Source organism: Shewanella sp. SM29, from assembly GCF_025654245.1.
Taxonomy (GTDB): Bacteria; Pseudomonadota; Gammaproteobacteria; order Enterobacterales; family Shewanellaceae; genus Shewanella; species Shewanella oncorhynchi.
Genome location: NZ_JAKKRN010000026.1, coordinates 1 through 57,671, shown reverse-complemented (window position 1 = coordinate 57,671; position 57,671 = coordinate 1). Strand labels below are relative to the sequence as shown.

Here is a 57,671-nt window from a genome sequence, read left to right as displayed (position 1 = left end):
TGGTGTGTTGTTCATGATGAATCACGCGCTCATTGGCATGGTACTAGCCTCATCATGGTTTTTAGGGATGCGCAGAATGAAATCGCAATACGGCATGAGCGTATTACGCCTCACCGCTTATTGGTACGCCCCAGCAGAATTTAGCGCTTTATTTTTAAAACGAACGCCTGCGGCATGTCGCCGCTACTGGTTACGTTAAATGATGTGAATTAGGGGGCCAATCCCCCTAAGGATGCCCCATGTTACAAAAGAACAAGATCGACTTTATCCGCATTGCCAAATCCCTCAACACACTTCTGTTAATCGGCTTTACCGTAGCCATGATCAGTAACACGGTCCTAGCAAGTATTGTATGGAAGGCCTACTTCAATAAAAGCCGCACCGTTGTGCCACCGACCATCAGCGCAGCCTTTACCGTATCAGACACGTCTATAGACGAACCGTATTTACAGCAAATGGCCGAATACTTTGCCTTTCTAAAGCTCAATGTCACGCCCGCTTCGGTAGACCATCAGTACAAACAGCTCGCGAGCTATATCGATGAAGCTGATTGGCATCAGATGCAACCTTTACTGGTTGAAGATGCCGCCATGATTAAAAAACAAAACATCAGCAGTCACTTCACCATCAATGAAACCCAAATTGCCCTTGATGATCGTCTCGTCAAAATAACGGGCACGTTAAACAAATATGTGGGCAAACGCGCGCTAGAACCCGAAACCATCAGCTACATCATTGCCATGAATTATGACCATGGCCAACTGTCGCTCAAAGCCATTAAGAAAGTGCAAAAGGACGTTAAATAATGAAGATTGCTAACCCACTTGTTTTCGCAGCCTGCGCGCTTTTTCCTATGAGCGTGTTAGCGGCAAATACGCCCCCAAAACACTACGGATTCAATGACAGTGAAACGGTTCCTATTGAGCTGTCGAGTGTCGATATCAACCGCTTAGTCGTTGAAGGTGACAAAATCACCTCGATTGATTGCCCTGAAGGATTTTGCGTTGTCACTGGCACTAAATCGGATAAATCCGGTGCAGCGCGCGTTAACCTCAATTTGGCCATGCCATTTACAGCCTATGTATCAACAGAAAAGGGCAGACATTTCGGCTTATTCATCAGCCCTAAAGCCATTCCTGCCGTGACCTCTATCTTCACTGCAGAACATTATCGAGAAGAACAACCCTCCGTTTTCGATAAGAAAACCCCTTACCCCACCATGATGACGGAGTTTACCGCGCAAATGATCCGTTACCTGAACACAGGCAAACCGATTGACGGTTATCGTGTGCATGTAGTTAGTGCCCCTGCTGAACGAAAACCGACAAATAACGAGCCGAGAGGCACAGAAACATCAATAGATGACCTTATGTTTACTCGCTTAAATGAGCTAATGCCCAAACCAGCAGGACTGACAACAGAACCTGCTTTCGTGTTCACTGGTAAGCATTTCAACGGCATCATTTATCGCGTAACCAATCACGCAGCACTCCCTGTCACCCTCACCACGGCGCAGTTCTACTCCCCAACGACGCGAGCCGCTGCCTTATCAACCTATGAATTGGCACCAAAGCAAGCAGGCCACCTCTTTGTGGTCTCGGGCGGGGAGAGCATGCAATGAAGCAACTCCTAGACTACTTCAAAAAAGACCCCGAAGCCGACTTTGAGCAAGGCAGTGCGTTAAATGAAGCCAATAAAAAACGCAATTGGGTGATTGCAGGGGTAGGGGCCACGGTACTCGGTGCCCTCTATTTAGCGGGCGACGCCTATATGTCTGCCCCTAAACGTGCTCCTGAAACCGCAGCGGGCAATCCAATCGATTTTGGTGCCGTGATTGATAAAGATTTCACCGAGAAAGACAATCAGTCTGCGCTCACCGCACAACAAATTGCCTTAGATAAGCAACAAAAAACGATTGATAAAATGCTGAGCAGCATGCAAGCCATTGAGCGCAGCAATGAAGCTAACCGCCTTGATTTAAAACGTAATTTAGAGACGTTCCAACTGACCATCACTGAAAGAATTGATGATAAGATTAATGCCGCTACCGCAAATGCAATGCAGCATAGCAATGTCACCGATGAATTTTCGACAGAGGGCATCGATGCATCTGCCTATCCCGTTAGGCAAAGCACACGCTACTTAGGTGAACAAACGCTGCCACCACGCCCGAGCGTGGGTGACGGACAAAGCGGGTATGCTGCCCCCTATCAAGGCGGCGCTATCCCGCCACCTGCAACCCAAAATGGCATCGATTCCTTTGCATTAAATTGGGAAACGCCAGAAGAAAACCTGCCAAAAAAACGCACCCCTGAGAACTATGTTCCTGCAGGTACGTTTGTAACGGCTGTCGTTACGGGCGGCGCAGATGCCAATGCGGGTGTGAATGGCCAAGGCGATACGGTGCCGATGGTATTCCAAACCACTAACCAAGGTGTACTACCTAACGGCAAGCCCTCAAAGCTCAATAACTGCACGGTTCTCGGTGCAGCTTACGGGGAAATCTCATCGAGTCGCGGCATTGTGCGCACCACTCGCCTCAGCTGTATTTTTGAAGATGAAATCATCGACATTCCAGTCGAGGCGACCGTATTTAACTATGGCCGCAATGGCATTCGCGGTACTGCCATTATGAAGAACGGCAAAATCGTTCAAATGGCGGGCATTAGCGGCATTTTGACGGGCATTGGTGAGACAGGTAAAGCACTGAGCCAAACCACATCGAACTCAGCGCTAGGGTCAACTTCAAGCGTCAATGGGGCCGATGCACTGCTCAACTTAGCCGGCAGTGCCAGTTCAAGCGTGGGTAGCAAGCTTGCTGATTACTACATCAAATTAGCTGAGCAATACCACCCGATTATTGAGCTAAATCCGGGCAATACCGTCAACATCGTTTTCCTGAAAGGCTTCCCACTCGATCCGGTTGGCATTCAAGAATACGAAGAAGCGCTAGCGCAACAAGCCCAAAATCCTGTCAGTGCCACAGCGCAAATCCTCAACACTATCAGCAACCCACTTTTAGAACAGATGCCAGGGAATATTAAGCCGCAGGCCCAAGGCGCAAACACGCCTACACCACAGCAGCAATATAACCAACAAGGCCAACGCCCCCCTGTTAACTCAGCCTTTGGCCGTGCGAATTAATTCATTTAAGGAGTGACATTTTGAACCCAATCATGAGCAAAAATGCATTACGTAACACCGGTATTATCGCACTGGCTTCATGGCTAGTGAGTGGCTGTGCAGCAGGGCTGGATGGTGACTATTCCTGCGATAAGGTGGGCGGCATCAATGGCTGTACCAATATGATGGAAGTGAGGCAACTCACCGACAGTGGTGTGTTCAATCAGCCACAAGCACAAAGCCCTGCGGTGACGGCCTTAAGCGGCCAAAGCACAACTGCACTTCCCAAGCTCGCGAGCCAACAACAAGACTTTATCCCTTTGCCACGCCGCGACCGCCACGGTGTACCGCTGCGCACCTCTGAGTCAGTCCAAAAAGTAACAATCTTCCCGTATCTCAATGAGCAAGGTGATTACGTTGATACCAGCGATGTCTACATCGTGGTCGATAAGAGCCGTTGGACGGGTAGACCTGCCAAATACATCAAGCAGGATTAAGCCATGAAACAACGTATTAAAGACGATCTCGGCGCACTCTATGCCAGCAGCAAACAGCAGCACAACCATCTGCATCATGAATTGCCCTATCGCATTTATGATGATGCCGAACAAGTATTTGAAAATGCCAATACGCTTGGTTTTGGCTTTGCCATTTCGCTGTTTGGCGGGGCTAATGACGACTTGATAAAAACCATGAACGCCTTGGTGTGCACATTGCCAGAGGGCGACAAATGGCACTATCAATTCGTCATGGTGGGTAACAACCAAGTCGGTGAACTCATCGAGCAAAATCAAGCGCTGCTCAGTGGTCGCAATGCCATTTGCGATAAATTTGCTAATAATGAAGCTATCTATGCCAAACACAGTTCGACCAAAGGCTTTGGCACCAAGCTCAGCAGCGCATACCACTACGATTTAAAGAACACCAAAGGGTTTTTCTTTGTTTCAACCACCGAGGACATGCCTGCACTGCTGGATATGCGTCTTGGCGTTGAGTCAGAACTGGCGCAAACAGGCATGCACATTCGCCGCTTAGGCGCTGACGATCTGATTGAGCATTGCCGCGAACACTTAAATTTTTCGCATCAACAAGATCGCGTCACGCCCGCTAAATATAACGAGTATCAACCTCTCAACACCCAAATTCTCAGCCCTGACAGTGAGTTCATCATTAACCGTGATTCGGTCAATATCCGTCACACACCGATGCAATCCGACAACAGTGTCGATACCACCTTAATCAATCTAGGGCTTAAAGGGCTGCCGAACGACTTTAGGCTATATGCGTTTCCCAACTGTATTGCATCACTCAGTTACACCATGAACAGTGTTCAATGCCCTTACCGTGTCAGCGTGTCTTTTTATATTAATAAAACGGGTGAGCAAACAACCCGTAACGACAGCAAAATTGGCTCACTAACCAAAACGGTCAACTCCCCTATGCGGTTGTTGATCCCCAGTGCTGCGGATGAACTGGCTGAACGCAAGGAGATACAAAAAGGACTCAGCTCACACGCCTTTAAAATCACCACCATGACATTGAATGTCACCCTGTATACGACAGAAGAGAAGCACCGCCACGACACCTCAAAGGCGATTGCGACATTTCGCACGGCAGGCATTGATTTAATCCGAAACAATAAACTGCAAGGCATGTGCACACTGTCCACCCTCCCGTTCTCAATGAGCGAAGGCTTTATGAAAGACAGCCAAAAAGCGGGCCTGTGTTTCATGATGAAAACCTCAAACTTGGTGAATTTCTTACCGATTGTTGCAGACTACAAACGCTTATCAGCAGGGTTACTCTTGCCAACAATGCGCCATCAAATTAGCTATTTCGATCCGTTTAACTGCGGCAGTGATAACTACAACATGGCGATTACGGGCGGCTCAGGGGCAGGGAAGTCATTCTTCATGCAAGCCTTGGTGAAATCCATTTTTGCCAAAGGTGGCAAGGCATGGATACTTGACAAGGGTCAGAGTTACAAAAAACTCACTCAAACATTAGGCGGCGTCTATCTCGATAGTTCACAGATTTTCCTTAACCCGTTTACCCACTTAGGCAAAGTATTAAGCGTGCGGGATGCGGGCACCTTTGGCCCTATCCTCGATGAGGAAGGTCAAACCATTGATCCCATCACCGAAGTGTTGGGAAACATCACCGCGCTTATCGCCACCATGGCATCACCTGATGAAAAGCTCACCGGATTTCAGACGGCATTACTCGGCGATGCTATTTTGCTGGCATGGCAAAAATGCGGTAACGACACGCTGATTGACGATGTGCAAAAGGCACTCTATGACATTGCCGCGCAAAAAAATGACGATACCCGTATCAGTGATATCGCCGCGCAATTAAACAAGTTCTGTTCAAGCGGTATTCATGGCGCGATTTTCAATAAGCCCTCGATGCTCGATCCCAATATCGATATCACCACGCTTGAACTCGATGGATTCAAAGGCGAGCTACAACGTCCAGTGATTTTCGCGTTGATGGTGACGATTAGCCAACAAATGTACTTATCGGGCCAACGTTCTATTCCGAAAATCTGTGTGATTGAAGAAGCGTGGTCCCTCATGAGCGGCGCGAATGCGCAAAGTAAGGACTTCATCAACGAAGGTTATCGCACAGTGCGTAAGTTCGGCGGTAGCTTTGCCACAGTAACGCAAGGCATGAACGACTTCTTTGCCAACGCCGAGGCCGAAGCAGCACTGAACAGTTCAGATATTCATATCACCTTGCGCCAAGGTGATGGCTTTGGGGATTTCTTGAACAAGCATCCTGACCACTTTTCGCCCTTCGAGCAACACATGATCAAGTCATTCCCCCGCGCCAATGATGCGGGTCATTCCTGCGTCATGCTCAAAGCGGGCGGGCTAGTGTCCTTTCACCGGATTTTTGCCGATCCATGGTCGCGCGCCATGCTCTCAACTGAACCCAAAGAGTTTGAATATTGCGAAAACTTGATTAAAGACGGCATGCAGTTACTCGATGCCATTGAACTGACAGCCCAACATTTCTATCCCGATGATATGGCCCGCTTTGATGCCATTTTGTCCGCAGCAGCAACCCACAAAGAGGCCGCATAAAATGGAAAAAACCATCATACAATCAATTTTATGGTTGGTGACGCTGGGCGTCATGCTCACCCTCTGGGTGACGCGCGAACCCAGTGTTGTCGAGTATGACATTAACGAAACCGTGGCGAGCTTTCACCAGTCAATCGGTCAAAGCGAGCTATCCGACGAACAACGCGAAAAAGAAATCACGCGATTTACCCAAACACTCGATGATGTGGTGCAGCAATACGCCATTGATAACCATGTCGTGGTGTTAGTCAGTCCCGCTGTCGTCAGTGGCGCCGTGAATGTCACCCAAGAAATTCAGCAGTCACTACTGCAAACCCTTCAAGCGCAAAACAAGGCGAACCGCGCCCAAGCGAGCGAGGTCACGCCTAAATGAATAAATTCGCGCTACTGATGCTGGCGCTATGCCCACTATTGCCGCTCAAGGCTGCGTCCATCGGCACCGTGGGGCAAGTGTTCCCCATTGCTGAAATTGACATGCTGCAGTGGATTGAAAACCGTCTGCAGACCTTTGAAAAAACGGGTGAGCTAGACAGTATGCGCGAGCAATTCCAAGAGAATGTCAAAGCCGGTGTTAAGCGCCCTCGTCCAGTTGGACTTATCACCACTAAAACACCAGAAGTGTTTTTAGTCGATCCCACTTTAACGCTGGCCAAAGATATCAATGATGCTAATGGCAACCTGATTTATCCCAAAGGGACGCGCGTAAACCCATTTGACACCAAGACATGGCCAGCATTGCAAAAGGCCAACGTCGGCAAGTTTGAGTTCAGTAAAACGCTGGTGTTTTTTGATGGGGATGATGTGCAGCAAGTGTTATGGGCCAAAGAGTTTGCAACAACCCATGACAAGCCACACACCATCAAATGGATTTTAACGGGCGGCGAACCCGAAACACTGCATGGCCAATTAGATGCGCGCGTTTACTTTGACCAGCAAGGAAACCTCAGCCGCGCATTAACACTTAAGCGCGTTCCGAGTGTAGTTAAGCAAGCAGGGGTGATGTGGCAAGTGCGCGAAATAGATGTGTCAAATTTCCCCGTATTCATGGAGGAAACAAACCATGCGACACATTAAAACCACGCTGCTATTAGCATTATTAATGGGAGTCATTCCCGCACAAGTCAACGCGCAAGCGGCCTGTACGGGCACGTTCGTTAACCCGATGACCGACATTTGTTGGTCGTGTATCTTCCCGATGACCATTGGCAGTGTGCCTATTATTCCTGGGAGCCTACCCGATACGCGCAACCCCGTATCACCCATTTCATTTTGTCCCAAACCGCCGCCTATTTTTATGCAAATTGGCTTGAATATCGGCTACTGGGAGCCTGATACCTTAGTGGACGTGACGCGCGTTCCTTACTGCATGGTCAACATGGGCATGAAGCTCGACATGAGTAATTCCCCCCAAATTGGCGGTCGCGTTACAAGTCGCGATAACGATGCCAGTGATGGCGCGTTTTATCATGGGCACTGGTACAAATACCCTGTGATCTATTGGCTGCAAATTATGCAAAGCGCAGCCTGTATGGCCACGGACAATTTTGATATCGCTTACCTAACAGAGATAGATCCACTGTGGGATGACGATGAGTTGTCTTTTATTCTCAATCCCGAAGCCATTTTATTTGGCAATATCGTGTCACAACTCGCTTGTGCCACCGAAGCCGTGGCCACTTCGACAAACAGTGTGTTGCCCTTTGATTTTCTGTTTTGGTGTATGGGCTCACAAGGCAGTGCTTACCCCCTGACTGGCACCACCAATTACCGCGACACGCCAATTCAGGCGGGTACGTTGATTTTAGAGCGCTTGAACTACAAATTGCATCGCCAAGGCATCGTATGGGAATCCCACGGTGAAGATGGCGCGATTTGCTATCAAACGCCGATGCCCCTCATGCCCAAATCCCGCTATCGCTATCAAATGACCAACACCATACCCGATGCGCTATGGGCGCACCCTTACACCACAACCACCGTTATCTGGGAAAGTGGCCACGACAACCCTGTGTCGGGTGACAACTTTGGTTTTATCAACTTCAAAAAACGCAATTGCGTGTTTTTGTGACCAATAAGGAGAGGGATTTTCGATGAAAAAGTTTGAGACCAAATTACCAACACTTTATACCGCCTTATGCACAAAAATTGTGCATAACTGCCGATTATCTTGGCGCATTAGGGGCTTAGCAGCAATGCTGAGCTTATACAGTGTTGGATTTATTTCACCCGTACTTGCCCAAACTCATTACAGTATTGACGAACTCAAAGCGCTGTCACAACAAGAGCGCCACACGTTACCGCCGCTGAACCTCGACCAAGCCGCGCTGTTTGATAAAGCCCGTCAGTTCGAAGCACAAAGCAAAGGCCAATTAGACAACGCACTATCACCATTTCTCGATGCCAAGCCCAACCCCAGCGCCGATGCTAATGGTGTGATGGTATTTGTGTCGTTGGGTATGCCTGCGACCAGTTTGCAGCAGTTACTCATGCAAAGCGCAGACTTACAGGTGCCACTCATTGTGCGCGGTGTACTGCCTCAAGGCTTTACAGCCACCGTTAAACAGATGAATCACCTTATCGATAACAAGGGTAAAACCATACAGAGCGGTTTTGCGATTAATCCCCAGTGGTTTACGCAATTCGGCATTACCCAAGTACCCGCCTTTGTTGCTGTAAGACCCAACAAATGTCAGGCAAAACAGCCCTGCAGTACCGATGACTTTGACGTGATTTACGGCAACGTTTCGTTGTATGACGCGCTGAACTTACTTGCACAACACGGCAGCATTCCCGATGTGGCAGCTAAGACATTAGCAAAGGGGGCGAAATGACTCAGTTGAATAATGCCTTAATCCTCAGTGCCATCCTCACATTGAGCGCCGCCTTGCCTGTTATGGCGGCCAACAGCGAAAAGGATTACCGCGATAATGTGCAGTGGGCCAAAGACAGTATCAAGCAGAATCAGAACAAAGCGGGTTACACCGGCTTTGACGTTAACAGCCTATGCAAAGATGCGACATGTCAGCAAGAAGTCGCTAACCCAAGCGAAAGCCGTTACTACAACAACCCGAGCGCCATGGACAGTGCCAAAATGCAAGGCATGAGCACGGATGGCCAAGCCCAAGCCGTGACGAGTGGCTTTAATAATGGCCGCCCGACGATTGATGAAAACGATCCGGCATACCATACCGCCGTTGGCTATCAAAATGATGCTTACAATATCAGCCACGGCATTTCATCTAAATATCATGACTGTGAAAAAGGGCTCGTTTGTGAAGTCGATTCTCAACCGCGTTCTTGCACGTTACCCACTAACAATCCGGTGCAATGCTACCTTACGCCCTTTGTCAAAAGCACTTCAGTATCAGAAAAAGAGCACACATTGAGCCTATCAGGTATGCCACCATTCACTATTGCGCTTCCAAATCCGAATGCTGTGATTACAGGTATTCGTAGCCAAGGAGAATTGTTAACCATAGGAACAATGAATGTTGGAAATGGTAGTTATGGAATTACTGTTGGGCCAGCAACGCAGTTACAATTTTTAATTGATGGTGTTTCATTAGGAACCGCAACGCTAGAAAAAAAATGGGATAATCGTAATCCATGTGCAGCAGGGGTATCTTCAAATTCAAAATGCCCCTATTCCATCAGTTCAATATTTACACATCAACGCAATGCGACGGAGTTTTCACTACAAATAGAAACGACGCTTCGAAGCGTAACTAAACCTATCACGACCGAAATTTACAATTTACCACTAATAATAACGACCACCGAAACTAATGTAGAAATTGGCTATAACAATAGCTGCGGTGCAGTTTTACCTGAATGCCAGAAAGTTAAATCCCAATGCACACAAGGAAATGAAACCCGCATAATCAATGGGATAAAAGTGACATTAGACTGCTGGAATGAACAAACCACCTATCAATGTGCCTTTCCCAATACCTGCGACACCATTGCAGATTGCAGTATTCAATCGACCACTTGTGACACCCAACTTGGCGGCGTTTGCATTAAAGATAAACAACAACGCCTATGTGATAAACAGCAATGCCGTGATACCGGCCTTATCTGCGGTGCAGACAGCTTTGCGCTCAGTGGTGACTATTACGATCCAGCTGCCACTCGTAGCACTGACTTTAACCATGCTGCAGCAGGACTGGCCGCCGTCAGTGACGCCGCCGGTGATGTGAAAGACAAAGCCAACATCAACGAAGACAGCGCCATCATTTTCAAAGGCAACATCATGGAGTGCAGCGATAAAGCGCTGGGGATAAGCAATTGTTGTCAGGACAGCGGTTGGGGTAACGGCATCGGCTTAACGTCTTGCAGTGAAGAAGAAAAAGCGCTGGCTACCGCCAAAGAGGACAAGCTCACCGTATCACTTGGCCAATATTGTGCTGAGAAAGTGCTTGGCGTGTGTATCCGCAAGAAAAAAGCCTATTGCGCGTTTGATAGCAAACTCGCGCGCATCGTGCAAGTTGAGGGCCGCGCGCAATTAGGCAAAAACTTCGGCAGCGCTAAAAATCCTGATTGCAGCGCCTTTTCACCTAACGAACTGCAACGCATTGATATGTCGTCAATGGACTTTTCTGATTTTTATGAAGACATGTACGACGCCATCGAACTGCCCAGCACAGACGAAATTCAAAAACGCTTACAACAGTCGGTTGGAGGAACCAAACCATGAGGACGTTGTTAAATAACCGCTTACAACATGCCGCCGCAGTGCCTTTTTTTCGGTGGTCAAGCCGCGCGCCGTTAGCGTGGTTGTCCACAAAAAAAGGGGATGTGGTGGTCAACAAGCGCAGCGCGTTAGTGCTCCTTATGCTGACAACGTTTTGCCTCGGCGCAAACGCCACGGATGCACAAGGGTGGCGCTGGTATAACGAACCGACTGCCCCCAAGAAGCAAGCGCCTAAAAAGGCCGAAACGCCAAGCGTCACACTCACGCGCACCCAAACCCTGACGCCCACCGAGCAGATGGATTGGTTTCACAGCTACTACCAAGACACGCTCAATGATGCCGCGATAAACAGCCAAGACAGCCAGAAAGTCGAAAAGGCCATGTTGCTTAATCAGTACGTCAGCAACAAGTCGTCTGAGTTTGGCATGACGTTTAAAAAGGTATTACTCGACAATCCTGAGCTGTCTTACACCAAAGACAGGCCAACAGAGCAAGCGGCTAGAAGCACCTATTTATCATTAGAGCGCAACAAGAAGATGCGCGCGGTACGCACCCTTGCCGATGCGGGATGGGGGCTGTTCTTTGTCTACAAGGGCAGTGAAGAAATTGATATTGCACTGGCGCCCAGCGTGCAGCAGTTCGCTACGCAGCATGGCATTGAGCTACTTGGCGTCACGCTCGATGGCGTTGCACTGCCAGCTATCGTGCAGAACCGTCAAAACGATCAGCACATAAACGTCCCGTTTAGTCCCGCACTCGTGTTAGTTAATCCTGGCACGGGGGAAATGAAACCGCTCGCTTATGGCTTTATCTCTCAAGACGATTTACTTGGCCGCTTCCTGAACGTGGCCACCGATTTCGCCCCTGACTTTTAAACGGAAAAATACCCATGAAACGCATCATCACTGTAATGTTAATGACTCTTTTATTCTCTTTAAGCGCTAAGGCCACCCCCATGGGGGCGGCTGTTGCAGCCAATCCGAATGATTACGCGTTAGTGTTTTTCTTTCGCTCTGACTGCCCGTTTTGCCACCAGTTCGCCCCTAAACTGAAACAGCTTGCGGCGCAAACAGGCACCTATACCTATGCCTTTTCGCTCGACAACCAAGGGATAGCAGGTTTTGAAGTGCCAATTCCTTCCACGCCAGACATTGCCGCTACTTTCTTTGAGAACCCGCGCAGCGTGACCGTACCGGCCACATTCTTGATCAACGTCAACACCCGTAAGTTTGTCCGTTTAACGGTCGGGGATGTGACGCCCTCGCAGCTTCAACAAAGCTATCTTCAATCCCTCAATGACCCACAAGTCATTGCAAGCATGCGCTAGGAGCAACATTCATGGACACGATGTTAATCATCAATATTTTACTGGCCTTAGCCATTTATAAATTCGTGCTCGTCCCCGTGCATGCATTGTTAAGTGCTGTTTGCTTGCGTGGGCTACGCACGCTACACCAGCGGATTAATGGCAACGCAGGAAGTCAATCATGAAGCATTTAGCATTAACACGCACACTACTGGGCGTTACGATTTCATTCATGCTGACAACAAACGCCTATAGCGCAGGGGTTTCAGGTTCGCTAAACGATTTCTTCAATGGCCTAGGCTATGGTACGAACGTGACTAATCCGGGCTCATTCAAAGGCCAAAGCGCCAACTACTACAGCGGAGGCAATCTCTTTGTGCGTAGCCCCATTCGCGATGCACAACTGGTGAGCGTGCAAATGCCCAGCATTGCCGCTGGCTGTGGTGGTATTGATATGTTTATGGGCGGTTTCAGTCACATCAACTCTGACGCGCTAGTGCAACAAGGTAAGGCCATCATCGCCAACGCCGCACCGTTCGCGGTCGATTTAGCCCTGCAGACGTGGGCGCCACAAATCAAACAGATTAAGGACACGCTAACGGCCATTGCTGATAAGTACCTCAATCAGTCGATCAATTCTTGCGAGAGTGCCCAAGCGGGTGTCTCGGCGCTGGCGGGGTTTGCAGGTGTTGGCAGTCAAAAATACATTTGTGCCACCATGGGTACACAAAATAACGCCTTTGCGGATTGGGTATCTGGCCAGCAAGAATGCGGCGCGGGCGGTCAAGCTAACAATCAGCTCGATAACGCCAAGAAAGATCCCGCACTAAAAGACATGGTACGCAAAAATACCAATATTGTGTGGGCCGCCATTTTAAAAAACACATTCCTTGCCAGCGATCCGACCTTGGCAGAATTTCTCATGTCGATTTCGGGCACGTATATCTATGACGCGACCGGCAATGCGCGCGGTTATGGCTCACTGCTGACCGACAACAATAACCTGATTAATAGTCTGTTAGAGGGCGGCAAAGCTGAAAGTTATCAATGCACCAATCAAGCCATTGACCAATGCTTAGCACCGACACAACAAACGATCACCATCCAAAGTAATCACGGCCTGCAATACCGCGTAGAAACCTTACTCAGAGGTATCGCCAGCAAGATGCAAAACGACCAGCCACTCACAGACAACGACAAGTCGCTGCTCGAATACACCACACTGCCCATCATGACCTTTTTACGTACCGAATTGGAGGCAGGACTTGCGCCCCAAACCAATACTTACGCCAAAATCATCAGCGTGCAGTTTATTACCCTCTATCTGCAAAACATGCTGTCGATTGTAAAATCCTCTATCACTGCGACGAACAATGATCCCAAAGACATTGATCGTATCGAGCGAGACATTATCAACGCCAACCGCTTTTTAGAAGGACTCACCGCTAAAGCTCAAAATGAGGCCGTATCGCAGCACCAGCTCATTATGCAAAACCAGCAAATCAAACAGCAAATAACGGGCGCCATGAGCGCTAAAGCTAAGGCCAACTTGAATTTTGGGGAGCGATAACCATGGCAGTTGAGATTTTCACCTACAGCAACGGTGACGTGGCCAAGCAAGTGATGAATGCCATTGCCGTGCTGTTCAAGTCCGATTCATTTGCCAGCATGATAAGCATCTGCGCACTGTTTGCCGTTGTGGCCACCGCGCTGCACTTTTTCATCAAGCGTGACCATAACGCGATTATGAAATGGTGCGCGGTTTACTTTGCCGTGCCATTGCTTGCCATGAACACCACCGCCACAGTGCAAATTACCGATTTAACCAATCCGACGGGTAACTATCGCGTGGACAATGTGCCGGCGATAGTGGCGTTTCCGGCCTCATGGGCATCGCATTATATGTATGCCACCACCCAAACGGTGGAAGATATTTTTCACGTACCGGATGATCAACAATACAGTAAAACAGGCATGATGTTTGGCTCTGAACTGTACAAGTTATCCAGACAAAGCGAGATAGAAAACACCCAACTTAAAGGCTATTGGCAGCACTACATCAGCAGTTGTATTCGCGGGGATATGCTACTCAATAATAAATACACATGGCGAGATTTAGCCAGTGCGCCGGACATTTGGGACTTTTTAGCGACTCACAACCCTTCGCCGCTACGGGCGATTCAAATGGGTTTTGATGATTACCCCACTTGCAAAGAAGCCCTTCCGCGCCTCAAGCAACTTTTCCAAGCAGACAGCGCAAAAAGCATCAAGTTACTAGGCAGTTGGATTTATGGTGAAAAGGCCACAAACCAACAAAGCTTTTTGAATACCAGCATCAGCAGTGGTTATCAAAAGTACGCCAATATCAGTCAAAGCGCGTCGCAAATCACACTGCAAAACATGACGATTAACGCCCTGCGAAATGGCCTCGCGGATGATGCAGCGGTGAGCAACAACACCGCCGCCGCATTCAACTACGCCTATACACAAAACAAAATGCAAACCACATCGATGTGGGCGGGAATGGCCCTGCAGGCGCGGGAATTTTTGCCCATGCTGCAATCGATTTTGTTTTTGCTGTTTAGCTCTGTCGCCTTTTTAGTGGTGGCGATTGCCATGATCCCCTCGCTCACGTTTCAAGTGCTCGGCAACTATTTCAAAGGCTTTATCTACCTTGGCACATGGCCAGTGATGTTTGCCCTCATTAACTTCATCATGACCACGCGCTTATCCCTTAACGCCACCGAAATCACTAACATTTATGGCGGTATCACGTTAAGCAACGTTGATCCCTTACAAGAAATGCATTCCCGCTATGCCGCCATGACCGGCTTTTTAATGATGAGCGTACCGACATTAATTGTCCCGCTCATTATGAAAGGCGGCGCGTCGGTAATGAGCAGTATGTCGCATCAGTTCGCAGGCATGATGAGCAGCGTTAACGCGCGCACCTCAGCGAGTGCGGCAAGTGGTGATATCAATTTGGGTAACGCGCAGGTGGATAACTACAGCTACAACAACACCAACGGCAATAAAATAGACACCACAGGCGTTGAACGTATACACGGCAATACCAAACAAGATGCAACCGGCTATGAGACCACCTCCTTTGATGACGGCAGACAAGTCATTAATGGCCAAAATGCTTTAAGCCGTAGCTTGCCAGTGAACATTAGCGGCAGTGACGTGGTGACGAACTCGGCCTCGCAATCTGCCTCAAACGCGATCAGTGCCAGTCAATCCACCGGAGAACAACTCAACCAAACCACAAGCGCAATCCAAAACCAGAGCAATAACTTAAGTCGTGGATTGAATAAAACCAGCAGTTATGGCGACAACAGCAGTACCAGCGAGGCAGGCAACCACCGTAAATCCGTTGCGGATCTCAGTAGCCTTGTCGAGTCTTACGGCAAAGAATTTGGCAAAACTAAAGATGAGGCATGGAATGATGCAATACGGATGAACGCCGATGCCAAAATGGGGGTCACTGTCGGCACGCCGGGCAAAGGATTGTTTGGCTCTGGCGCTTCTGCGGAAGCCAGCACAGGGACGTCAGCGTCTACCGATGAATCAAACAGCACTCGCCTAAGTGACAGTGAACGCGTGAGTCGCCTACAAAGCTATCAAGAGCAGTTTAGTAGCAATATCGATAAAGTGAAGAGCTACAGCTCAGGTGAGCAAAGCAGTAATACGCACACAAAATCGGACAGTGAAATGCAAAGTTTTGTTGATAGCATTAATCAATCTGAATCCCTAGCCAAAACCCAACACGCCCAGCTCACCGAAGCCCAAAGTTACACCGACCTCGCCAATAGCGTCAAAAGTGGCTCAATCAGTATTGGGCGTGACTTTAATCAAGACTTTGTTGATTACGTAGGAAATGCAAGAAAGCAAGAAGGTGATGCCATGGACGTGATCAAGGGGCAAACACCAGAAATGCAGCAAGAGCGTAACCAACTCGCAGCCGAGTTTGCGAACAGTCCCGAAGTCAAAGCGATGGTAGAGCAATACAAAAACCATGAATTACCGCAAAGCCGAGATGACATTATGCAGGCTCAGGAGCGCTACGCTGCCGATATTGATATCAATAAACAGCAATCACCACATTATGCCGCTGCGCCGCTCAATGACAGCCTCTACCAAACGGGCGAGTACGAACGTATTGGCGGGCATGCAGCGCAAGGCAACACGGAAATCATGCAAGACGTCTGGAGTGCAGAGAGTAAACACGTTCCCGCCAATCTGCCCTCCATCGATAGAGAGCAAGCGCGAGCCGAAGCCGAAGCGGCACACGCCCTAATACAGCCAGACAATCGAAGTGACGATGAAAAAATGGCCGAAACAGTGCGTCAATCAAGTCCCTTTAATACAGGACCAAAAATGTGATAATAGCCATGACTTTCAATCACAAAGAGATAACTTCATGAACATCATTAAAACAGGCGCACTGATGCTGTGCTTATTAAGCCCCTTGGCGCAGGCTGAAACCACCCTGTTCGGCCTCACCTTGGGCAAATCCACGAGGCAAGAGGTTGAGCAAACCTACACCCTCCAATACAAAAATACCCAATCAAGTTTACCTGATAGCTGGAATTATTATCGCGTGAGTGGTGAGCAGTTTAATGAGCCGCTGCTTAAGCATGCCACCCTGTATTTTGATGACGCTCAAACATTAGGAACCATCCGGTTTACCTTCCCGAGCTCCTTAGAAAAGTATAAGGCGCTAGAAGAACAACTTAGCCGCCAATACCCACGCATAAAAATGGCCCCCTTCGTATCGGAGCCATTACGCCTCGATAAAGCCGAGTTTCAAAATGACACCACCCATGTACTGCTGGAATACAGCTATTACGGCACTTACTTAGACTTTACCGATCTTAAGTATCACGCTGCCGCCCAAAAACGCCTCGCTGAAAAGAAAGCCCTCGACGCCAATAAACCGAAAAAGGAACCCTAGACGTGACATTAAACCCCAAACGTACTAAAGGCAGTAACTACACCCGTGGTGGCCAGATTTTATTTCACAATTTACGGATGTTTCTGCAGATTAACGCCGTGCTTATCCGCTGGACTTGTTATGGCGTGCTCATCTTAACAGCGCTGCTATGCTATCTCTTCCTTGATAAAGACACCTTAACGGGCGCTTATTATTATTGGATAAACCAAACGGTTAGCGTGTTTAGACCAGAAAGTCATGTTATGCAAACTGAATGGCAAGGCACTGTCTATACCAGTACGTTAGGATCTCAATTAGAAAACCCGATACTGATTGCGGCCAACAGCCGCTTTTGGTTATGGACACAAATTTACCTCCTTATTAGCTGTGTGATTGGCATCGTTTTCCTGTCAGTGGCCATGTGGTATTTCAAGAAAAAAGGGGATGAGCAAACCGAGGAACACTTTATTCGGGGGATGCAAAAAGCCACGCCGAAGGAATTAGCAAAACAGCTTAAAAAGGACAAGCGCCAGTCCGATTTCAAGCTCGATGGCATCGGTATTTTCAAAGAACGCTTTGAAGTACAGCACTTGTTACTTGATGGCACCACGGGCGCGGGAAAGTCCGTGGCGCTGCGTAAGTTTTTAACGTGGATACGTGAACGAGGCGACAAAGCCATTATCTATGACAAAGGCTGTACCTTTGTCAGTAAATTTTATAATCCTGCTACCGATGTGCTGCTGAACCCGTTTGATGAACGCTGTGCTTACTGGGATGTGTGGTGTGATGCGCATGAGCCCTCAGATTTTGAGAACATGGCGAGCGCGCTCATTCCCCAACACGGCGAGGGCGATCCATTCTGGGTGCAATCTGCTCGCACCATTTTTTCATCTACTGCATTTAAGATGCAAGATGAACCTAAAAAGAACCAAACCACTGAACGACTGCTTGAACTCATGCTGACCAGCGAGCTTGAGTCCTTAAGTGAGTATCTTAAAGGGACCGAATCGGCCTCACTGGTATCAGATAAAATCCAAAAAACGGCGATATCGATTAAGTCTGTCCTCGCGGCCTACATCAAATCACTACGATTCCTTGCCGGACTGGATGAAAAAGACGAACAGGGAAAACTCATTCGCCGCAAATTTTCAATTCGTGAGTGGGTGAAAAACGATGCCGAAAATGGCTTTCTATTTCTATCCAGTAACGCACAGCAACATGCATCATTGCGCCCCTTGATCTCAATGTGGCTATCCATTGCCTCGACCGCCATTTTAGAACAAGACGAAGATCCGGACCGCAGAATTTGGGTGTTGATGGATGAAGCACCAAGCTTGCACAAGTTACCTGAACTTGCCGAAACAATCGCCGAAGTGCGTAAGTTCGGCGGCTGTTATGTCATAGGCATTCAGTCATTCGCGCAGCTTAAAAAAGTCTATGGCGAAAATGCGGCACTTGAAATGTTCGACTTGCTCAACACTCGCTTATTTTTCCGCTCACCCTCTAACGAAATGGCCAAAATCTCGTCTCACGATTTAGGTGAGCAAGAAGTCGATGTCTCTAAAGAGCAATACAGCTACGGCGCTAATGAAATCAGGGATGGCGTATCACTGGGCCATCAAACCATTACCCGCCCTGTGGTCACGCCCTCTGAAATCATGCAGCTTGAAGATTTACAATTTTGGCTGCGCACGCCTGGCAATTATCCCGTGGTGAGAGTGGATTTAGTCTTTAACCAAATGCGCTCACTGTGCGCCCCGTTTATTAAGCGAGATTACACCCCGTCTGAAAACATAAAGCAGATTGAATGGAGTCTGAACTATCACCAGTTCAGTGCGGTTCAACACGTCGATAAGGCAGATAAAACCAAGCTCCAAAGCATTCATGACACCATGTATGAAGGGGATGAAAACAATGATGAACGCAGCGCGGAAGCGCAGCGCATGACCAAACTTGCTGAAAAAACCGATGCGGTAGCCCAAAGCCTCATCGATGCGAAAAAGGCCAAACCGACTGAGTTAGCGCTAAAAGATGCCGAGAAGAAAAAAGCCGCTGAAAAACAAAAGGCCAATGACCAGCACATTGAGGATGCACAGCGACTTGAAGAGCAACAAATAGCCTCAGTACACGAAGAAATATCGCTCGACTAAAGGAGCTAAAACGATGACCTCATTCAACACCACAGTACGAGTGCCCGAATTGTCGGCGAAAAAGCCCTCACGTAAAGCCTCTAAAAATGACCATGAACGGATGAATGTCATGCGTCGAATTGAAGCCATCGCGGAACTCAAAGCGCTGGGCTTCACGTCTGGCGAAATCAAAGCCCAACTCGACTCAGAATAAACCTACCGGATTAGTTCACCTCGCGCCCCGCGCGAGGTCCCTCTAAAGGAATATCATTATGCTTTCCATCAGTCCCATTGCGTCGAGCGCTGGCGGCGCGGCCAGCTACTACCTCAGTGAAGAAAAGAACCTCAATTTACCTGACGTGTCGCTAGAAAAAGCAGCGGACGCCAAAGAAGGAGAAGCCAACTATTACTTGAAAGAACAGAGCGCCGAGCCCAATACCCAATGGTTTGGCAAACTGGCTGAACTTGAGGGAATGCTGGGCAAGCCCGTTGAAGAACATCAACTCAAAGAGGTGTTAGCCGGTAGCCTGAACGACCAAACGCTTAAAACCCAAAACAGCAACGCCCGCAACGGTTTTGACTTTACCTTTTCGGCGCCTAAATCCGTCAGTTTACTTGCACTCGTGGGCGGCGATAAACGCTTAATGACAGCACACGATGACGCGGTAAAATTCGCGTTATCGCATATCGAGAAAGATGCGGCGCAGGCCAGACAAACCAACCCTGATACTAAAGCGACGTCCTTTGAAAACACGGGCAATTTGCTGTTTGCAATGGTACGCCACAAAACCAGCCGTGAAGAAGATCCGCAGCTGCACACCCACTCACTCACCGCCAACATGACCAAGGACAGCGAGGGCACATTGCGCGCGCTGGCAAGCAGCTTTAAACAAAAAGGCGGCATCATCAATGGCACAGGTGAGCGGGTTTATAACCATCAAAAATACTATACATCGCTGTATCAAAGCGCCTTAGCCCGCAGTGTTGAACAAGCGGGTTATCAAACTCGTTCACTGGGTAATAATTTGTTTGAAGTGGAAGGTGTGCCGCAGTCCTTACTCGATACCTTTTCAACCCGTAGCCAGCAAATCAACGAACAAACCCAAAGCTTAGGTTTAGACTCACAAGCCGCGCGGGACGTGGCCGCAAAGGACACCCGCAAGAGCAAAGCCTATACCAGCGAAGCCACCTTGTTTGAACAGTGGAAGAACAAAGCCAATGACAGCGGCTTTAACCTGACGGGCTTTGTAACGGACAGCATGTCGCGAGAAACATCACTCAATGCGTTAGCGCTCAAACCCGCCGCTATCGATGCGGTGAGTCGCGCGATTGAGCACGCCAGTAACACCCAAAACCGTTTTAATTACGCGAAATTAGTCGAATCAGCCACGCTTGAATTTACGCAGGGCCAGAAGCTCGATGCGCTCGATATAAAATTGGCACTCGATAAGCACATTGAAGATGGCGCACTCATTCCGCTTGATAAAGAGTCTGCGACCTTTACCAGCGCCGCCCACCTCAAAGCAGAAACCAACCTGCTAGAGAGCATCAAGCCAAAAACGGCCAACATGCGCCAAGTTGTCGATACCAACACGCTTCAAGGCAAAGGCTTAAATGCGGACAACCAAAAGAAAGTCTCTGAACTGTTCGCCAGTACCAAACAAGTTAACCTAGTGAACGTCTTTGGTAGCAGTGAACAGCTCGCAACCGCCCTATTAAATGTCGGTGAGGCCAACGGTAAACGTATTCACATCATTACCCCTGACATGAAAAGCAAACTGCAAACCAGTGAACGAGTGCAACGGGATTCATCGACAGTGGTGAAGTGGATAATGAACCACTTCAAACCCGACCACACCCATACACTCAGCAGCTTTACTAAAACGGCCAACAACACAAACCGCGATATTTTAGTGGTTGAGAACGCCAATAAACTCGGACTCAACGAGGTCAATGCCTTACTCGCGCAAGCCAAAGCGGGCAACAGTAAAGTGATTTTGCTCAATCACGCCAATGCCAAGCAAGGCATGAAAGCCGGTAACGCTATCGAGGTACTCAAGAAAGGCAACGTAAACGAAAGCAACTGGGTCGCCACCAAACAAAGCAACACGGCCATGCGACTGCATGAAAGCAAAGACAGTGACAGGGTTAACCTGATTGCAAAAACTTACGCGCAACTGCCCGAGAAGCAACACACCCAAGTCATTGCGGGCACCCATAAAGATGTGAAGCAGCTTAACAGCGCCATTCGCGCAGAACTGCAAAATCAAGGTGATGTATCGCGCCTTGGGCTCAACATCCCTACCCTTAACCCCGTGTTCTTATCCGCGCAGCAACGGGAAGTCGTCGGCCAGTACACCAAGGGCATGGTACTCACCCAATGGCAAAAAGTCGGTGGCCGCAATCAACAGCAGCAATTGACGGTGGACAGCATTAACCGTGATAACAACACTCTCACGCTGATAGACAAAAACGGTAAAGCGTCCGAGATTAACCCCAGCAGCAAAGCATTTAAAGCCGCAGAGTACGGGATCGCTAAACCGGACAATTTACATATCGCCAACGGCGACAAACTCATCATGGCCACAAACCATCAAGACAGTGGTTTGAGCAAACAAATTTATACGATCAACGCCCTGTCCAAAGAATGGGTCACGCTCAAAGACGAAAGCGGCAAACAACACAGCGTTAAAGCCAGTGCATTGCACCATGCGCCGCTCAATCATGGTTACGCCACCACGCCAAGCAATGCGAGCCCTAATGCAAGTCACCACATCGTCAACATTAAAGCCTATAGCGCCTCTAAAGAGTGGTTACATGACACGCTGACACAAGGCATCAAACACATCGATATATTCACCGACAAGGCACAACAATTTGATGACCGGTTAGAAAAAAGTGAGGTGAAACCATCCAGTATTTCGCGCATCATGCAAGCCGCTGACATGCCAGAAAAGTTCGTGAATAGCCAAACCACGGCCCTGCTCACCCAAGATGTGACCGCAGCACTGAATGCCATTGGTGCCCAGCATCAAGACAAAGGGCTTATTCACAATGCCGTGGACTTTGCCATCCAGCACATTAGCGAGAAAGAAGCCGGTTACTCACAAAAAGAACTGATTATTAATGCGATCAAGTACGCCTTTGAGGAAAAAGGCACCAGCATTACCCAACATGAAATCATCAACACCCTGCAACACATGGCCACGCACAGCACAGACAAAAGCGCGCCACCACTCCTGAGCGCCGAATACCACGACGGCACCCGCTGGACAACCCAAGCCGCCATCGATACCGAAGTGCGTATTTTAGACAGACTGCAAGCGGGCAAAGACCAACTTGCGCCCCTGACCAGCGTTGAACTCGCCGCGCAGGTACTCAGTCAAAATCAAAACCTGACCGATGGCCAAAAGGACGCGACCTTACTTATCACCACCACCAAAGACCGTTTTGTGGCAGTTCAAGGGTTAGCGGGTACGGGTAAATCGACCATGCTTGAAACGGGTATCGAGTTGGTTAAACAAAGCGAATCCCTTCTCAACACGCAACCCAATAAGACACCGACACAATTCATTGGTCTAGCGCCAACCCACGCCGCCGTAAACGAGCTCAAAGACAAGAACGTCGAAAGCCAAACGGTGCAATCGCTCTTAAGTAACTTTTTAAGCCAAGAGGCAAAACCAGACCAATACGCCAACACCGTGTTTTTGGTCGATGAAACCTCAATGACTAGTAACGCCCAAATGGATAAGTTCACCCATTTGATTGAGACAACAGGCGCGCGCGCCGTGTTCTTGGGTGACACTAAACAGTTAACCTCCCAAGAAGCGGGTAAACCTTTTGAACTTGCGTTAAACAAAGGCGCAATCAATAGCGTCACCATGAAAGACATTGTGCGCCAACAGAACAGCACCTTACTCAGTGCCGTGCATAATATTGTCGATCGCCAAGGCGAAAGCGCTATTGATAAAATTCAGCAACAATTACCCTTTGACCAATACACCGCGCCCACAGCGAACGACGCGGTAACGCCCGAAAAGCAGGCTACCGCTAACATCAATCAAAGCTTGAATATCATTTCAACTTTGCAGCCGCTAACTGATAACCCAAAGAAAAACCAGCAACTGGCGACCGAAGCCCTGCCCGCCACTGTGGCACTGGAATACTTGGCCAGAACACCTAAAGCGCGTGAAAATACCCTTATCATTGCGTACACCAACAAGGAACGCGACGACATTACCCACGAAATCCGCCAAGGGTTACAGCAACAAAAAAGCCTCAGTGCCGAGCAATTTAACGTACCGAGATTACGTGGAGTCCATGCCAGCAAGGCCGAACTGGCGACCATGTTGCCCTATCAGCAGGGGTTAATCCTGACGACCAGTAAAGACAGTTATTTTGAAATTATGAAGGTCGATAAGCTCAATAACATGCTCACCCTCGCGGATATGAAAACCGGCGAGGAAAAGCATTTCTTCCCCAAAAATCATGGCCACAAATTCACGAACCTGTGGGCTAAGAGTGAGCAACCTCTCGCAGAAGGCGACAGTATCATGCTCCGCAAAAGCGATATTGACCGTGAAATGCAGGGCAACAAAACCTATACCGTTAGCAGCATTGACGATAAACAAATGCAGCTCAAATCCACGGATAACCACACATTAGCGCTCTCAACCAAAGAGTTGAAAGATGCTCATTGGGATTACGCCTACACCCGCACCGCCGATATGGCGCAAGGGGCAACCTATGAGAATGTCATTACTGCGATTAAGGGCCAAGGTGCATTAACTAACGTAAGGCGCGCTTATATTGATATCACCCGTGCCAGTAAGCACGTAAAAATCATCACCGATAACCCGCAAAAAATGATGCTCTCATGGGTGAATAACGATCCCAATAAAGTCTCAGCACTTGAGACAAGAGATAAGTATTACCCTGAACATACTCCGCTATTTAATGACAAACCCTTGCCGCAGGAAAACCCAAAGTACCTCGATGTGAATGGATATGTGGATCTAAAACTGATGGCCACCGAGCTAAATGCCAAGCTTCCGGCCTACAGTGAATCACTTGCAACGCAGCTTTTAGGTGAGCCGAACCGCGATAAATCAGACAAAGATAACCTGACATTTGGCAAAGAAGGGAGCCTAACATTGACCACAACGGGCCAATATCGTGGCTATTTTAAAGACTGGAAAACCGGCGATAAAGGCACCCTAATTAACCTGATTATGGTCGCTGAAAAATGCAGTTATAAAGATGCACTTTATAAAGCCGATAAAATGATGAACGAACCCGATAAATATAATCTGGTAAAAAACCCACAGCATGATGAATTAACACATGCCATTCCGGTTAAGCAAAGCCAATTAGAAGCGCGCGCGAAGCAATACTTTAATGAAGCGAAACCTATCGAAAATTCAATCGCACAAACCTATTTAGCCAAGCAAGGTATCGAGGTTACGCAGCATGAAAACTTACGGTTTCACGATGCCGTTTATTCGTCAGAAAAACGTGGCACCTTCCCCGCATTAATCGCGAACATCACCAATGACAAGAGTGAAACCAAGGCAGTAGAAATCACTTACCTTGATAAATCCAGTGGTGACATTGCAGCGCTTAAAATAAATAAGCGCATACTCGGCTCTAAATCGAGGAACAGCACAACGATCAACAAAGGCAATAATTCAGACTATAGTATTGTCGCTGTCGGCGTAGAGAATGCGCTTAAGATAAATGCTGATAATAAAAACGGGGCTGACGTTATTGCGCTAAACAATAATAATGACACTAAAACATTCAACACAAATGAATTACGCGAAAACGTGATAGTGGTACTTGATACTAATAATTCACAAGACACTACAAAACTGGCAAGTGACCTTACGGATAAATTCAGCAAGGAGAATATATATGCGGTTATTATTGAACCCAGCCTGATACCTGACGGCTTAAACAAAGTCGAAACGACCAAGCAATTAGTCAACGAAGCGATCTATAGCATAACGACAAAAGATAATACCCTATCTAAAGCCATTCAATCATTGAGTCATGATATTGCAGGCACAAAAAATATCACGATGAAAGATGACAGCACTAACGTAACGACGAATAAAATAAAGCACGATGAACACTATCAACATTTAGCAATGGATAGCCACCGTTCAACGACGAAAGAATACTCCCCCAACATCGACAATCCTAAATTGGATATTGGGGAAAAGACCATGTAATGAATATATAAAGAGGACACTTAGTCCTCTTTATTTTCGCCTGCTAAGATCTGCTCAACTTTTTCCTCTGCCTTTCTCATAGTGCCCTTATGCTTAATACCTGCATTCTGTATATCTACAGGAGCCGCATTGTATGTCTGGTAATAGACCAAACTGCTAGTGTGTTGTGCCTTAACTGTATAGGTCAAAATAACCTCTAACAGTTCGCGAGTAGATAACCCCTCGGCATCATCTTTATGCTCAAGAATACGCAGAGCAAACAAGATCAAATCTCGCGCGGCGGCAGCATCTTTTTCTAAACCCTTCTCTTCTCGATAAGCAACAATCTTGGCATAGAGATCTGCATCGCAGGGGACTTGCACAACTTTACTTCTGGCCATAGTGACATTATCCAATGTATTAAAAGTGTATTAACAACGTATAGGTTTGCATTATAACTGTATTAACCAGTGTATTAAAGTTTAATACACCCACAAATTGAGTTAATGAGCAATTCCTTTATAAACATCACGTTAACACTAAATAATACACATGGTATTAATACTGTATTAATCCGCCTGAAACCATTGGTACAAGGGCCTTTAATACGATTGTATTATTTTATTAATACACCTTTAATACAATTTAGTGCAAAATCGAAATGAATTTTCAAAAAAAAATATTTAAACTATTTTGATATTTAAGCAATTAATTTCAATAACTTACACAACAGACAACCATAAGAATTGATTTATCAATTCTTGCGTGGGGTGTGGTTCTTTTCTCAAGGTTCCAACTTCACTATTTCGCCAGGATTTTGCACTTTTCATTTTTTGGGGATTTTTTGGGGGTTTTCGATTTTTGCTAGGCGGCTGCCGTATGAAGCGGCAAATGTATAGGGGGATTTTCAGACCAAAAAAACGCACTCAATGAGTGCGTTTTCTGCAAGCGTGGCGGCTTAATATTCGCTTGGCAATAATGCTGTGGTTCGAGACCTATCCGCCTCGGTAATAATCCAAATCTTAATCCCTGCAAACAAATAGGATGATATTACCCGTTCATTATTTCGAAGTGCGTGATCATTAAATTGCCGATCCTCATCAGGCACGAGCCCCCAATCTCCCAACGCGTGACGGTAAAATAATACCGCAAGTTCTTCATTGCTTGAATTTTCGATTAGCGCAAGTACGCCTTGCGAGACATACCCAGCACCAAGCCACGCTAACACCCTCTTTTCTCTTGCGGCTTTTTCTTCTTTTGTTTCTAACATAAAAATCCCATTACTATTTATTTAAACTGAACTCGTTAAACTAGACGGCTTTTTATTTATAACGTTAATTAGATTAAATATTGATGTGCCTTAGATGCTGCGCTTATCCCTTTTAACCTTTCTAGCCAACTTGCTATATAGAACTCATGTTGAACGTTACCGTTAACATTTAACCAAACCATTAAAAGAACTTGATCCTAATTCAGTAAATGACTTTTAAAGTGGGTAATCATATGAGCGAAATTTAAATCCTTTATTTCTATAAAAACGATGTTAAAAACCTACGTAGGACGTTAAATCATGCAATACCGTCACATAAAAATCGCAATACTTTAAATAACAAAAAACTGGCATAGTACATTGAGTGATGGCAACACAATCCCCGCCGTACTTCTCCGATTATTTACTCAAAAAAATTTATTATAAAAAATCTACATATAACAAGGTGAAATTAATATTATTTCATTCTATCGCGCCAACTTCTGAAATTTTTAAAGCCTCAATCTCCTCTATTTAAAACCAGTTATGGATTAGATGGCGGCAGGGCCGCCACTTTAACCATTAATAATTAGCAAGGATTTCACATTTTGACAGCTGCTACTTTTCTGCCAACTTGCCTATCAATTGTTTTGCGCTGTAAATGGCATTAGGTGTTATTTTACGAACCCAAGCTTTAGAATATCGCGACCATTTAAAAGCATAGTTTTTTATTGTTAACCGTAGCGCCTCGCTAGGTATATCATCAAAAGTGATTTTAATGCGGCCATCTTCCTCGTATAGCGCCCAAGAAAGCCCCTCAATCTCTCCACTTGCGCTTAATGGTGCTTGATTGTGTAACTTTTCCAAATCTTCAATTCGATCCCTTACGGTGCGAATAGTCGCGCTGTTATTTGCGATTGAGTAACTAGCAAACCCTACCCGACCGCAAAAATCCCCCTTTAGTAATTCTTCCGCTTCTTTTTCGGTTAGCTTATGCGTTTGCGTCATGTACTCGATTTTGTCGGCGTCCGTCATATGCTTAGAGCGGATAACTTTATTGATCGCTTTCATCGTTTCTTGTGAACGCTCCAAGCCTGCGAGTTTTTCTTTTAGTTTGGCGATAGCTTCGGGATCATCCGATGCAATGCCATTAGTGCCAACGCTGGCCGCTCTGTCAGCGTAATAACCCGCTTTTTTGCTTGCCGCAACAGATTTACCCATATCATTAAAAATCTTGTCTGCGTGGCGTCTAGCGCGTCCCTCGCTATGGTGCCCCACTAAAATCGGCTGGCCGAACGGAATACAAGAAGCGAGACTTCTAGACGACTCATAAAATTTGTTTGATTCTGCCGCCGCTTTGCTTGAGGCGTTCTCTAAGCGGTCGCGCTTGCTTTCTAGGCGATCTTGGAAATCGCCAAAACTAACCACTTTGCGGGTGTTGTCATCGTTTGGCGGTGTTGGCTCTGGGGCTTTTGAATCATTCGACAACGGGCATAAATAGCCGTCTAACAATGCCTGTTTAACTTGTGCATAGGTAAAATGCGGCTTGTTCGCTTTGGCTTCTTCAAAGGTTAAAACAATATCGTTAGAAAAATGGTAAGGACAATCTGAAAAACGCACTTTAGTTAATACACCATCAACAACGGCTAGATAAATTTCTAGCTGTGAGTATTCTTTTTCGTACCTGCGCCAAAAGAAATCGATATCAACGATCTGAGGGGCATTATTATTAAAACAATCATCCATCCCCATTGATTGGGTTCTCAGTTCAATTTTTGTCGCCATTGACAACAACACCTCAATTTTATTTTTTGCGTTTTTGCGCAGCTTTCCAGCCTTAAAGCCTTTCAATGTATCGTGCTTGTGAGAGCCTGCTTGAATCTTGTGGCTGGCAGGTGAAATGCTGGCTTTAGTGTGAGTTGCTTGCGCTTGAATTGAGTTTGTCATTGCTGGTTTTCCTGTCGTTTAAATATCGTTCTCGTCTTCGCCTAACTTCCTGACTCATTTCACGTTCTGACAGACAAGGGCGCGCAGCGGCGAAGCGAACCCTTTTCGGGCAGGTTGTTAAATGAGACAGATAAGAAGTGGCAGCGCAGACGTGAACGGTATTGACAGGGAAACGATGACAAGCGAGAGGCCAGCGCACGCTTACTCACACTTTAGCCGGCAATGAACCGGACTGTGCTTTGCTGTTGCGTTAGGGATTGTCAAGCAGGAACGTAGAGCCACGGCAAGCTTGCTTGCCATTAGTGGATCACGTTATCGCGGGGAGCGAAGCGAAAAGCCCGACCGAAGGGAACGCCCAAGTTCATCCGTGGTGTTTAGATGACATAGCGCCACAGCAACCAATAGACGATTGACCGCCGAGGCACATTTCAAAGCACACCAAGGGGTATTGTCAGATAAACGGAAAAGGGCGGCGAAGCCGCCGCTTGTTTCGCGTTTTGCGGGGAGCTAACAGAGGGAGACAGCGCAGACTATAACCCCACGCTTTTTTGAACCGCCCTTTTGATAAACTCATTCGTGCTAGTTGATGCCTGAAATGCCGCGATAGACGCAGCCAAATGCAAGTCATGGCCTAATCTGACATTAAGCGATCCCTTACAAGGCTTCTCTGGTTGAATGTCCTGTTGAGCACAATCAGCAAGATAAGCGTTAGTCGCCTCTTGAAAGGCTTGCTCTAACCCTTTGGCTGTTTCGGCTTCATAGTTGATCAACGGTGAAATAAATAGCACCTGCCCAAACAGAATATTATCCTCTGGGCTGATTTCTACAGAGCCGTGATAACCCTTATATGTCATTGTATTTTGCATCATAGTTTCCCCCATTCGGTTAATTTGTCTCTCACTTGGCGCAATGCGTAAGCCTTTAATTCATTTTTAGGATGCGGTTTATGCAGGTTGATTAACTCCTTCGGAATGCCATTATCAAACTTAACCCTCGAACCATCACCCTCGACTTGTTGATAGCCGAGCACTTTTAACGCCCCCGCTAATTCATTCCAAGTCAGTGTTTTGGACGATTTGAGCTTTGCTAATAATTTATCCGTTTTCGTCATAATGCCCCCTGCGATATAGGGGATCATTATACCAAATCAACCGCGAAAAGTGCAACTATATATAGTTGCAAATGAGGTATTTTCGAGACTTAACCTATCGAATGGTTTGAACTTAATACGAAAAAAACGAAGTGGGTCATGATGTGAATTAACGAGAAAGGGGAACGCATGTTCCCCTGTAAGACGTTCAGGCTGCTTACACAAACTGCCCTTGCAGATCCTTAATTCTCACTATCGAATAGCAACTAGCACTCTCTAAGCATTTAGCGCGAGCCCTTTCGATATTGATCGCTGAATCAATAAAATAGCATTTTTTTTGGGCAATATCGTTTTCGGAGTCATAGCCAACAATAAAAAAGCGGGGGGAATATTTAACCTCGTCCACGGTATAACGGATCGCCTGACCTGTCGCGGATTCGTGATGGCCAATGTACCCGATCCCGTTAGCATTCAAATCAGCCATGTGGCTACTGACAACCGATGTTGCATAGTCCGCAGGCCAACCCGTTGCAGGGGTGCGACCATATAAACGTTCATGTTTATAATGCCCTTGTAAATAGGTGTTCATTTCTTCAAACGTCACTGAGAGTTTGCGCATATCATATCGCCCCCGTGTTAGTGGCCAACTCAATGCAGCCCCCTTCCATCACAAACCAAAGGGCATGATGTGTATAGGAATCGCTTATCTCCCCGTCAGCCTCCACCGACACATAAACCGTTGATGTGATCCCCGAGGGTAAAGACCACATGATTGAAACGTGCTTATTTCGATAGTTCTGACTTAACGCCCCCATTAGTTCATCAAGTGAGAGGCATTGCGTATCGTTGCCAAAATTCTTAATCACGACAGGAAAACGAACCGAAACCCGTTTTTTGTCAGTGCTAAACACATTGAAACGCACGCGATAATCAATACTTGCGCCATTGCGTCGAGGTTGATCGATTGATACGACATTTTGAGCCACTTTTGCCGCGACTAAGAATCGTTCAACCGCTTCAAACAACAACCCCTGTGAGTAGGGATACCATGCCTCATTAGCCACCCCTTCAAGTCCGAGGCCGCAGAAGTGAAAGAAATTCATTTCAGTTAAAACAATGATCGTCAACTCGCCCCTTTTTTGCTGTTGAATATCGTCTTTGGAGAGCCTGCTTGTCGCTTGTAAGCTGGCTTGCTCGCTGAAAGGCTTAGTGTGGCTTGCTGGGGTAGTGATTGAGTGTGTCATGGGCTGCTTGCTCCGTTTGGGGTCTATCATCTTCGTTTTCGCCTGACGTCCTGCTCGCTCGCCATCGTTCTGATTGACAAGGGCGCGCAGCGGCGAAGCGAACCCTTGGCAAGCGGGTTGTGGTGAGCGACAGATTAAGACGGAAGCGTAAACGAAAGGGATAGAACCAGGAGCGGCCATGACGGTGAAATGAACGACCAGCTTAGCCACACTTGCCGCGCAGTGAGTAGGACTGTGCTTGGCGGTTTGGTTGTTGCGTTAGGGATTGGCAAGCAGGAACGTAGAGCCACGGCAAGCTTGCTTGCCATCAGTGGATCACGTTATCGCGGGGAGCGAAGCGAAAAGCCCGACCGGAGGGAACGCCCAAGTTCATCAGTGGTATTTAGATGACATAGCGACACAGCAGCCAATAGACACTCAAAGTAAATAGATTGACCGCCGAGGCACGTTTCAAAGCACACCAAGGGGTATTGTCAGATAAACGGAAAAGGGCGGCGCAGCCGCCGCTTGTTTCGCGTTTTGCGGGGAGCTAACAGAGGATAATGGAGCGACCTATCGGCGGCCAATAAAAACGAGTCTGAATGCGGCTGCGCCGAAATAAAGGACAGAAATGGCAATGAACAGCCAACAAATCACCAAGAGTAAATTATTCAAGAATGCCATAGTCATTTTATCAACTTAAATACTTTGCGATTAGCGGCGGTTTTGGTGTTATCAGTCAACGGCCAAATTTCCCAAGGAGAATCAACGCCCGTGCGACTTCTGAGAAAGCTATCTCCCTTGCGCCATTGAAACTCTTCGTAATCAATACACCACTCAAACACTTCGCCCTGTTTGACGGACTTGAGATCACTTATCTTCACAATTTCTATCGCACGTTGAGACATGGCTAAATTTCCTTGTCGTTATCCATTTCTTCATCTTCCCACTCGATGAGGCGGTATTTTTGAAACTCTGGATGCACTTTAAGCTGCTCGTGAACATCGGCAGGGATGTGAAAATTTAGCTCACCCGCTTCAATCGAATATTTCAAACACGCTAAGCCGTCATGCTCAAGCCCTGACTCATCAATCACGCGCTGCACTTGGTTTGCTTGGCATCGATACCGCGCACCCGCGACAACCACATTCACCGCGCCAGAGGGCATAAAAATCATCGTCACTGGATAGTGATGGCCACCAAACAGATTCACAAAGGAAAAGCTGGCGCGATTGGGTTGGCGCGTACAACTCACGATATTGTTGATTGGCATGATAACGCCCTCACTGTGTTGCACTGGAATAATGTGGATCGGTTCATCAGCTTGTACGGCTTGCTCATAGGCTGCGACAACCTCGGGATTATCCATAAGCTGCGCTTTCACCTCTGAAAATGGAATACCGGTTACTTTGCCCATATCAATCTCCCACTTTTGAACACGATCTTACTGAGTCAGCGCTGTTCATTAACTTATCAGCCGCCTTGGCTAAGAAGTCCGAACGGTCTTTGAACTCGCGATGAAACGCCACAAAGCTATCGATACGTACAATCTGCGATTCTGACAATGTGATATTGAGGCGTTTTTGTTTCGCTTTAAACGCCTCTAATGGCACCTCTAAAGCCAGCCATTGGTCGAACTTAGGATGCAATGCCTGATAGTCGCGATAACCTTCATTCAAGCTATCGACTAAATGACCATCGTTGATCACTTCCTCGGCCATTAATAAAATGGCTTCTTTAGCCTTAAACAAGATTTCTTCTTGGCTATCCGCCGCCGAAAAACAGCCATAGCCTAATTTTTCAAATACGGGGATAACGATACCAAACGCCTGCATTTCATCAGCAGGGCTTTCGATCCCGACCATAAATAGCATGGTAAAACCTCTGCGTTAACCGTTGAACCATTATACACACACATACACACAACTCAATTTATTTAGTTAATTTTTGCGCAGATTTACCCTGAATTAACAGGGTAAATCGGCATCAGTATGCGGTTTAAAATCCAGCGGGCATCAACGCATCAAAGTAGGCTTTTTGTGCATCATCTAGCCCTTTTCGCTCCCCGTTCACTAAGCTATCAACCTGATTTGCTAAATCCTTTTTCTTGAGTGCGGCGGCTTGTAATGCCCACTGCTCACCCATGACAGGCTGAGCCATATCAATTAAACAAGACAAGCTCACGCGCTTAAAGAAGGTTTCTGCCGTAGGTCGCCAGTAGTTAGACCATTTCACATCGAGGGTCGAAATAACGGCCTCAGCGGCACAATGACTATTATCAATTGACGCCTCGAACATGGAAGCCGTGGCGTAAGCGACCTGCTTTTCTTTCTCTTTTACATCGAGAGCGCAAAAAGCGTTAAAGCGTTCAGCGACCGTTGGCAGACCAACCCACACTAAATTTAGGCTGGCTTTTACACCCTCGATTAACTGCACCGCTTTATTATCTGTGAGCGCCCCCGTTTTAGGATGACAAGTGGTGTCGTTAACGCTGATATGCAGTGGACGGCTGCCATAACGTGAGTCAGTGAACGCGCTTACACAGACAGAGAAATGCAGCGTATCAAGCGCAACGCTTGGCGCACTCATTAACGCATGTTTCGTGATAATCAAACGCTGTGCGCGTAAATCGTCATTGAGCGCAGCGGAATAGCCGCTTGCATCCTTATCTTCAATTTTTTTCACGTCACCCACGTTGAGGGGGTCTGATTGCACACTGGCTTGTAATTGTGCCAACGCCTTTTTGTCGTCTTTATGCACTAACCCAATATAGATACTGACAGGCTCAGCATAACTTTTTAACACGAGCATACACCCCGCTAGCGCCATTTCAGCGGGATCATACTCACCCTCTTTTGAGTCTAGAAGCCCAAACCCTGCAAGTTCATCGTATTCAGAAACTAACTTTATCTGTGTCCACTTCCAGCCACGCGCGATTAACTTTGCTGCTTCGATTTCCAATTTTGCGGTCGCTAATGATTCGAGCAACGCTTTATCATCAAGATAGACTTCATCACTGAACAAGTCTGAGGTCACAACCCCGCCCGCTTTTTCGTATTCTTCTTGGCCAACAAACTGAGCCAAATAGTGATCAGCATTCACAGCGGCGTCTTTAAGCATATTGCGGAACTGGTTTTCGTTGTAACGTCTATCGCCTGCCAGCTCCCACACCTCGACTTGTTTTTCGATACTGGCAATGGTGAATATCATCACGACATCAAGCGACACGTTCCCCGCTTTGTACGCATCGAGCACAACAGGGGCGACCATGCTTAACTTCATGCGCTGCTGCACGAATTTCGCTGTTACGCCAAACCGCGCCGCAACATCAGCAATGCTCGCGCCCTGATTCACCATGTCAGCAAAAGCGTGAAATTCATCGACTGGGTGCATCTTTGCGCGTGTGAAGTTTTCAGTCATTGATAGCTCGGTGGCATAGTTGGCCACTTCTTCGGCTGTCAGCAACTTAACAGGCACGAGCGTTTTCGGTTTCAGCTTATTATTTTTAACGGCTTTAATGAGCTGTCTCAGTCTACGGCCACCGCCCAACACAGGGTATAAGCCTTGCGCGTTCATGGGCTCGACGATCAGATTTTGTAAAATGCCATGCGCCAAAATGGAGGCATACAACTGTTCATCGTCAGCCTTTGACGCATTTTCTTTACGCACGTTCTTCTCAGACAACACCAACTGGTTAATCTGCAATTGCAGTAACACGGGCTTTGCTGTTGAAGCCAATGCCACCACAGAGTTAGCCGCTATTGCCGATTTTTGAGCAATATCGGGCTTGTGAGAGCCTGCTTGAGTCTTTGGGCTGGCAGGTAAAGTGGTGGCTTTAGTGTGAGTCGCTTGCGCTTGAATTGAGTTTGTCATTGCTTGTTTTCCTGTCGTTTAAATATCGTTCTCGTCTTCGCCTAACTTCCTGACTCATTTCACGTTCTGACAGACAAGGGCGCGCAGCGGCGAAGCCTCCCTTGGCGGGCAGGTTGTGAAATGAGACAGATAAGAAGTGACAGCGCAGACGTGAACGGTATTGACAGGGAAACGATGACAAGCGATAGAGAAGCGCACGCTTACTCACACTTTAGCCGGCAATGAACCGGACAGTGCTTTAGGACGTTGATGTTTGCTTTTGTTTGGGGCTTGGTGGTTGCGTTAGGGATTGGCAAGCAGGAACGTAGAGCCACGGCAAGCTTGCTTGTCATTAGTGGATCACGTTATCGCGGGGAGCGAAGCGAAAAGCCCGACCGAAGGGAACGCCCAGTTTAAGACCAATCTCCGGTGAGCTGTTTTACTTCAGTTTCGCGAAGACAAAACGCCGTATTAATCGACGTTAGATTATCAAACTTCTCACGTTGAGTGAGCGCAGGATCTTGATCTATTTTACGCTCCGCGCCGGTCACTTGGATTAATAGCGTATCTAAATTCTTACTGGCTTTAAACTTACGCAGCCAAACCAAATCCAGCTCTGACAAGGTGTTATTATCAATGTAATTCATAGCTTCTCGTATATTTACCAAATATTGGCTTGCTGACAGCGAGTTTTGACGACTTCATTTTCATTGAGCTGAATGGCGGCAATTTTTTTAGCCCGCTGGCACTCTTGGACATTCACCGGATATTGCTTATCCCACGCAGTCATTAACTGCCGCTGCGACTTACTCATCGAATATTTAGGATAACTTTGGTTCATATACAGATAGGACCGAGCAATGCGCCCTCTAGCGGCTTCGGGAGGTTGAGCTTTGCTGCCATCAATGCGCATATCACAGGCACCAAAATCAGATTTAGCCGACGGTAACAAGGCAAAATTGTAATTACTGCGCAGCGCATTCACAGCGCCAATGGCCGGAAACAGATTGTGCATATCCGCTTGCATGTATCGATACTCAACATTCATTTTCTCGGCACACTTGCGGCCCTTGAACGACTTACCTTTGCTATCGATACATTGCTCATGGCCATCACGCCACTCACTGAATGCCTTACCAAAATTTTCGGCGGGTACAACGTGTTCCCATTCGATTTTTTTAGCGCGCGCTAAATGCGTTTTAGTAGTAAATCCTGGCGGAGATATTACCTGCCCTTTTGCGTCAAATGCAGCACCGCAATAGAGGGTTTCCCGCTGATCTTGATAGACCGATAACAGCTGCTTTTTAGCCTGATTAAACGACTGATTCGTCGTATTGGAAGCAACAGAAATAAAGGGCCAGAAAGCAATAAAACAGACCAATCCACGGATCAACTTTGTACCTCATTTAACTTAAACCAATCTCGCAATACCAACCTACTCAAAGAAGCGTCCGAGGACGCTAAACATTTGATAATTTATCAATATAACTGGAGATTTCTCTCTAAATCCACGGATAAACTTAAATTTCCAACATCTACACCTAATTCTCGAAATAAATTTTGGAATGGAGTAGCTGCAATGCTATGTGTGCTGAAGAGCGAAGAATCCTTAAACACATAATTTTCTATACGTCCTAACAACTCTACATCGTGAATGAACTTCCTTCTATCCAGAAAAAATTTTTCCACTAACAAATTAAAGTTATCTTCTCTATACAGAGCTGCAATATCAGTCCATCTTATTGACGTAATCCTTCCGGTTTCAACCAGATCGCTTAGTACGCAACAAATGATATATATTCTATTTTTGGCTTTATTATTGTAGATCTCATCTGCTAAATAGATAAAAAGATATGATAAACCATCACATAAGTCGTAGTAGTTCCGATAGCGTAAATACTCAGCATTTTCAACACCTTTCAATAGAGAAATGAGTTGTGGACGCCAATCAATATAACTACCTGTATACCAAGGCTTTGACATTTGCTCAATGTTGAAAAACATGCTCTGCGTGAAGTTTGGAATATAGAATGACAATATTTCAAATGCTCTTTCGTTATTGAAATCCCAATCATTCATAACACGCATTTGCGCAATATGATCATTCTTAGTTAGCAAATAATTGAGAGTATTATTGTTATCGTAGCCAAGTATTTTGGCATATATATCCGATGCAACACGCCCACCTACAACTTTTTCTCCGGCGACATGATTTATTGCGTGTGAAAGGAATTTTCTTCTGATTTTCAACTTTTTTTGATACATGAGTACAGCTCCGTAATTAACAGATTTAACTGACGCGCCACTCACGTCAGTCAATGCGTGTACGCATGAATTGACATTGTTTTTTTACAGTATTTTGTCCACGTGGCTTGGAAGCGGTAACTGAATCCCATATATACGATGCCAAAAAAAAGATTGAAAATCAATCAACTTCGATGAAAATTTGAAAAAACACCAACCAATTAAATTAGTAAAAACTAATTTAATTGCATCACAATTTTCGAACGCCTAGGAACTCATTAAAAAAATTGACACCAAGGATTCTTTAGGCAAATATACATGCAACCACTTAAGCTGGCGACAGAAAAAACGCTAAAAAATCTATAGAATTTTTTAAAGAATTAGAGAAGGAATTAGTTATGTCTTATGTTGACCCAAGCACTGTTATTTCACCTAAAACCTCAGTCAGTGCAGTTAGAGTGCTGGAAGATAAACAAGAAGGTAGTTTTTCAATTGCTAGAATACGTTACGATAATGAGGATGTTATTGCTTGTCGATGGAACGGTAGCGATTCAGAACCAAGTGGGCATCCCAATTCAAGAGGGATACCGACATGGTTTATCATTCCGACAGAAATTGAAAATGATATTTTACAAGGAGTAATAAAACGAGCGGAAACGGATAGATCTTTCATATTACAAGAATTAGTGGCTTTAAAAAAAGAACTATCAGATTTTAAACATACAGGAACAGGCACGCATATCACCATTTACCAACTAAAAAAAATTAGATCACTAACAGATGCCAATTTATTGGTCGAATTAGTGCGAACTGATAACGACCTAAAAAAATTGAAAGTTGATGTTTTTGATATGGACAATAAAGGAACAAGAACCAAGGATCCAATATCTCTTTTGGGAGAAAAGCTACATCTATCATTGGTGCGCCAAATTGATTAATGAAATTCTTCCCTAAATTACGGAGACTAGTCCTTATGATTTCGTTATTACGTAGCGTTCAGATCAGTCACATAATCCAGCTAGGTCTTAATCGTGGGTATATCTGACCAACGTGTGGTGTACTTCGGTGATAAAAACTGGCGACGCATAGCCCAATGCTGATCATTCCCCTGCGCTGCAACATGTAACACATCATGACCATAGCGCTGATTGAGCACATCGAGGACTTCCATTAATTTAGGATCACTTTTCGGTGCATTAAACAAATCGTGTTGCTGCGAAGCTTTGGCACAAAGCTCAAGTAAGCCAACCCCAATACGATAATAACGCACGCCTGGGCGATAGAGTTTTGATAGTGCCTCACTGACGGCGGCGCAAAGTTCACGGCTATCATCGGTCGCACAGGCAAACTGGACAACCTTCTTAAAATACACGGGCTGCTGATCATGCGGCGAGTTTGCTGCAAATACCACCATCGATTTACAGAGAGAACCTTGCTCGCGCGCCTTGGCCGCAGCAATACCTGCATGTTTGGCTAACGCTTGGTGTAAATAGTCACGGGTAGTTATTCGCTCACCAAGGCTACGTGTGGAAAATATTTGTTGCTTATCAGCTTTAGTATCATGCCACGTTTTACAGATCTGGCCATTGAGCTCGCGCACCGTTCGTTCGACTTCAATTGAAAAATGTTGTCGCGCCACTTTCGGCGCAAGTTGCGCCAAATCATAGGCAGTATGCACACCCAGTAGGCCCAGTTTTACAGTTATCTTACGTCCAATCCCCCAAACCTCATCAACTGACATCAATTTTAGAATTTCAATCCGCAGTGCATCGTTATCGATAACACAAACACCCTGATATTGGGCCAATTGTTTCGCGGCATGGTTAGCCAACTTAGCCAGGGTTAATGTCTCACCAACCCCCACACACACCGGCAAACGGCACTCACGCCAAACTGTTCGGCGCAACTGAGCACAATGTGCCGTTAAGTCTGCAATTGCAGCACAGCCTTTAAACGACACAAAAGACTCATCGATGGAGTACACGTATTGCTCGGGTGCGAAACGCCCGATCACTTGCATCATTTTTGCAGACAGATCTGCGTACAATTCATAATTAGATGAAAACACCTGCACATTATGTTGTTTGCACAGATATTGCTGCTCAAAGTAAGGTGCAAATTTTTTCACCCCTATGGACTTGGCCGCACGATTTATGGCGACACAACAACCATCGTTGTTACTGAGCACAATCGCGGGAAGTCCGCGCAGGTCGGGCCTAAAGACCATTTCACAGCTGACATAAAACGAGTTGGCATCAATTAGTCCGAACATGGTTGACTCAGATATCTTTCTAGCAGATTTGAATGCTCATGAAGTCGGATTGATTTGATGATCACCCCTTCAACCGAGAAGGTATCTGCATCATCGATAGCAATGGACGTCATGTTTTGCTGTTGATCGATAGAAACCAGTAAACGGCGTTTTTCATCGAGGAGCTTTACGGTAAATTCACCGTTATAACTCGCCACGACGATAGCCATGTTGCGACGTTGAGCGGCGCGGTCTATCACTAAAATGTCACCATGATAAATGCCTACCCCCTCCATCGAACGACCAGCTGCGCGGCCAAACCACGTAGAACTAGGATGCTCAACCAGCAGTTGATCAAGACTCAAGGGTAATTCTACGTAATCAGCCGCAGGGCTTGGAAACCCCGAAATTCCCGCACACGCATTGCATGTGATGAGTTTCATAGCACTAAAACACTGTATAAATAATCAGTAATAATAGCAGTAAATAAATAAAAATCTAAAATTTCGATCCTGCTGCCGGTTCCTGACTTTTTTCGGTGGGTAATCGCCGCGCTCTTTGCGGTGTTATCCACAAAAAATCAGGGTTCGGTGGCGAGTTGCTTTTCTCTTAAATGGTAATGTGTAATGGAAAATCGGTAAACAATGGCAGATATAGCCGCTTTTGTTGCATAAATCTGGTTAATACCCGCAGATTATTGGCCACTTGTTGCAGATTACTTGGTAAGCTCATGGCAACTGTCTAGAACCACGGTGAACAGCTCCTAGACAGCCAGCCCCCGCAAGGGGGCGTTCCATCTTTATAAGTGCCAAGAGACGACAAAGGATACAAATGACGATTAAGAGTGAGTATCTTCGTGTCATTTTAATTGGACATAAACGTGCCAGCAGAAGAACTGACACGTAATGGGACAAAACCTTGCTAGATTTTTTACTCTAATTCATTGGTTTCGGATTAATATTTGTAAGGCGATTATTGAACGTTAGTATTAAACCCGATAAACAAGCTATCCATTTTCTTGCATGAACTTAAGCGAGTGATCTCCAAAACTCATTTGGTCAAAACTCGCAGCAGACTGAGCAGCTAAAAATGGTAGAAGTGATCACTCTTAGACAGCAGAAGCGATCAATTGCACCAGCACCACCAATTAGTGGCGCAGCTCCCAATTTCGTACACGGCTGTTAAAGGCTGCCCACTTCTACTGGTCACGACTGCCCAAGCTGCTGGTTACATTGCCCAGTTTCAGGCGAGAAAAAGCTCTAAGGAAATGGGGCTGAAAAACACAAAAAATATGCCAGTCCTCATTATTTCTATTCTTATGCATGAACAAGCTGGATAATTATTTCAAGCTTTTTAAAAAGTCAGGATCAATCCATACTGACTCAACTTGTCCTTCTTTTAACTCGACACTATCAGGGTCAAACGGCATCAAGGCATCTAAAAATTCATAAATACTACTTGCCAACTTGATCATATTTTGTGGTTCTTCGTGATCCCAAAAATAAACTGATTGCCCTTGGTCAAGATCAATAACAACGTAATTACCACCTTCAGCCACTGCTACTGGGAAAACTCTTTTCCCAACATGATCCAAATATTTACACTCTCCACCAATTTTAGAGATTGGGATCAACTCATTAACTCCTGACTCATTATTTGGGCTTACAGTGAAAATATTTATTTCAGGCTTCGAACCATTGAACTCTAAAAAAAATTTTTTCAAGTCGTCAGGTATGGAATAACCCAAAGCCTGAGCCAAAAGCTCTATGTCTTTTGGCTCAATAGCTTTTGGTTTAGAAAATTTTACACTCATTAAGAAAACTCCCGAATTTATTGATTACGTAATACCGCAGCCCCACCTGTGTGACGGGCTGCGTTATGTATATCTTTTGGTATGAGTTGCATCGTTTTAGCGTTTTCAACGTGATGCCAAAGATACCCTTCTGGCGTATTTTTTAGACCGACAGCTTTATTAGCCATTGCTGCATCTTTTGCGTAGTTACCAGTCAACCCTTTAATGTCAACCTGAGCCTTAGAATAAGGTGAAAAATCAGGAAAACCTTTCTCATTGAACTTTACACCTGAAGGGTGAGTACTACCCGCATATTGGCTATTGACTGGCTTCCTTCCATTAATAAGTGGGATATTATCTGCACTCTCTGCCACACCAGACAGCCTCATCTCAACTGCTGTTGCATCATCTGCATGAGTAGCAATGGCCTTCATTGGCATTAATATGACACTTTTGAGCCCCAATCCTAGCAAATCATCAACAAAGATTGAAGGAATGACTTCACCACTGCCGCCACAAGGATACCCCCTACAAAACTCCGCCATCTGAACAACATAATCTGGTAATTTATATGGTTCTAAATAATTTGAAACAGAATTGATATACTGAATTGACTCCGCCGTAACGTCTGCCAACCCGTTCACCTCACAGGTCTGCAAATTTGTAGGCAATTTCTCTTGCACCAGAGCTGCGCCATTACTGATTTTAGTGGGTTCAGATCTGGTTTGCTTTTTCCCTGAGTCACCGGAGCCATACTCAATAGCTGAGCAGAATACACCACTCTGGCCTTTGAGGTGACTTCCAGTTGAGGAACACGCCGCATACCCCGTCGGATCTGTGCCTGCTAGCGGATTATTCATGATATAGGAGTACGGGTTCACGCTCTGGGTCGAGGTTGGACTCTGGATAAACGGGTCCACACTCATAAACCTGCCAAGGTTGTAATCGTAAATCCGCCCGTTCATATGAATTAACTGCTGTTCATTCAGATGTTCGTGGTCGGTGAAGCCGCGGCGGTTTTTGTTGGTGATATCCAAATCCTGCAACTTTGATTGCAGCGTATTTTTATTCACGATATCAGTACGATGCCCACCGCCTGTCGATGCGGTTCGCCCAAAGGGGTCAAAGTAGCGTTGACTAACAATATTACCATTTTGGTCGGCTAAGGTGGTGGCACTGCCGAGGCGGTCCTTGAGAGTAAATTGCAGCAAATGACTACGCTGAGAGGTATAGCTGAGTACCGCAATGTCGTCTAAGTAAGCACGCCAACTGCCATCACTGTCGGCTTCATAGTACTTATCGACATAATAAGTGGTCGTGGTCGCGCTGCCGACCGTGCGGCTTTGCTTGGCGCGCATATTATCGCTGCCATAGACAAAACTTGTGGTGGCACCGCGGCCTGAGACACTCAGTGGCTTATCCATGGCGTTGTAGGTCATAGTGAGACCATCACCCACACGTAAATTACCACGATTATCGTATTGAAAGTTTACTGTGGTGCCATTGAGTTTAGTTAGCTGGCACACTGCGTTTGGCTTGTAGCCACAGGCGCTGCCGCCATTACGGTAGGCAGTGGTGCTATTGGCACTGTAGTCGGTCTTTTTAAGGAAGTTACCGACCTTATCGTAGGCATAGTTAACCGTGGCACTAAAGGTCGGATTGGTATTGCTAAACTGATACTCGGTTAGGCGATTAAGCGTGTCATAACGGTAACTCTTAGTTAGGCCTGTCACCCCATCACGTTCACTGGTGAGATTCATAAACTCATCATAGCCATCATAGTACTGCGCATGAATACGCCCAAGCGGGCCATCCACCTCGACACTCGCCATGGTGCCTTCGCTGTAATAACTGCGTGATTCAGACATCACCCGGTTAGCAAGGTCAGCGCCAGTGATATGGCCAGCCTCATCCATGGCTGTAACTTGACGATAGAGATAGCCAGAAGCAGCATTGCTGGTCTGCTCGAGGTAACCATAATCGTTATAGCTATATTTCAGGGTTAAGCCATTGGGGTATTCGAGTGCCTTAGGACGACCATAGAAGCTATCGTATTGATGTTTAACCGTGCGACTCACTCCATCAACGGTCACTGTGGTTTGCGCCAATTGCAGCGCAGTTGTGTAGGCATAAGTGCGAGCGACGCCGTTTTCGGTTTCAGAGGTGAGCAAGCCTTGTTTGAGCGTGTCCCACACAAAGGTCGCTGTACCTGGTGCACTGCCGCCCGTGGTGGTTTTGCTGGTGACGCGCCCCAGTACATCGAGTACGTAGGTTTGTACCACGCCATTGGCATCGGTTTGCTTATCCAGTTCGCCTAGGCTGTTGTAACCAAAATGGGTAGTGCCTTGATTAGGGTCGATAACTTGGGTTTTATGGCCAAAACCGTTGTAAGTCGCCTTGATATCACTATTGTTAGCATCGCGGATAACTAACGGTCTACCGGCGCTATCGTAGGCAAAGCGGTTAGTGCCATTTTGTGCATCCACCGTTTCATATAACCAGCCTTGACTGCCATAGGTACGCGACATCAAGCGTCCTTCGACATTGATATCGGTGGTTAACCCGTTATAGGTGTATAGGGACTCTAGTCCACCGGAGCGCCCATTAGGAATGGTGCGTCTGCCGGGTCTATCAAGCGCATCAAAATCACTGAACTCGGTATAGTCTGCCGCCGTGCCGTTACCATAGGGCGTTGACTCTCGGGTTAAGCGTCCAAGTGCATCATAATGCTTATCCTGATATTGATAGCCGCCATCGAAGCCCTGAGTTGCCGTGCGCAGTAATCGACCTTGGCCGTCAAAATATTGCTCCGTTTCAGGGATACCTGCACCACTGGTGCGGGTCATTACCACGGGGATGTTGTCGTTGTCCTGGGGCGGATTATTCCCCTCATTGGCGAGTAAATAACGCAAATAGCGGGTTGGACTACCCGTCTGTTTGACCTGCACCGGACGACCGATACCATCGTACTCGGTTTGAGTCACGATATTATTAGGCGCTATCACTTTGGTGGGGAGTCCTAGCCCCATGTCGTATTCGGTGGTGGTGATATGGCCCTTGGCATTGGTGACCTTGTAAGGCAGATAACCATCGTCAGCCTGAGTTGTACCGTCTTTGGTGTAGGTAAAACTGGTTTGCCTTGCGGCCATGGCGCTACACGTACTACTTTGCCCTGTGGTTTTAGTCCACAGTGGCAGACCGTAACTGTTTAATGTGGTTTCTTCGACGCGATTGCAACTGCTATTACTGGCGGTATAGGTCATCTTGATGGGGAGGCGATGTGCACTATCCCAGGTATTGACCGTTTGCAATTGCCACTGCCCCTTATCCATCGTGCCGACGGGGTCATCTCCCCAGTTGCGCAGCGCAGTACTGTGGCTCGTCTTTATCCAGTTGAACTTATTGAGCCACCAATTATTAACATCGGGCACATAATCGGTTTCCGTCACACTGGTATAGGTATTCGCATGACCCTTTATGTAATCTGTAACTGATTGGGTCTGCTTTTTAATATTGCCCCACTCATCCACATCGGTAGGGCTAGTTCCTACCGTCTGCTTTATCTCTGACATCAGGCTCCCATCATCCAGCTCCCAAGACGTCTGCAGCGAGCTGGTCTGAATGTTGTGGTACGCACCTTTGCTGCGCACCAGGCTTGCCTTATGCTGCGGGTTATCGGTCCAAGTATTTTTCAGCTCAGCCACAGTACGCTTGACACCATTTTTGTTCGGCGCTGTCACTGTCTGTGATGTCAGCAATCCCACCTCAGGGAACTTCTGCTTGAAGACACTATGCACCGTCTTATCCCGCAGCATATCCTTTTCCCAGATTTGATTAAATCCGGTAAAGCCACGTCCTTGTAGGTTATACATCGCGCCTTTATAAGCATATTGGGTTTCGTTTTCCCCGCTCTGACCGTTGCTTTGCTTGAAGGACTGCACCACATACATGCTGGAGCCGAAATGCACATAGCCGGTTCCCACTTCATCGAAATCTGTAGTGTAGAGCTTAGCTTGGTCCGCACTGCCTTCTCCGGTTGACAGTGGGCGATAACGCCATTCGCTACTGTTACCTAGGCCATCAGTGACGGATTGCAGATAATCGGTTGCTGCATAATCGCTTGTGGTTTGTCCAGTGCCAGAACCATAGTTACGGCTGAGGTAAGCACCGTATTGTGTGCCCCACATGCTAGAGGCTGCGTTTTGTAACCACGTTTCGTTAAACTGGCCCGTTCCAGGTATACGTGGTCCATAGGTGGTAAGCATGTCAACAAGGCCATCTCCAAATGCATCCACTAAACGTGATTCATAGGCTGAGCCATAGAATGGAGTAGGCTGTTTTACTAAGCCCCAGCGACCATCAGCTTGCAACACAAATTTAATCGCATCGTATTGATAAATCGAATCATCGAAATCTGAACTGACAATTGGTTTACTGGGAACAGTATTTGAACTGTCAACGGGCATATCCCCATAAAGTGCATCCCCACAAAGTGTCCTTTTGATCCCGCTTCCAGAAGTTCCCCCGGGAAACATAACATAGGCACAACCTGTTATAACCCTCGTACCTGGAAGTAATATCTCCTCGGTACCGTCTAAATCAATATCAGCCGTTTGCATGCTGTCGAAGTGCTGAGGATAAATGACATCCATAGGCTCTTGCGCTGTAACAACCACAGAATGGGAACGCTCTTTCAAATGCAGATTGCCCCCAAAAGCTACCCAAGGAGCAAACACGCCGCCCTGATTGAGTTCATAGCCAATTAATCGGTCATTATTTACCATTCGCCACGAAACAATGTCAGGTAATCCATCGCCATTAATATCAACCAACTTTTGAAAAAAATGAAAACCATCACCAATGTGAAACGGATAAGTAGGAGCGTTAGCCCACTGCGCGTTCCATTGCTGCGGAGTGCTGTTATTTAATATAAAACTGAGAAGCTTAGGCACTGGCGCATTTGCCGCGCCACTGCCGCCCAAACTTGAAACCACAAAATCAATCATGCCATTACCATCAATATCGCCAGCCATATTGACATCAACACTGGGTCTTGCAGGCCAGCTTCCCAATTTGGGGTCTATCGGTGTTTCATGAATCAATTGATGCGCAGTGGATGAATAAGGGGCCAGTTTGTTGCCTGAATTCAAATAAGCCCGCCAGTAACCTTTATTGTTCGCAACGGTAAACACCATAAGGTCAACATAACCATCGCCGTTAAGGTCTGTCGCCCCCATCAGTCTATCTGGGCTGGGGAAACGATTCGGATTAAACGGTATCCCCGTTGAAATGTAGGAAAGTGACCCCGACGCAGACAATTGGATATGTAAGATAGTATTGATGGATTTAAAGGGGTCGACTTTACCGTCATTGTCCGCATCAAACGCGACGCAAATCCAGCCATCAGAGACATAATCGTTATAGCAAGCCTTCTCGTGAGTAAAACTATTTTGGCCTAGCATTTCCTGCTCTGCATTAGTGTCATACCCTGGGAAATCTGTGGAACCGTCGCCATTAGCATCACCATGCGGCGTCACTTTATTAATATCCAACTCACCAGAGAACACCGCTTGCCCACCAATGGAGAATTCATTCGCTTTAACCGTTGAAGACTTATCACTCCAAGCCATATTTGTAGAGGGTGTACAACGCCCTTGCGCATCACACTGATGTATCGTTTGTAACAAGTGCCTACCACTTGCCTGACTAAGTAAGTAATTTAAACGGTATTGTAGAACCGACTGGCTCCCTGTACTATTGACCCGAACTTCAGATAAAAGACGAGTACTTGTTGTTAGCCCTCCTGCCAGATAATTTTTCCGTTTATCCACCCGAACATCATAGATAAACTCGACATTACGATCGCCTAGAATACCATTTCCACCCGTATAAAAAATCTGACTTAGAAGGTGCTCGCCTGCGACCGAGTCGTCATACTTATAATCTATTGTATTAGCACCATTTGAGTGCGACTCTTGGGTCACTTTCCAGCTTAATGCAGTGCTTAACCCATTTGGCACAAAGCGACTATTAGCATTTGCACCATAGGTTGCCGAATTTCCATCAGGTTTATAGACAGTAAAACGATTATTACTGTCATTGATATTGCCGTGCTGAACCACTTTAACGAAGGAGTCCATCTCAGTACGATATTCGGTATTAGCTGTGCCATAGGTGCCTGTAATGGCAATCAAACGCTGACCATCGAGGCACAACCTATCAGTTGAGGCACTAAAGGTGACTGCACGGGTAAAGCCATCTTGGGCAAAGGTTGCACCGCAGCGACTAATGCTTGACCCTGCATTGAGTGACCAACCCACACCTAAAATGCCATTCCCCCCTTGGGAGTTATAGCTAAGCGATACAGGTGGCTGAACGCCATTACGTCCTGGCGGTAAATCGATGGGAATGTGATAACTAGCTTGACCACCCGATACGCCAGCTTGCCCTTTAACCGATGCAGCATTGAGATCTACAGCATCAGAAGGTGCAGTGTCACTGCCGCCGGCATCTGCAACAGACACCCGAGATAAATTTTTCCAATCACTTCCAAGCACGGGCAAAGTCACCTGCGTATTGCTCGATAACTTCCAAGCACTGCACGCTGTAGTGCAAGCACGCACTTGATACTGATAGGTGCCAGAAGTGAGCCCCGACAACGCATTATTTGTGGCCGTTCCAGAATACTTAGCGACCCAAGCGCCACCATTCACTCGTTGCTGTAACTCATAACGCGTAGCGCCACTGACGCTCGACCAAGAAACACTAAAAGCCCCAGTTGCATTGGTTGCTGGTGCGGAGATCGAAGTTGGTATCGTTGGAGTTGTCGGCGCAGAAGGGCTGCCAACAAGAATAGAGGGGCTATAAGCGCTACAAAATGAACCTTTACAAGCATTGATTCGGTAGTAATATCCAGAGAGAGTCTTGTTAGGTACCTGTAATATTCGTTTCCAAGACCAGCCACCAGAACAAACCGTGCCACCAACAGCAAACGATTTATAGGCTACAACACCATTATCAGCTTGGCCCAATCCGCTGTATACATTCGTCCAAGCACTACCATCAAGTGACTCTTGGATATTAACGGCAGTAATGGAGCAATCGATACCCCATCGTAATTCGACAATTGACGTAAATCGACTGCCGGAAAGAGTCGGTGCATCCACAGGTAAAGGAATGTTTGGTAATACTGGGTCTATCTCAACCTTCGGTTTCGTCAACGCCGCATAACTCGGTGTTAGCCATACCAGTCCAAGCAATAACATAAAAGCGGCAAAAGATGATTTACGGCGCAGCGTCCACAGTGGCAACATGGCATTCCCTTTAGTTCAAGATCCTTTTTTTTTCAAATCACAATACAAAAATAAACACCCCTAAGCAACAAAGTGAAACACTTTGTTTGGTTTTATTTTACTTTCAAAACAGTGAAGCTATGATGGTTTAATCATAATCACACTTGATAAGTTTATACTTCAATAGCTTCTGAAATCCGCAGTGCATCTTCAATTTCGACACCTAAATAGCGCACGGTGTTATCCAGCTTGACATGTCCAAGCAAGATTTGAATCGCCCGAATATCCTTGGTTCGACGATAAATTAATGTCGCCTTGGTTCTACGCAACGAGTGCGTGCCATACAATTCACTATTCTGCCCTAATTGACTCGCCCAGTTTTTTACCCTCGATCGGTAATAGCTATAACTCATCGGCTGATGAATACTCCTTGGGCTAGGAAATAGATAATCCTCAGCGGTTAATCCCTTTTCGAGCAACCAAGACGTCAGGCTATGCTGAGTTTTTTGGGTAATTTCAAACTGCACGTCACGATGGGTTTTACGCTGTGTTAATCGCACTCGCGGATTGATGATGCCAGATGAGGTAATGTCTTGGACCTTCAAGTGTAATAAGTCACAGGCTCGCAATTTTGAATCAATCGCCAGATTAAGTAACGCTAACTCAGCAATATTATGTTCTAACTCCAAACGAGTACGAATGCGCCAAATCTCTTCCAATTTAAAAGGTCGTTTTTGTCCCATGGGATGACCTTTATTCCAAGCGTCCATATAAACCTCCTCAGGTTGTAATGAATAGACACTTGAAGTATAGGAAATAGCGCTTTTAACTGAGCAAATATGGATTATAAAATCTCATGCATAAATAAAATTAAAGCGGAGTCTAGAAATGAAGTGCTGAATTGCTTTGGGGCAAAGGAGAGTTAGACTTTTAGCTCGAGGTAGTGAGTTTCGGATTAAAATATCTATGAGTTAACGTCCCAATAACTGGCGCGACTATACTGCGTCCGGTACCGAAGGCGAGTAGTTAATTGACTTGTTATAAGTCATTTCCCTACAGAGTTCCATTCTGGCGACAGCGAAGAAACTATGCTGTCTTCGAGTCCTGCAGCCAAATTGAGATGAAACGCACCAAAATGTAAAAGTCCGTGGTCTGGTAAAACATATAGCTCGATGACAGAGCCATTTTGTAAGGCTGATTTAATGTTGCTGTTATTTCGAATATTGGTGCTCTGTGTTGCAGCAGGCTTTCGGTAACCATACATTCTCTTTTTGAGAGGCTGAACTGTTTTGCCAACGTACTTAGGAATGCCGTCCACAACAAAGCTATAGAGAATATTTGAAGATTCTGCCTCCGCCTGAATTTCCAGATCAGGTTCACTATTGGTTAGCGACCAAACACCTACCTTCCTGAATCCAATGTTGGTTAATTTGCTTAGCATAGTTTTGACTTATAACGCCCTGTTAATGAGAAGTAACGCAATGTTGAAGTCGCCGCATACCAACTTAATCACTAAAACCAACGAATACCAAAATGCCACGCGTGCCGAATAACTTTTGAACCATTTGTTATAGCGCATTTTCCAGCGGTTGCATTACTGACAGTACTTTTGCCAATACACTTGAAATACCAGTACCTTTGAGGTACTCAATACTTGTATGACGTCTGGTAGTTTCATCGAATAGCTCATGAAATGGATTTTGTTTCTCTATGATGACAGCAGGCTGTTCATAACCGTTATTGTTAAACTGATCGGCTGTGATATCGATAATGTAACCTTGGCATACTAACCATGCGTGAGTTAGGTTTGAATTATCTTCTAACCCGTGACCACAAACATACTCACTATCTAGTCCATGATATTTCAATAAATATAAGCCAAGCAAATCGCTAGCGTCTCCACAGCAGCCAGCAGGAAAGCCTGATGAAAAATAAAAGCTAGTCATGCTATGAAAGTCAGATTTCTCAAATCCAGCTAGAATATCCCGAATTTGGTATATATTTTGCCTAATATCTTTATTCAAATGAAGCTCCAATATGCATCTGCACTATAACGCCGCGAATAGACCTTAAACGCTTGTATGCGCACTTACCCCAATAAGCTTCGCTCTAGGCTTTCTTTCGTTGGAACCAAGTTTTGTTCAAAAATTTTCTCCACTGACTTGTAAAGAAGCTCATATGTTTGTAGCAAGGTATCCTGCTCTACTGAATTGTCACCATGTGCAGCCTTTGAGCGTTCGTTATACAGTTTTGCCACTTTTTTATATAACAGATAGGCTTTATCACCATCATCAGGCTCTAGGTAAGATGCAACCATTACAGATACTCGAAAACGTAATTCTGCTTTGTCTTTTGTGAAAATAGCCTCTAAAGCCCCCCCACAACAATACGAGACTCATTGGAAGATATTGTTGAAAATAAACTTCATCCAATGAACTTACCGCTAATTTGAGCTCATAATGTTTATAAATAAGACCTATACACCTTTCTAAGTTTTCTGCGATCCAACTAAACGTATTTTGAGAAAGATAGTCATTTGCACCTTTAAGGACTAATACTCGGTTAGTCTCCCACAACGAAACTTCTGGATCGCTATCGTTGAACTCGGCTTTCGATGCAAATGAAACCGATGATATTAAAAAACAGTGTATTTGTGGTGACAGCCCTAAGCGCAAAAGGCTAACAAGGGTCTTTACATAATCATATGCCTCAGCCCCTTCTGGCTTTTGAGTTAAATCGACTTCAAGCTCCCAATGAACAATTTTGTCACTTGAGCCTCTTACCGTTTTCCAAGGAGAAGGAGCAAGTTTATCTCTAGTTGGCGAATCAAGCGCAACCATATGAGGTGACATAAAGTGAGCATACGCACTCCTAGCAATGACACCTTTAGGTAAAACTAACTCATCAAAACTGATTTTGACGCCCGACATACCGAGGTAAACTTTATTATTATCAAAAATCTTCATAATCATTTTTAGCCTGTGCGCATAATGCTCAAAGTAGGCGCGCAGTATTTGAGCGTCGCCCTGTCTTTGCTTGTTAGCACTATTTACCTTTACCACCAGTACTGTCTTTCACTAATCTTACAGGTGGCGGTGGAGGTGGAGGTGGAGGTGCTGGTTTATCTTTTGACATGCTACTGCCCCTTACTTTTTCTGTGGTTTTGATTTAATTTGCCCAGATCTACATCCTCTCTAAGGATTCTCTTTGGAGGTGGTGCCGGTGGTGGTGGTGGCATTGATGGTTTCGGCTTTTCGCTCATTCAGTAATTCCTTTAAATCATCCGAAAAATCAACCTTTAAGGTAGTATTGTCAAACTTACCATTAATTTCTAGTGGAGATTTAGAGTTAATTAATTCTATTGGTTTTGAAATTTGTACCTTAAATTCCTTCTCTACTGAATTCTTATCAACCCCTGAAAGAGAAAATATCAAGAATGCGATAGCAAGAGGTAATGAAGTAAGAATCAAGTATGTATTACATTTATGCAAAAATTCAGATCGCTTATCATTAACAACTGTATTGGCAGAAGAGCACTCGTTGTAGTACTTAAATATATATTCATTGAAGTGCTTTTCAACAAGTTCATCGCATTCATCATAATCTCTGTACGTTTCAATTAGTTTATTTCGATAGTTTTCTGTTGTTAGTGCAGACGGTATAAATTCATAGGTATGCCCATAGAACGATCTTAAAAAATACGACACGCTAGTAATGAAAAAGCCAACGCTAACCGAAAAAACACCTCCGAAACAGAAGTTCCATAAACTTCCATTTTCAAAAGAAATTCCGTTGACCAAAATTGCATATACGCTGGTTATAGATAAGAGCAGCGCCAAAGGAATTTGTAGGCGAGATAATATCTTTTCCCTTGCTTCCACTTCGTGAAAGTATAGCTTCTCATATAGTTCAAATCGCTTTTCGTCGTTCATATTCTACTTGTTGTACATTCTGATGGTAGCTGGCTGCTAATATTTTATTACGTTTATCTCGTTAGAGCAGTAAAAACACGCATAGTTAACTATTTGTATGCAAAGAACTTATCAGCTTTCCATCAAATACACCACCGAGAAAAAATCGCATGAGCGTTTTCGAAACGTATGAACTAAAACTAGAGTCACATAATCAATTGATTTCAGATATCTTTATTTGTTATCAGTTGAGTTAATGTGCACTCACATGCCTTAAAAAACACTCAAAAACATCTAAGTTTAAATACAATTGTATAGTCGCCATACTTTGTTAGTAGCTTTGCTGTAATACTTGGTAAATAAGTAAGAACTTGTAGGAAAAAGAGGCGGGGAAACTTTCGATTAAACTCATGAACTGAAAACGCTTTGGGGCAGAAATGGCTTATGATGATCGCTCTAACACTTACTATGCCATAACCATGCAAACTTAATATGTCCCTCCCCTTAACTAAGTCTGCATAGGTCCAATATGATAATAAGATCTATTCATTTAGGGTATACCCCAAGCAAACCAGTATCACTCCACAGCCAATTGGTTCGTTATATATTGATTTCAAACCCTGCTCGCACTATCATCGTAAACCATACTCTAAAAATACCAAATGAGGCAAAATGTTTATTCGGGCCTACCTGCGCGCATCAACAGATGAACAAGATGCCAATCGAGCCAGAAATGAGTTGGTTCAATTTTCAGAAAGTAAAAATGTTCGCATAGCCAGTTTTTATACCGAGACACAATCAGGGGCTAAAATTGAACGGCCTGAACTTGGGCGCTTGATCATGGACTCTCATCCTGGCGATGTTTTACTCATAGAAAAAGTCGATAGATTGTCTCGCCTCCCCTTTGAGCAATGGAAGGTGCTAAAGAGTAAGTTGGTAAAGGCCAATATTCATATTGTTGTTGTTGACCAACCAATGACACATGGGATCTTAAATGGCACAGAAGAACATACCATGATCGCAAAAGTGCTCACGGAGTTCATGATTGATTTAGCCGCTGCAATGGCCAGAGATGATTATGAGACAAGAAGAAAGCGACAAGCGCAAGGCATCGAAAAGGCAAAAACCTTAGGCAAATACCTTGGACGTCAGCCTGACCATGGATTAAGGCAAAATATTCGGTTACTACTAGATGAAGGGAAAAGCTGGTCACAAGTGCAGAGTCTGCTTAAATGTAGTCGTTCTACCATTGCCAAAGCGGCTAAGTTAAATGAGCTAAAAAACGATGAATCAGTTCTCTAGAGATTTGATTCATCCTAGCGCAAAAAAAGCTCCGCTGAAAGGAAGAAACGGGGCGAAATGGGTCTGTTTTTGACCAGCGTCAATCAGTCTGGGGTAAAGTTTGTAGTGGCAGACTCAAAATATGAATGTTGAATTATTGTTCTGGTCTAATCCTATCGGACATAAATGGCTCGCCCCCCCCTATGGGGGCTGGCTATCTAGGCGTTATTCACCATGGTTCTAGATAGTTGCCAAATTATCTGTGACAAGTGGTGATTCTAGCAGTTTAATTATCTCCGCTACAGAACAACCCACCAAGTTATTAACTCAACTCACCACTGAATCCCAAAGAGCTTTTCTATCGATATGGCAAACAGACTGCACGATCTTCCCTTCTGAATTGAGAGTCAAAATGTCCACCCCCTCACAGTAGATACTTCTGTCGGATGCTTGCCAAACTATCACGCCACACTTCGACGCATGGAGTGCCCATTCCCAAGCGTAGTTATTAGTACTGGAACAGCCGAAAAGCTTCATCGTGTCGAATGTCATATCAGGGAAATTGACCCAAGCCACTTTCTCAAGATGGTCCTTCATGCCCGACTTTAGAATTACCGGATGCGGTTTGTCGATATATGTAGCTTCGTCAGCCATGGAGGAGACGATCAAATCTGCATTCCGTTGCACCCAACCATTCACATAGTCAAGGACTGTCTGAGGTACGGAATCTAAAATAGAATTATTAACTTCCACTTCCACTTCCCTAGATTAAAATAAGATATTTAATTTAATAACTTAATTTCCAATATTAAGTCAATGTAATTTTTGTAGTAGGGTGTACTGGTCCAAACTGGACACTTTTACTTGAGAATTTTCAAACTCTACAGGTGACAGATTGTCATTAACAGAATGAAATCGCTCCAAGTTGTAATATTTCATGTAAGCCGCCACATCTTGCTTCATAAACGCCCTTGTTGGTTGATTAACTTTAAAAATCCAATCGTGTTTCAAGCTACCAAAGAAACGCTCAACAACGGCATTATCCCAACTCGCACCCACATCATCCATGCTGGCTCGGATACCATAGCTCGATAGCAGCCTACCGAATTGCTTACTGGTATATTGCGAGCCTGTGGAATGGCTTTGCACAAATAACTACAGAGTGCTTCCTGAGCGCCCAGTATGATGCTTAAAACCCTTGTTTCATCGTCATTCATAACCTACAGATTAAAAATCACCCCGCATCAACCAAACTCTAGACATCAAGATTGGCAACATATTTTTTAGCGGAGTCTTTGAGATACGCCTTAACTTTATCACGGACCTTATCATAATCACTTGGCGAAAAAGTACAATGCATTGCGACTCTAAATATATCATTACCGATACCCTCCCATAGGTAATGACTGTTACAATTTATCTTATTAAAGGCCACTACACTTATAAATAATGATAATACTCCTCCCCCCCCTCCTGACATATTAACTCCAGAATTCATACAGTTTACATAATTTCCATTCCGAGTATTCCCATCCCATATTGACATAGCTTTACTTCCATTGCCGGCTTTCATTAATGATCTTGAAAGTTGGGTTATATAACCATCCATAAAACCTCTATCGGCATCAGCAATCCCTGGCATACAACATTCGGCATCACGACAATTTTGTTTTAATACATCAATTACTCTTTCACCACCATAAATATTTCTTATTTCATTTAAAGTATCATTATGAAAGAAGTTCATATTTCTCCACCCTGCATCATCATTACAAACAACATACCCGGGATATGCTGACAAAACATTGCATAAAATAGTATACCAAACATCCAAGTAACTTTGTCCTTCCTGTAGTACATAAGTTTTCATATATTCTCTAGTGCGCAATTGGGCATAAAGCAAACTATCCTGAACATCTTGAGCTAAAGGATGGTTTGGAATGGCGTAAAGAGTTGAAAAATTAACAGTATTCATATTCAATCCAAATTAACTTTAATTAACACGCTTAATTATTTAAAATAATATCTATTTATTGATTTTTCAGCTTTTAATGAGTCTTTTAATTAATAATTTTAGTTTGCAAAACTATATAAAAATAAAATATTTTGATTAAAAAAAGTTTAAATGACTACATTAACCAAAGTCCATAATTAAATCCAGAAGTGCGATACTAGCGAATTAAGCTACTAGCTGGCTAGAAAGCTCCATTAACACTATCACACATTTAGAGTAAAAAATAATTCAATTCATTACAAAATCCCATATTTCAATTCAACATTTATCAAACAATTTATTTATTACAGAAAAGTTATCAGTAAGTTCAACAGAGTGCAAAATACAACATCGATTACAATTTCACGGTTATTCTAGGTTATTCATAATCGGATAGTAGCGATACTAAATTAACCTTGTTCTTTATCAATAAGCTAAATAATAGCTGGCACATTTTTCAGATAATAATTAAACAAAATAATAATTAAACAAGATAATATCATCTATCTTTAGTAAAGCAACTTAACTGCCTGTTAATATTTTTCATGATAAATCCAACCATCGTAACCTTCCATTATTTATGGTATTATCTTCACTTCCACCATCGAGCCATAAAAATCAAACCATTAATCGCCATTAATTTTGCATATTTTTATCTACATCAAACTTAGATAATATAAAAGAGCTAGTTACATTTTCAGCATTAAATTCCGACAACACTTTATCAAATAATGTGATTAATATCTTGATATAATATCTAGCGTCAATGGCTGAGCGAAATTTATTTTAAGTAATTATATATTCAGGTATCCAGGCCGGTTCAATATCGCTGTTTAAAATAAAAATCCACCTTGCCATCTTAAAATTAAAAAAATTTTGCTACGTTTTCCTAGACTACTTATCTATACACTTTAAAAGGTTTTAGATATAAAAACCGAAACTATATGATTTAGCTTTATAACTAAGATGTCAGACATTGTCTTTCAGATAGTGGAGTACGCATCAGATCTTAAATACATTTATTTTAATTTCAACTGGTAACTAATAATAATTAACCCCATGTTATCCATAATAATTAATTTTCTTTCATGACTTTAGAGTACAAAAAATGTAAAGCTCATTACAATGGTGACAATCGACTGCTATATTGACTTGCGCAAGCTAAAAGTTACCTCATTTATCACTATTTGCATTAAAATCTCACAACTGCATTTGACCAGAGTCATCCCTCAATTTACCGAATGTCTCTATCGTTTATTTTAGTATCAGCACTTCATTTTTACTTGCTATCGCAGAAATAATCATCCTCAGAATTTCCAATACTCTTTCAAGTTATTTATTTTAAATAAATCATCAAATTCTTCATCAGTAGTAAGCTATTTTTATATAATCTAAGGCTACTACATTTGAGGTTATTTTTCATGTATTTATTGCTACGTTTAATAGATTTAAAATATCTACAACAATTTAAATCATTTAACAAATATCAGTATCGTTCGAAACATGAAAATTTATCAACTCATTTTAATATTTTAATACTTTCCCATTAAAATAGTAGCGATCAAAAAAATCATTCTTTTGCACTATAGATTTAATGCTCCTTGTAGATTAGAAAAAAATAAGCTGAACTAAAACCGTAGCCGCAGATCTGAGCGGCATCGCCTATCAGCTTACCCATCAACCGTGTCAAAACCTCGCTATAAAACAACCCACTGGAAGCAATACAACCAAGCCTTAATCAACCGCGGTTCACTTACCTTCTGGATTGATGAGGAGGCAATCGCTAAGTGGAAAGCCAAGGTCGAGCAGCCCAAGCAAGGTCGTCCTCGTGTGTTTAGCGACTTAGCCATTACCACTGCGAGCCTTACAGGGCTTCATCAATTCGGTGTTTAAACTGGGTGACATCCCATTATCTTGCCCGCATTACACCTGCATCAGTAAACGCGCGAAAACGGTCAATATTGCTTTTAAAACCAAGACTCGCGGCGCCATTGAGCACTTAGCTATCGACTCGACAGGCTTGAAGATCTATGGCGAAGGTGAGTGGAAAGTGAAGAA

Annotated in this window: 48 protein-coding genes and 2 pseudogenes (1 of these 50 running past the window's edge); 23 read left to right on the top strand and 27 right to left on the bottom strand. The window is 45.2% G+C overall.

What is annotated here, in order from left to right:
• The 20 genes in view from traL to traI are tightly spaced (at most 58 nt apart) and all read left to right on the top strand, a layout consistent with a single transcriptional unit that may run on beyond the window.
• Positions 1-199, top strand: the 3' portion of a protein-coding gene (gene traL / locus L5L77_RS16565; RefSeq protein WP_263223183.1) for a type IV conjugative transfer system protein TraL. The gene continues 104 nt to the left of window position 1, outside the view; 199 of the gene's 303 nt are visible here — the last part of the coding sequence; its start codon lies off the left edge, out of view; the stop codon is at positions 197-199.
• Positions 200-239: 40 nt separating this feature from the next.
• Complete coding sequence (gene traE, locus L5L77_RS16560; RefSeq protein WP_263223181.1) at positions 240-806, top strand: type IV conjugative transfer system protein TraE; 567 nt, start codon at positions 240-242, stop codon at positions 804-806.
• Entirely contained in the window at positions 806-1,621 is an 816-nt protein-coding gene (gene traK, locus L5L77_RS16555; protein ID WP_263223179.1) for a type-F conjugative transfer system secretin TraK, read from the top strand. Before traE ends, traK begins: the two co-directional genes overlap by 1 nt.
• On the top strand, positions 1,618-3,144 hold the full coding sequence (locus L5L77_RS16550) for a TrbI/VirB10 family protein (protein WP_263223178.1): 1,527 nt from the start codon (positions 1,618-1,620) through the stop codon (positions 3,142-3,144). Before traK ends, L5L77_RS16550 begins: the two co-directional genes overlap by 4 nt.
• A gap of 20 nt (positions 3,145-3,164) precedes the next feature.
• Complete coding sequence (traV, locus tag L5L77_RS16545) at positions 3,165-3,620, top strand: type IV conjugative transfer system lipoprotein TraV (protein WP_012589027.1); 456 nt, start codon at positions 3,165-3,167, stop codon at positions 3,618-3,620.
• 3 nt (positions 3,621-3,623) lie between these two features.
• Positions 3,624-6,212: a type IV secretion system protein TraC gene (traC, locus tag L5L77_RS16540; RefSeq protein ID WP_263223177.1), complete on the top strand. Its 2,589-nt coding sequence runs from the start codon at positions 3,624-3,626 to the stop codon at positions 6,210-6,212.
• 1 nt (position 6,213) lies between these two features.
• A complete protein-coding gene (locus L5L77_RS16535; protein ID WP_263223176.1) occupies positions 6,214-6,585 on the top strand; it encodes a TrbI F-type domain-containing protein in 372 nt (123 codons plus the stop codon).
• Positions 6,582-7,286, top strand: a complete 705-nt coding sequence (gene traW, locus L5L77_RS16530; RefSeq protein ID WP_263223174.1) for a type-F conjugative transfer system protein TraW — start codon at positions 6,582-6,584, stop codon at positions 7,284-7,286. Before L5L77_RS16535 ends, traW begins: the two co-directional genes overlap by 4 nt.
• Positions 7,273-8,280, top strand: coding sequence for a conjugal transfer pilus assembly protein TraU (gene traU, locus L5L77_RS16525; protein WP_263223172.1), 1,008 nt, complete (start codon positions 7,273-7,275; stop codon positions 8,278-8,280). The genes traW and traU overlap by 14 nt, the downstream gene beginning before the upstream one ends.
• Before the next feature lie 22 nt (positions 8,281-8,302).
• The gene (gene trbC, locus L5L77_RS16520; RefSeq protein WP_263223171.1) at positions 8,303-9,043 is read left to right on the top strand and encodes a type-F conjugative transfer system pilin assembly protein TrbC; all 741 of its coding nucleotides are present in this window, start codon (positions 8,303-8,305) and stop codon (positions 9,041-9,043) included.
• Complete coding sequence (gene traN, locus L5L77_RS16515) at positions 9,040-10,908, top strand: type-F conjugative transfer system mating-pair stabilization protein TraN (protein ID WP_263223170.1); 1,869 nt, start codon at positions 9,040-9,042, stop codon at positions 10,906-10,908. The genes trbC and traN overlap by 4 nt, the downstream gene beginning before the upstream one ends.
• Positions 10,905-11,780 (top strand): type-F conjugative transfer system pilin assembly protein TraF, encoded by an 876-nt coding sequence (gene traF, locus L5L77_RS16510; protein ID WP_263223169.1) that lies wholly within the window; start codon positions 10,905-10,907, stop codon positions 11,778-11,780. The genes traN and traF overlap by 4 nt, the downstream gene beginning before the upstream one ends.
• A 14-nt stretch (positions 11,781-11,794) precedes the next feature.
• Positions 11,795-12,232, top strand: a complete 438-nt coding sequence (trbB, locus tag L5L77_RS16505; RefSeq protein WP_263223168.1) for a type-F conjugative transfer system pilin assembly thiol-disulfide isomerase TrbB — start codon at positions 11,795-11,797, stop codon at positions 12,230-12,232.
• An 11-nt stretch (positions 12,233-12,243) separates the two neighbouring features.
• Complete coding sequence (locus tag L5L77_RS16500) at positions 12,244-12,396, top strand: hypothetical protein (protein WP_263183722.1); 153 nt, start codon at positions 12,244-12,246, stop codon at positions 12,394-12,396.
• Positions 12,393-13,781, top strand: a complete 1,389-nt coding sequence (locus tag L5L77_RS16495) for a conjugal transfer protein TraH (protein WP_263223166.1) — start codon at positions 12,393-12,395, stop codon at positions 13,779-13,781. The genes L5L77_RS16500 and L5L77_RS16495 overlap by 4 nt, the downstream gene beginning before the upstream one ends.
• Positions 13,782-13,783: 2 nt before the next feature.
• Positions 13,784-16,597 carry a conjugal transfer mating-pair stabilization protein TraG gene (traG, locus tag L5L77_RS16490; protein ID WP_263223164.1) on the top strand — a complete coding sequence of 938 codons (2,814 nt, stop codon included), beginning with the start codon at positions 13,784-13,786 and terminating at the stop codon, positions 16,595-16,597.
• Positions 16,598-16,634: 37 nt separating this feature from the next.
• Positions 16,635-17,168 carry a hypothetical protein gene (locus tag L5L77_RS16485; protein WP_263223162.1) on the top strand — a complete coding sequence of 178 codons (534 nt, stop codon included), beginning with the start codon at positions 16,635-16,637 and terminating at the stop codon, positions 17,166-17,168.
• Positions 17,169-17,170: 2 nt separating this feature from the next.
• The gene (traD, locus tag L5L77_RS16480) at positions 17,171-19,297 is read left to right on the top strand and encodes a type IV conjugative transfer system coupling protein TraD (RefSeq protein ID WP_263186376.1); all 2,127 of its coding nucleotides are present in this window, start codon (positions 17,171-17,173) and stop codon (positions 19,295-19,297) included.
• Positions 19,298-19,310: 13 nt separating this feature from the next.
• Complete coding sequence (locus tag L5L77_RS16475; protein ID WP_263186377.1) at positions 19,311-19,490, top strand: thyroid hormone receptor interactor 11-like protein; 180 nt, start codon at positions 19,311-19,313, stop codon at positions 19,488-19,490.
• Between the two features lie 58 nt (positions 19,491-19,548).
• Positions 19,549-25,509 (top strand): conjugative transfer relaxase/helicase TraI, encoded by a 5,961-nt coding sequence (traI, locus tag L5L77_RS16470; RefSeq protein WP_263223160.1) that lies wholly within the window; start codon positions 19,549-19,551, stop codon positions 25,507-25,509.
• Between the two features lie 20 nt (positions 25,510-25,529).
• Here traI and L5L77_RS16465 read toward each other — a convergent pair whose 3' ends face one another.
• The 14 genes from L5L77_RS16465 to L5L77_RS16400 form a co-directional block, all read right to left on the bottom strand.
• Entirely contained in the window at positions 25,530-25,889 is a 360-nt protein-coding gene (locus L5L77_RS16465) for a hypothetical protein (protein WP_263223158.1), read from the bottom strand.
• A 557-nt stretch (positions 25,890-26,446) separates the two neighbouring features.
• A complete protein-coding gene (locus L5L77_RS16460; protein ID WP_263223156.1) occupies positions 26,447-26,758 on the bottom strand; it encodes a hypothetical protein in 312 nt (103 codons plus the stop codon).
• Positions 26,759-27,355: 597 nt separating this feature from the next.
• Positions 27,356-28,684 (bottom strand): DUF3560 domain-containing protein, encoded by a 1,329-nt coding sequence (locus L5L77_RS16455; protein WP_263223155.1) that lies wholly within the window; start codon positions 28,682-28,684, stop codon positions 27,356-27,358.
• A 530-nt stretch (positions 28,685-29,214) separates the two neighbouring features.
• A complete protein-coding gene (locus tag L5L77_RS16450; RefSeq protein ID WP_263223153.1) occupies positions 29,215-29,553 on the bottom strand; it encodes a type II toxin-antitoxin system HicB family antitoxin in 339 nt (112 codons plus the stop codon).
• A complete protein-coding gene (locus tag L5L77_RS16445) occupies positions 29,550-29,795 on the bottom strand; it encodes a type II toxin-antitoxin system HicA family toxin (RefSeq protein WP_006087375.1) in 246 nt (81 codons plus the stop codon). Before L5L77_RS16445 ends, L5L77_RS16450 begins: the two co-directional genes overlap by 4 nt.
• Positions 29,796-29,991: 196 nt before the next feature.
• Positions 29,992-30,393 carry a hypothetical protein gene (locus tag L5L77_RS16440; protein WP_263223152.1) on the bottom strand — a complete coding sequence of 134 codons (402 nt, stop codon included), beginning with the start codon at positions 30,391-30,393 and terminating at the stop codon, positions 29,992-29,994.
• Position 30,394: 1 nt separating this feature from the next.
• A complete protein-coding gene (locus L5L77_RS16435) occupies positions 30,395-31,018 on the bottom strand; it encodes a hypothetical protein (RefSeq protein WP_263223151.1) in 624 nt (207 codons plus the stop codon).
• A 665-nt stretch (positions 31,019-31,683) separates the two neighbouring features.
• Positions 31,684-31,905 (bottom strand): hypothetical protein, encoded by a 222-nt coding sequence (locus tag L5L77_RS16430; RefSeq protein ID WP_263223150.1) that lies wholly within the window; start codon positions 31,903-31,905, stop codon positions 31,684-31,686.
• Positions 31,906-31,907: 2 nt separating this feature from the next.
• On the bottom strand, positions 31,908-32,414 hold the full coding sequence (locus tag L5L77_RS16425; RefSeq protein WP_263223149.1) for a hypothetical protein: 507 nt from the start codon (positions 32,412-32,414) through the stop codon (positions 31,908-31,910).
• Between the two features lies 1 nt (position 32,415).
• Positions 32,416-32,871, bottom strand: a complete 456-nt coding sequence (locus tag L5L77_RS16420; RefSeq protein ID WP_263223148.1) for a type II toxin-antitoxin system HicB family antitoxin — start codon at positions 32,869-32,871, stop codon at positions 32,416-32,418.
• Positions 32,872-32,995: 124 nt separating this feature from the next.
• Entirely contained in the window at positions 32,996-34,870 is a 1,875-nt protein-coding gene (locus L5L77_RS16415; protein WP_263223146.1) for a ParB/RepB/Spo0J family partition protein, read from the bottom strand.
• A 392-nt stretch (positions 34,871-35,262) separates the two neighbouring features.
• Positions 35,263-35,496 (bottom strand): hypothetical protein, encoded by a 234-nt coding sequence (locus tag L5L77_RS16410; RefSeq protein ID WP_006087359.1) that lies wholly within the window; start codon positions 35,494-35,496, stop codon positions 35,263-35,265.
• A 14-nt stretch (positions 35,497-35,510) separates the two neighbouring features.
• Complete coding sequence (locus L5L77_RS16405) at positions 35,511-36,242, bottom strand: endonuclease (protein ID WP_263223145.1); 732 nt, start codon at positions 36,240-36,242, stop codon at positions 35,511-35,513.
• An 86-nt stretch (positions 36,243-36,328) separates the two neighbouring features.
• The gene (locus L5L77_RS16400) at positions 36,329-37,114 is read right to left on the bottom strand and encodes a hypothetical protein (RefSeq protein ID WP_263223143.1); all 786 of its coding nucleotides are present in this window, start codon (positions 37,112-37,114) and stop codon (positions 36,329-36,331) included.
• Between the two features lie 377 nt (positions 37,115-37,491).
• Here L5L77_RS16400 and L5L77_RS16395 point away from each other — a divergent pair, with 377 nt between their 5' ends.
• Entirely contained in the window at positions 37,492-38,031 is a 540-nt protein-coding gene (locus L5L77_RS16395; RefSeq protein WP_263223141.1) for a hypothetical protein, read from the top strand.
• A gap of 80 nt (positions 38,032-38,111) precedes the next feature.
• On the opposite strand, the gene L5L77_RS16390 is transcribed toward L5L77_RS16395, so the two are convergent.
• The 10 genes from L5L77_RS16390 to L5L77_RS16345 form a co-directional block, all read right to left on the bottom strand.
• Positions 38,112-39,365 (bottom strand): Y-family DNA polymerase, encoded by a 1,254-nt coding sequence (locus L5L77_RS16390; protein WP_263223139.1) that lies wholly within the window; start codon positions 39,363-39,365, stop codon positions 38,112-38,114.
• Positions 39,353-39,787, bottom strand: coding sequence for a translesion error-prone DNA polymerase V autoproteolytic subunit (gene umuD, locus L5L77_RS16385; protein WP_263223137.1), 435 nt, complete (start codon positions 39,785-39,787; stop codon positions 39,353-39,355). The genes L5L77_RS16390 and umuD overlap by 13 nt, the downstream gene beginning before the upstream one ends.
• Positions 39,788-40,683: 896 nt before the next feature.
• Positions 40,684-41,157, bottom strand: a complete 474-nt coding sequence (locus tag L5L77_RS16380; RefSeq protein ID WP_263223135.1) for an SMI1/KNR4 family protein — start codon at positions 41,155-41,157, stop codon at positions 40,684-40,686.
• 17 nt (positions 41,158-41,174) lie between these two features.
• The gene (locus L5L77_RS16375) at positions 41,175-48,449 is read right to left on the bottom strand and encodes an HNH endonuclease (RefSeq protein ID WP_263223133.1); all 7,275 of its coding nucleotides are present in this window, start codon (positions 48,447-48,449) and stop codon (positions 41,175-41,177) included.
• A gap of 152 nt (positions 48,450-48,601) precedes the next feature.
• Entirely contained in the window at positions 48,602-49,198 is a 597-nt protein-coding gene (locus L5L77_RS16370) for a tyrosine-type recombinase/integrase (protein WP_263223131.1), read from the bottom strand.
• A gap of 275 nt (positions 49,199-49,473) precedes the next feature.
• On the bottom strand, positions 49,474-49,869 hold the full coding sequence (locus L5L77_RS16365; protein ID WP_259583121.1) for a GIY-YIG nuclease family protein: 396 nt from the start codon (positions 49,867-49,869) through the stop codon (positions 49,474-49,476).
• Between the two features lie 127 nt (positions 49,870-49,996).
• Positions 49,997-50,452 carry a hypothetical protein gene (locus tag L5L77_RS16360; RefSeq protein ID WP_263223129.1) on the bottom strand — a complete coding sequence of 152 codons (456 nt, stop codon included), beginning with the start codon at positions 50,450-50,452 and terminating at the stop codon, positions 49,997-49,999.
• A gap of 65 nt (positions 50,453-50,517) precedes the next feature.
• Complete coding sequence (locus tag L5L77_RS16355; RefSeq protein WP_263223128.1) at positions 50,518-50,745, bottom strand: hypothetical protein; 228 nt, start codon at positions 50,743-50,745, stop codon at positions 50,518-50,520.
• On the bottom strand, positions 50,720-51,394 hold the full coding sequence (locus tag L5L77_RS16350) for a hypothetical protein (protein WP_263223127.1): 675 nt from the start codon (positions 51,392-51,394) through the stop codon (positions 50,720-50,722). Before L5L77_RS16350 ends, L5L77_RS16355 begins: the two co-directional genes overlap by 26 nt.
• 228 nt (positions 51,395-51,622) lie before the next feature.
• Positions 51,623-52,360, bottom strand: a complete 738-nt coding sequence (locus tag L5L77_RS16345; RefSeq protein WP_263223126.1) for a hypothetical protein — start codon at positions 52,358-52,360, stop codon at positions 51,623-51,625.
• A gap of 651 nt (positions 52,361-53,011) precedes the next feature.
• Here L5L77_RS16345 and L5L77_RS16340 point away from each other — a divergent pair.
• Positions 53,012-53,641: a recombinase family protein gene (locus L5L77_RS16340; RefSeq protein WP_263142990.1), complete on the top strand. Its 630-nt coding sequence runs from the start codon at positions 53,012-53,014 to the stop codon at positions 53,639-53,641.
• Positions 53,642-53,947: 306 nt separating this feature from the next.
• On the opposite strand, the gene L5L77_RS16335 is transcribed toward L5L77_RS16340, so the two are convergent.
• From L5L77_RS16335 to L5L77_RS16325, 3 genes and pseudogenes are all read right to left on the bottom strand, one after another.
• Positions 53,948-54,373 carry a nuclear transport factor 2 family protein gene (locus L5L77_RS16335; protein WP_263142988.1) on the bottom strand — a complete coding sequence of 142 codons (426 nt, stop codon included), beginning with the start codon at positions 54,371-54,373 and terminating at the stop codon, positions 53,948-53,950.
• Positions 54,374-54,433: 60 nt separating this feature from the next.
• A pseudogene (locus L5L77_RS16330) lies at positions 54,434-54,751 on the bottom strand (integrase core domain-containing protein); the annotation flags it as partial.
• A gap of 124 nt (positions 54,752-54,875) precedes the next feature.
• On the bottom strand, positions 54,876-55,595 hold the full coding sequence (locus L5L77_RS16325) for a hypothetical protein (RefSeq protein ID WP_263223125.1): 720 nt from the start codon (positions 55,593-55,595) through the stop codon (positions 54,876-54,878).
• A 1,701-nt stretch (positions 55,596-57,296) separates the two neighbouring features.
• Here L5L77_RS16325 and L5L77_RS16320 point away from each other — a divergent pair.
• A pseudogene (locus L5L77_RS16320) lies at positions 57,297-57,671 on the top strand (transposase); the annotation flags it as partial.

Bases quoted from the DNA above. Each gene is read 5' to 3' on its own strand.
- L5L77_RS16420 (WP_263223148.1), bottom strand. From the start codon at position 32,871: ATGCTATTTATGGTCGGGATCGAAAGCCCTGCTGATGAAATGCAGGCG.
- L5L77_RS16375 (WP_263223133.1), bottom strand. From the start codon at position 48,449: ATGTTGCCACTGTGGACGCTGCGCCGTAAATCATCTTTTGCCGCTTTT.
- L5L77_RS16435 (WP_263223151.1), bottom strand. From the start codon at position 31,018: ATGACACACTCAATCACTACCCCAGCAAGCCACACTAAGCCTTTCAGC.
- L5L77_RS16395 (WP_263223141.1), top strand. From the start codon at position 37,492: ATGTCTTATGTTGACCCAAGCACTGTTATTTCACCTAAAACCTCAGTC.
- L5L77_RS16415 (WP_263223146.1), bottom strand. From the start codon at position 34,870: ATGACAAACTCAATTCAAGCGCAAGCGACTCACACTAAAGCCACCACT.
- trbC (WP_263223171.1), top strand. From the start codon at position 8,303: ATGAAAAAGTTTGAGACCAAATTACCAACACTTTATACCGCCTTATGC.
- L5L77_RS16440 (WP_263223152.1), bottom strand. From the start codon at position 30,393: ATGCGCAAACTCTCAGTGACGTTTGAAGAAATGAACACCTATTTACAA.
- traU (WP_263223172.1), top strand. From the start codon at position 7,273: ATGCGACACATTAAAACCACGCTGCTATTAGCATTATTAATGGGAGTC.
- L5L77_RS16485 (WP_263223162.1), top strand. From the start codon at position 16,635: ATGAACATCATTAAAACAGGCGCACTGATGCTGTGCTTATTAAGCCCC.
- L5L77_RS16475 (WP_263186377.1), top strand. From the start codon at position 19,311: ATGACCTCATTCAACACCACAGTACGAGTGCCCGAATTGTCGGCGAAA.
- L5L77_RS16535 (WP_263223176.1), top strand. From the start codon at position 6,214: ATGGAAAAAACCATCATACAATCAATTTTATGGTTGGTGACGCTGGGC.
- L5L77_RS16430 (WP_263223150.1), bottom strand. From the start codon at position 31,905: ATGTCTCAACGTGCGATAGAAATTGTGAAGATAAGTGATCTCAAGTCC.
- traF (WP_263223169.1), top strand. From the start codon at position 10,905: ATGAGGACGTTGTTAAATAACCGCTTACAACATGCCGCCGCAGTGCCT.
- L5L77_RS16400 (WP_263223143.1), bottom strand. From the start codon at position 37,114: ATGTATCAAAAAAAGTTGAAAATCAGAAGAAAATTCCTTTCACACGCA.
- traE (WP_263223181.1), top strand. From the start codon at position 240: ATGTTACAAAAGAACAAGATCGACTTTATCCGCATTGCCAAATCCCTC.
- umuD (WP_263223137.1), bottom strand. From the start codon at position 39,787: ATGAAACTCATCACATGCAATGCGTGTGCGGGAATTTCGGGGTTTCCA.
- L5L77_RS16380 (WP_263223135.1), bottom strand. From the start codon at position 41,157: ATGAGTGTAAAATTTTCTAAACCAAAAGCTATTGAGCCAAAAGACATA.
- L5L77_RS16425 (WP_263223149.1), bottom strand. From the start codon at position 32,414: ATGGGCAAAGTAACCGGTATTCCATTTTCAGAGGTGAAAGCGCAGCTT.
- L5L77_RS16390 (WP_263223139.1), bottom strand. From the start codon at position 39,365: ATGTTCGGACTAATTGATGCCAACTCGTTTTATGTCAGCTGTGAAATG.
- L5L77_RS16450 (WP_263223153.1), bottom strand. From the start codon at position 29,553: ATGATGCAAAATACAATGACATATAAGGGTTATCACGGCTCTGTAGAA.
- trbB (WP_263223168.1), top strand. From the start codon at position 11,795: ATGAAACGCATCATCACTGTAATGTTAATGACTCTTTTATTCTCTTTA.
- traW (WP_263223174.1), top strand. From the start codon at position 6,582: ATGAATAAATTCGCGCTACTGATGCTGGCGCTATGCCCACTATTGCCG.
- L5L77_RS16460 (WP_263223156.1), bottom strand. From the start codon at position 26,758: ATGTTAGAAACAAAAGAAGAAAAAGCCGCAAGAGAAAAGAGGGTGTTA.
- L5L77_RS16495 (WP_263223166.1), top strand. From the start codon at position 12,393: ATGAAGCATTTAGCATTAACACGCACACTACTGGGCGTTACGATTTCA.
- L5L77_RS16465 (WP_263223158.1), bottom strand. From the start codon at position 25,889: ATGGCCAGAAGTAAAGTTGTGCAAGTCCCCTGCGATGCAGATCTCTAT.
- L5L77_RS16445 (WP_006087375.1), bottom strand. From the start codon at position 29,795: ATGACGAAAACGGATAAATTATTAGCAAAGCTCAAATCGTCCAAAACA.
- traN (WP_263223170.1), top strand. From the start codon at position 9,040: ATGACTCAGTTGAATAATGCCTTAATCCTCAGTGCCATCCTCACATTG.
- traC (WP_263223177.1), top strand. From the start codon at position 3,624: ATGAAACAACGTATTAAAGACGATCTCGGCGCACTCTATGCCAGCAGC.
- traK (WP_263223179.1), top strand. From the start codon at position 806: ATGAAGATTGCTAACCCACTTGTTTTCGCAGCCTGCGCGCTTTTTCCT.
- L5L77_RS16350 (WP_263223127.1), bottom strand. From the start codon at position 51,394: ATGAAGATTTTTGATAATAATAAAGTTTACCTCGGTATGTCGGGCGTC.
- L5L77_RS16455 (WP_263223155.1), bottom strand. From the start codon at position 28,684: ATGACAAACTCAATTCAAGCGCAAGCAACTCACACTAAAGCCAGCATT.
- traI (WP_263223160.1), top strand. From the start codon at position 19,549: ATGCTTTCCATCAGTCCCATTGCGTCGAGCGCTGGCGGCGCGGCCAGC.
- L5L77_RS16500 (WP_263183722.1), top strand. From the start codon at position 12,244: ATGGACACGATGTTAATCATCAATATTTTACTGGCCTTAGCCATTTAT.
- traG (WP_263223164.1), top strand. From the start codon at position 13,784: ATGGCAGTTGAGATTTTCACCTACAGCAACGGTGACGTGGCCAAGCAA.
- L5L77_RS16340 (WP_263142990.1), top strand. From the start codon at position 53,012: ATGTTTATTCGGGCCTACCTGCGCGCATCAACAGATGAACAAGATGCC.
- L5L77_RS16370 (WP_263223131.1), bottom strand. From the start codon at position 49,198: ATGGACGCTTGGAATAAAGGTCATCCCATGGGACAAAAACGACCTTTT.
- L5L77_RS16365 (WP_259583121.1), bottom strand. From the start codon at position 49,869: ATGCTAAGCAAATTAACCAACATTGGATTCAGGAAGGTAGGTGTTTGG.
- L5L77_RS16325 (WP_263223125.1), bottom strand. From the start codon at position 55,595: ATGAATACTGTTAATTTTTCAACTCTTTACGCCATTCCAAACCATCCT.
- L5L77_RS16550 (WP_263223178.1), top strand. From the start codon at position 1,618: ATGAAGCAACTCCTAGACTACTTCAAAAAAGACCCCGAAGCCGACTTT.
- L5L77_RS16345 (WP_263223126.1), bottom strand. From the start codon at position 52,360: ATGAACGACGAAAAGCGATTTGAACTATATGAGAAGCTATACTTTCAC.
- L5L77_RS16410 (WP_006087359.1), bottom strand. From the start codon at position 35,496: ATGAATTACATTGATAATAACACCTTGTCAGAGCTGGATTTGGTTTGG.
- L5L77_RS16355 (WP_263223128.1), bottom strand. From the start codon at position 50,745: ATGGTTGCATCTTACCTAGAGCCTGATGATGGTGATAAAGCCTATCTG.